This window comes from Sulfurimonas denitrificans DSM 1251 (assembly GCF_000012965.1).
Lineage (GTDB): Bacteria > Campylobacterota > Campylobacteria > Campylobacterales > Sulfurimonadaceae > Sulfurimonas > Sulfurimonas denitrificans.
In genome coordinates this window covers 1210845-1268515 of record NC_007575.1, presented here as the reverse complement: position 1 = coordinate 1268515, position 57671 = coordinate 1210845, and the positions used below count along the sequence as shown (strand labels likewise).

The window sequence follows — 57671 nt, the reverse complement described above, 5'->3', positions numbered from 1 at the left end:
CGTCATGCTATAAAACAGATGATAAAAAACTACGATGAGCTTATGTTATTGGGGCTTGTAATCTACATAAATGGTGAATTAAAAGGCTTTACAGTTGGTGAGCGCATAAGTCATGATACTGCAACAGTTATAATCGAGAAAACGGACTTTGAAATTTTAGGCTGCGCACAATTTATCTTTAGAGAGTTTTCAAAAATGCTAAAAGAGCATTATGAAGTGGCTTATATAAATGTTGGTGATGATATGGGATTTGAAAATCTACGTAAGGTTAAAATGTCTTATCGCCCATTTAAGTTAGTACCAAAATATACAATATATCAAAAATGAAAATTCGCAAAGCAGAGCTTAGTGATTCTTCAGAGCTATTTGCTCTGGAGCAAAAACTCTTCTTAAGCAAAAACTATCCTCTCTCAAGAGGCTCATTTTGCTATCACATTAAAAACAACATGTTATTTGTAGCAGAGATTGATAATATCATAGCAGGCTATATATTAGTTTTGATAAAACGTAAAAATGCCAAACTCTACTCCATAGGAGTTAAAGAGGAGTTTCGCGGTAGAAAAATAGCTCAAAAACTCTTAGAATTTAGCATAAAAAAACTCTCAAGTATTGGCTTTGATTCTTTATTGCTTGAAGTAAGGGTAGATAATGAAGTAGCAATAAATCTATATAAAAAAATTGGTTTTAGTATAAAAAAAAATCTAAATGAATTTTATCTAGATGGTTGCGATGCTTATTTAATGGAGCTTTAGAAGTAAACAAAGTTATATTTACTTACTCAATTTTTAGTTTTTTAACGTTTACGGCTACTCTATTATTGAAATCTCCAAGATATATACTCTGCACACGAAAGCGCAAATAAACTTAAAAGATTATTTTTAACAATACTAAAAGATTATTTTTATGAACAACCTGCTAAAATAGAAGCATATTCGCATATAATTCAATGGAGATTATCATGGCATTAGAAGTAAATAGCAAAAGTATAGAGTACAAAGACAATAAAGTTATTATAAAGAGCATGCCAAAAGATGGCGAGAATCTATCAGTTTTTATAAGACCGGGAGACGAAGTTGTTTTTGATATAGATGGTGTTACTTCTGATGAACTCGATTATGCTCTTGTTGGTGGAGATATCGTTGTTGAGTTTCCAGGACTTGGTGCTTTAACGTTCCCATCTATGGGATTAATGAGCTTTAGCAGTAATCCTCCTCAGTTTAATTTTAGCGGAAAATTATTTTCGGTAGAAAATCTTCTCTCAAAAATTCAAGAGATAAATGAGCTCCCTATTACTTCTGTTGATGCCAGTTTTAAGGTTAGGGTGAGCGATACTGATGAAGATAAAGGATTGATGCACAATAAGCCAGACATGGCATCTCCAGCTCCAATCATCATAGTCCCACAATCTCAAGTTTTACCAGATTCCTACAATAAAAAAGAAGATTTTACTCAAACTCAACAAGAGGTTAGAAAAGATTATAGAAGCGATTCCGAAGCTATAGCAAAAAGCAACACTGTACCAAATTCCTACACAAAACCGTATGCAAGCTACGCAAAACCAAATGATTTTGATGCCTATAAACCTAAAGAGGAGATGATTCCAAAGCCAGATGTGGAGATGATTCCAAAGCCAGATGTGGAGATGATTCCAAAGCCAGATTATGAAACTATGCCAAAAAATGATTTCACTGACTATTTTCCAGAAAATAATTATACTGGTTATGGCGATGGCAACGGAGATGGCGTTGGACCTGGAGAAGGAATCCCAAGTTTTGGGTTTAAAGCAACTGCGCATCAAGTAAGGTTTAGTGAAGTCTTAAATGCAGATAACACACCTGAAATATTAGGTGGTGGCGGAAGCGTGGCTGGATATAAGTTTGACTCTGTTAGTGATCAGTACAAACCAGAGACCATAGACATAAGCAATAGAACTGAAAATATGGTTATAAGAGCTGAAAATAGCGACTACTTTAGTAATGCTCCTTCAGCTAAAACAGGAGTAAATGTTTTAACTTTTAAAGACCTAGCAAATGGAGAATCAGTCACTATAGATGGACTTACTCTAACTGCTAGTGGGGCTATTAGTGCAGCGGCTGTTGCCACAGGATTTGCAAGTTTAGCAGCAAGTTCAGATGGAATTTTAAATACAGTAACTAACGGTGCATGGAGCGGAACATTATCCGCTGGATGGAGTTCTGCTGCTGCAGCTGGAGATAAAGTCACTTTTACAAGTACAGCAGCAAATAATAATATAACTACTTTTGTAACCTCTTCATTAGGCTCAACACCAGTAGATGTCGTTCATTCAGAACCTTCTACAGATGTTTATTTATCAAGAGTTTTACGTTTTGAGCCTAATATGCCTGAGGGTTTTTATGTTGATAGCTTCTCTATCAGTGGTCTTCCTTCTGGGGTTAAGATTTTAGATAAAGATTCCAATGAAATATCTGGTTCTAATATTTCAAAAGAGAATATGATTTTTAAAAATGCACTAGGTGAAGTTATTGCATATGATAGCGTAGATTTTTTGACTAACTTTAAAAGTGCAGAATTTACTATAAAATATCCAAACAATATATCAGCTCCATTTAATGTCTCCATAACTGCTAACTACAAAGTAGATGCAGCTTTTGCTGATAGTGTAACAGAGAGTGAGCAGTCTTTCACGAATGAGTACACTTTTGCACTAAAAGATATAACTTCTGCTGATGATTATACATATAAAAAAGCTGATTTCGCAGGTGGCAAAGATGAGGGATTTATCTTATCAAAAGAACCAAACTACAACATTATAAAAGATGGTAGCGGAGATAACATCATATATGGCGGAATAGTAAAAGATGTTGTTTATGACGCTGCAGGAGATGATACTTACTACCTTAGTGCAGGCGATGATACTCTTTATGGTGGAAGCGGAACAAATCGTATATATGGCGATAATGATAATGGTAGTGCCGAGACTAAAAAATATGATGGTAAAGATACCGTCAGTTATGAAAATGTAAATAGTTTTGGGATTAGTGAAATTGAGCTTCTTAGCAATGAGGGGGCTATCACTGCACAAGAGAGTCAAAAATTAGGTGGCTCGTATGATGAAGACAGTGATCCAAGCACATCCAATCCGCTAAATGTAGATATGTTAGTCTCTTACAAAGGTGTGTATGTTGACTTAGATGGCGTACATGTAGATGGTTTAAATATTGATGTTGATGGTGATGGTGATATAGATGCAGATGATAAAATAAATGCAATTTCAAAATTTGCCAACAGAGATGGGAGATTTACTTATGATGCTGATGGCTATGCAATTGGTACCTCTATAGGTAAAACAATAACTTTTACAAGCATAACGTCAAATGCGCAAGTTGATGATATTACTGTTGTAGCCTCAGGAGTAGAAACAGTTGCAGCACCTACAGCACTTGGTGTAGTATCTATTCAAGGAGTTGATGCAACTACAACAGAGAGTCATGAGATTACATTTCAAGATTTAATCGCTGGACAGTCTGTAACTGTAGATGGACTAAAACTAACTGCTACTGGAGCGATTTCTGCAGCTGATGTTGCTGCTGGTTTTTCCTCTCTTGATAATAGTGCTGCAACAGCTGGTTCTGCTGTAACTAACGGTACATGGAGTGGTGCAAAAACTACAGCATGGACTTCAGGCGGAGCCACTGGTGCTGTTGTGACTTTTACAAGCCAAACTGCGACAACAGCTGTTGATGACATAGTTACCGCATCAGCTGGTGTTAGTGGTATTGACACTCCAGCTATTGATGTTGCTATCACTCAAGGAAGTAGCGATATTGACACAAAACAGAGTGAAAAAGCAACTATTGTTTTTAAAGATTTGATAGCTGGACAATCACTTAGTGTTGGAGGATTAACACTAAGCGCAACGGGAGCCATTAGTGCGGCTAGTGTTGCGGCAGGCTTTGCTTCTTTAAGCGCTGGTGCAACTGCTGGTAACGCTGTGGCAAATGGTACTTGGAGTGGAACCCTTGGCTCTTTTTCATCATCAAAGCAGGAGAGTGGACTAGATAGCATTCAAGCAACTGGATATGATATTTATAAAGATATTGAAAATATTACGGGAAGTAAATACAACGATACTATTTATGGAAATTTAACTAAAGATAATACTCTTAGTGGACTTGGCGGAAGTGATACTATAGATGGCAGAGGTGGAAACAATAAACTCTATGGCGGAGATGGAGGCGATACTCTTATCTCTGGAAGCGGCAAAGATTATATAGATGGAGGAGCTGACACTGACACTGTAAGTTATGTAAATATGATTGAGGGTGTGAGAGTAAGACTTGATAGACCAAATGGTGAAGAGTATGATTATGCGCATCTCAATAGTGACCTTGTTAACGAAAAAGACAGGATTCTTAATGTAGAAAATATTACAGGTTCTTCATATGATGATACTATTTATGGGAATGCAAATACAAACTTTATCAAAGGTGGCGCTGGAGATGACCGCATCTTTGCTGGTGGAGGTTATGACTTCATAGATGGTGGAGCTGGAAGCGACTGGATAACATATAAACCTTCAGATTATGATTTCAATACTACTAAGCCTAGTTTTATGGAGACATTTCAAGGTATTACAGTTGATTTAAATAGTAGTGATTTTGTTATGGTAAAAGAGACAGCTACTGACAACTTGATAGATTTGATAAAAGATATAGAAAAAATTAGTGCAACTGATGGTATAGATAAAATATATGGTTCAAACAGTGCTGATGAAGAGTTTTGGGGATGGGGTGGAAATGATATACTTTATGGAAGAGGCGGAAATGACATACTTCATGGTGGAAGCGGAGATGATTACATCAGACCTGGACGTGGAGTTGATAAGAGTTATGGAGATACTGGAGATAACTATCTAGAGTTATATGATGATGGAGTAAAAGATAAAGCGTTTCAAGCTATTAGGCTTAACTCAGATGGTAAAGTTCAGCATAAACTTGTAGCTGGTGATGGCAGTTGGATTGATGGGTACAATTCTATTGATGGACTCGAAATTGCAGAAGGATTTAGCGGTATCGGTTTGGGCAATGGTACTAATGATGAGATACATGGAAATGAACTTGCTAATATCATTAATGGTTATGGCGGAGATGATGATATTTATGGTTATGGCGGAGATGATACCATTAGAGGTGGTTCTGGTAAAGATAAGATTTACGGTGGAGCTGGTAAAGACATAATATATGGTGATCAAGATGATGACACCATAGACGCAGGGGATGGAGATGACACTGTTTATGGTTATGGCAGATATACCACAGGTCAAACAAATAATGACAAAATAGATGGTGGAGATGGATTTGATACAATCGACTATAGCACAACTTCTGATGCGATAACGCTTAATTTAGGAAATGTTGTAGGTGGTTATGCAACAGTAGAGTTTCTATCAGCCACTGGAACAGCTGGAATATATAATGACTTAATCAAAAATTTTGAGTCAGTTGTCGGCTCAAGAGGAAATGATACTATAACTGCGAACGATAGTGGTATGACGCTAGATGGCTGGAGTGGAGTAGATAAGCTTTATGGTGGAGCTGGAGCTGATACTATCATAGCTAGAAATCAAGCAACTGAAATTTTAGATGGAGGAGGGGGTAGCGATACTCTTAAACTTGCGCAAAATGTTGATTTTAGAAATCAAACTATTAGTAATTTTGAGATATTGGAACTTGGAAGTTATAACTCTTACTTTAATCTATCTCAATGGAGTTTGAATAGCTTTACAAAAGTAGTCGGTGGAGATAATAGTAGAATCTACATGTATTCAACAAATACAGTTACTGATGATAATTTTAATTTTACTAACATTGACTTCAGTGATTTTAGTGGTAGCTTATATGTTTCTGGATACAACGGAAATGATACATATAATTTTACAGGTTCTACACTAAGTGCAAATATGAACTTCTACTTAGATGCTAGTAGTGGAACAGACACCCTGATAATGGGTGTAAATCAAACCATAAATATGCTAGACAACTACTACAACACATTTGAGACGTTTCAAATAGGTACAGATTCAAATTTAAACATTAAGGCTTATAACGATAATGGAAGAACTTTTTATGCTCACAACAAAGATTTTAGTGCTGTAGATGGTGATGTAAACCTTATTGGTGGAAGCGGAAATGATACTTTTTATGCAAATTATGAAGCACTTTTAGCTGGAAAACTAAATATTGATGGGGGAAGCGGCAGTGATATGGTTGATGTTAGAACAACTCAAACCAATGCAGCTTTGACATTTAATGATGCAGATATATTTAATAATATTGAAAGATTAGAACTTGACACAATTTCTAGTACAAATAGTATAAATATAGATGCAAGAGCTATGAAACAATGGATTGGCAGTTCAAGTGAACTCACACTTGATATAGCAAATAATACACAAGGTACTAAAGTCACTATTGACAATACCAAAGGTGATGATATGACAAACTTTACAATAGGACAAAGCTACACTATCACATTGGATGATAATACAAGTTTTGCTATGCATGTAGTTTAACTGAGTTGTGTTAATTAATTTAGCTAACAATAATACACAATCAAGTATAATAACAGCAACAAATGTGTAGCTTGTTAATGTGACAAACTTTGTTCTAAATAATGAATATGCTGTTACGTCAGTGGATGATAATAGTTTTGCGCTACATGTAGTTTAAAAAGATAAAATAGGGAAAAAATGAATAACGATATATTGGCTCAGATAGACTCACTTCCTCCTCTTCCACAAACGGTTATACATATAGAGGAGTTTAAAAACAAAGAGGACAAAAACCCAGCTGATTTGGCAAAAATCCTTGGTAAAGACCCTCTTATTCTCTCAACACTTCTAAAAGTTTCCAACTCTGCCATGTTTGGCTTTAAAAAAAAGATAGAGACACCTCAGATGGCGGTTAGCCTCTTGGGTGTAAACTTTACTATATCATTAGCTCTTGGTAGTGCTATTAAAAATCTTATAGAGACTTCACTAGAGCCTTATGGAGCTGATTCAAATAAGTTTTTGGAAACTGCATCTCAAGCTATTATAATGGCTTCAAAATGGGCTAGTGAGATAGATATTGAGCTAAGAGACAGATTGCTTTTACCTACATTTTTATTAGAGACTGGTAAGTTTATTATCGCTAGAATCATTAAAGAAAAAGGGCTAAGTGATGAGTTTTATGCTGATGTAAAAGATGCTGTAGATATCGCTAGTGTTGAGAAGAGATACATAGGTGCGTCCACATCTATGATTACTGCTGCAATATTTGAGAAATGGGGATTGTCTGAAGCGTTGGTAAATGATATTAGATATGTTGATGAACCATCACATCCTGAAAATAAAAGTCTGCTTGTATCACAAATTGTTCACACAGTAAACAGAGTTTGTAATATCGTCCATCCATTTAAAGAAGAGTCAATCAAGAGTGCAATAGAGTATGCAACATCTCTCTCACTAAAACCAGCTGAGTTAGAGCAAATTATTGCAGATATTAAAGAGAAGCAGTAGTTTTTATCTAAGCTTGTTCCTCTGCATAAATAAAGTGGCATCTTCATAGCCTGATTCTGAGGCTTTTTCCAGCCACTCTTTTGCTTTTATGGAATTTTTATTTACTCCATGTCCATAAAAGTAAAATACCCCAACTTGATAGAGCGCTTTTTGATAATTTTTAAGAGCTGCTCTCATGTACCACTCAAAAGCAATTTCTAAATTTTTTTTTACAATCAACCCCTCTGTATAGAAATCACCCAGCTTTGTCTGTGCATGTTGGCTTCCATTTTTAGCTGATCGCTCAAGCCAAAATAGTGTTTTAGAAGCGTCATAAGGCGTGTGTTCTGCTTTATAGTACATCATGGAGAGATTGTACTGTGCTATTGGGTCATCTTGCCATGCTGCTTCTTGAAACCAGTAAAAAGCTCTCTCCAAGTTGTAACCGATACCATTGCCAAAGTAATATAATTTAGCAAGATTGTTTTGTGCGATACTATTTCCTTGTAGCGCTGCTTTTTCATACCAAGAGGCTGCTTTTTTCATATTTTCACTAGTTGGGTTTTTCTCAAAAAATAGACCTAAATTTAGCTGTGCAGTAGCAAGTCCAGCATTAGCTGCCATCTCATAATATTTTTGTGCCAAAGAGCTGTTTTGAAGAGTTGCATCTCCATTGTCATACATTGTACCAAGGTTGTTTAGTGCCTCTAAATTTCCTTTATCTGAAGCTCTGTTATACCACTCAAAAGCCTTATTATGGTTCTTTTCGACACCAACTCCGTTAAAGTAGCTAAGACCTACATTAAACATGGCAGAAGAGTTTCCATCCTTTGCTTCTCTTAGGTATTTATCAAATGTCTTGGTTGAGTTTATATCTGCAAATAGTTGTGTGAATGCAAAAAAAAAGAGCGTTAAAAAAGGTAGTGCTTTTTTCATCTCTCAAGCTCAAATATCTCTTTATTCACTGAGCATAATGGATGATTTATATAAAATATGCCTCTAGGTGAGTAGATACATTCAATCCAATTATCATCAAAACCAAGTGCATACTCAATTCTGTTCCACATTAGTGTGTGTAAAAAACTATCTGATGATACATAAGAGTTCTCTTCATTAACTGTTGTAAAAATCTCTAAACTCATCTTTTGAGAATCACTATCGCTTAAGTATTTTGTTTTGAGCAAAATATTCTCAATCGATGTAGTGATATCTATAAAGCCAGAGGTAGATCGTTTACTTACATGTAGAGTGCTCCAGTTTGTATCGACTATAGTTTGGCTCTCAGCGGAGACAAAGATTTTTTTTATAGCGTTATATGCCAATTGTTCGTCTATGGAGTTGTACTCTCTTGATGAGATATCTGTCGCCTCTGCTAAACTAAAACATAAAATTAAAAATAGTACTCTCTTCATATCAAACCTCTTAATGACAATTTCCATAGACACCAAGCATCTCAAATGCCAGATAATCCTGCTCACTCTTTAGTGAATCACCTATAACTTTTATATCATGTGTATCTGAGAATAGTAAAATCTGCTTTACTACATGTTGTTTTGTGCTATCTTTTTTAAAGTCTTGGCAGAAGTTTCTATCTAGTTTTAAATATGATGGTTTAAGCTCTATTAGACTCTCTAGGCTTAAATCTGTCGGGTCATATTTTTTTATCATATTCTCAAGGTTGTGCGCCTTAAGTATTGAGTTAAAGTGTTTAAAATCTTCAAAATTACTAGCCACACTATAACAAGCGGAGGTAAATATAATATTTTTAATAAGAGGATTCTCTATAGCCATGGTCTCTAACCAAGATATAAAGAGTTTATTGGCAATTGAAGGAATTGATAAAACAACACAGATTTTATGCTCTAACCCTCCAAACTCTATCTGCTCTAAAACTTTGAGTATTAACGCCTTATCAAAATCAGCAACAACTCCAATCTTCTCTGCCACAGATATAAATTTACCAGTTGGTATATTTTCATATGTAAAACTATCTATAATTAGTGGTGAAACCTCTTGCATAAGGAGTTTAGGATTTTCTCCAAAAGTGAGCGTGTCATGAAGATACTGAAGTACAAAGTCATTTCTTTTAATAATATCTTTGACGCTTCCTTCTAATTTTTTATTAAATTCAGCTTGTTGCATTAAATCTACTATAAAGTATGATTTTGTTTTCTCTTTAAGTGCTACTTCATAAGCTTCCTGAGCACTCTGCATGATAGACTCGATAGTGCCATAATGGTCAAAAGGTGAAGCACCATAGTAGATAGCACGATCAAAGAAGTAGTATTTATCTCTTAGCGTATCTGTTAGCTCAAGAATATCTAGAAGAAACTTTTCAACTTTTTCTATAGAGTTTTCATATAGTATAATTGAGAATTCTCCACCGAAAAATCTATAAATTGCACCATTTCTATTTCGCTCTTTATTTATAAAATTATTTATTAACTGTGCAAAATCCTCAATCAAAGAATCTACAATTTCTGGTCCATGGTTTTTAGTAAATAGTCCAATTTTGTCTATCTTAAGATAGATAATGTAGCCATCTTTATTTGATATAAACATATATTTTAAATCATTCTCGAATGATTTTTTATTTGGAAGCCCAGTTAGCTCATCACTTCTCTCTTTTTGATAGATAATATCTTTGCTAACTGTTAGCTCATTTGAGACATTTATGAATTTTTTGCTTAACTCAATTGTATTTGCATAGAGATTTTTTAGCTCTTTAGAATTTGACTCCAAAGCAGACTCTTTTAACATCTTTCCTTTAATAATATTTTCAACATAATTATTTAAACCTTTTATGGAGTGTGAGAAGTTTTTAATTATAACGAATCTGTAAAAAAGGTAGCCAGAGAGTGCCATCATGCTCATAAATATAGATAAAGCGATTATAAATGTATAGAACTTATCTCTTAGTAACTCTCTATCAACTATAAAGTTATCTTTTATAAAAAGAGAGAAGTCATCTTCTTGTATCTCTTCAAAAGTAGCAGTTGAGTTTGTCTCATTTGTGCTTAAAACTACTCTATTTGTCGCAAAAGGTATAAGAAAATCTTTGATAATAGAATCTTTTATAGCTTGAAATTTTATCTCAACAGCCTCTTGTTTATCTTTAGACAGTTGTAGTGTATATATACCGCTATCATCAACTGAAATCTCTCCATCAGTGTTATCTACAGTAACATCACTTACAAACCATCCCGTACTGTTTAAAAAAACTTTTTTAAGTAGGATATCTTCACTAAAAGAGAGTTTTTTTAGTTGAAGTTTGACTTCACTTAGAGGGTTCGTTTGTTGCAGAGTTTTGATGCTGCTCTCAAATAGAGTAAGGTTAGTTACAGACTCTTTAGCGACTCTTAATACTTGAGCTTTTAGTATCTCTTTATCATGCGCTACTCTCTTTAGAGCTTCATCTTCTATATGATAATAATATAGGGCAGATGCAGAGCTAAAGAGAGTAATTAAAAAAAATATAAGAGAGATATATGTTTTCATTGTTTGTTAAATTTCTCATATAGCTCTTGTTTTAGAGCAATTTTTTCTATAACAGGGTTATATTTAGTCTTTATATCCCCAAGCGCATTTAGTGCCTCTTTAGCCTCATCATAAGTTGCGTAAACTCCCATCATAAGTTTTATCCATCGGCTATCTTTACCAAAGGCAAAAGCAAAACTACGCTGATCTATATTTGCATCTTTTACTACTCGCCCTGCAATTTCCATTGAAGATAGTGTTGTAATATTTATAGTAAAGAACTCTTTTGGAGCAGATAAAAACTCTTTTTTGAAGAGTTCATTTGTTGTAAATGGAATCTCAGCAACTTTAGTCTCTTTTGCTTCTTTTTTTGTTTTTACTTTTATAACTTCATCAGCATTTAAAAATGAGAGTTTAAAATAATCTCTAAAATCATTTTGTACTTTGCCAACACTCTCTATAGTTAAATCTGTAAATTCACTAAGCTCGGAGTTCATTGACTCTTTTGCCTCTTCTATACTATTGAAAATTCCATAAGCTATGTTAGTCTTGACCTTTTTGTTTTGGAAAAACTCATACATAAAAGATTTATCTTCAGCACTCAGTTCGGAGATTACTTTTAACGCATCTACAGGACTCTTTAATTTAGAAATTACTATTGTATAGCTTGATGGATTTTGAAGCAAAAAGCTCTCATTGAAAGATAAAAGAGTCTCGAGAGAGGAGTCTTCTTTAGTTACTCTCTCATCATTAGTTGCTGTTTCTTCTTGAGTCTTCTCCTCTTTAATATCTTTTTTAACTTCCTCTTTAACTATTGCTGACTCTTTTATAACTGCTATTTTAGGCTCTGCTTTTGCATCATCTTTTTTCGTATTACCAATAATGTTATTTTTTGCGCGGTAGTTTGCTTTTGCCATGTCAAGGAAGGCATCATCATTTATATCCATACCAAAGTAGTTTAATAAGTCTCCAAGAAGTCTAAGTATTTCAAAATAGTCTTTCATGCTATCTTGTTGTGTCTGTATAAAATCCAATTCTGCTGTATTTAGTTGTCTTTGAGCTTGAAGAAGGATATATAAATCTTGTTCTCCATGTTTAAAGCTTTCCCAGTAAGACGCAACCATACTTCTTGAAGCATTAACTTCACTCTCGACGTTACTCATATTGTTTTGAAGTGATGTAATAGATGTGTAAAATTTTTCCAAACTCCATTTAACTTTTCTGATTTCCGCCTCTTTATCGTATGATTTTTCTTTTAGCACAGAGTACGCTTTTAGATATTCAGCTTCATCTCTTCCGCCATTAAAGAGATTGTAGCTAAGCACCATTTTTGCATAATAGCTATCTTCAACATTTTCAAAATACTCTTTATCTGCTACTTTATCAATTCCAGCTACAAGATCAACTTTGGGTCTAAATGGAGATTTTAATTTTTTTAAGTTGTGCTTGGAACTCAATATATCATATTCAAATGAGCGTAAAGTATTATTGCATTTAAGTGAACTTTCCAACAAAGCATCAAAATCTCTAAGAGTAACTTGCGTCACTTTTTCATAAGGATACATATCTTTAAACGATTCACCTGCAATAAATTTAAAATACTCTAGAGCATTTGTATATCTTGAGGTTGTTCTTGAGAGTTGAGATTTTGCGTTTGATACACTTGCTTCTATATTGCTTAACTCTCCAATAGAGAGTGCACCAGCATCATATTTTATTTTAACTATCTCTAAAATTGTTTCAAGCTCTTCTATGTTTTTTTTGTTTGCTTCAAGAGCATCTCTTGAAAAAACAACATCTATATAGGAGTTAATCGCTTTTATAGACTCCTCTTCTAGGAGTCTCTCGAAATCTACTTTTGCGACAAGATAATTTGCTCTTAATTGTTCAACACTGTTTTGCGTCTCTCCTCCAGCATAAACATTTTGAGTAACTTTAAGTGAGTAGATTTCATCACCGTAATATTTGACTTTATTTAAAGCTCCATTCTCTTTGTCTCCTGGTCTTCGTTCTGTTTTTCCAAGCGTATAGATAGCGTCAACTGAAGGATAATAATTTGCAAATGCTATGTCTATATTTCGTTTTGCTTGTACCATTTTTTCTCTACTAGACAAAACCTTGTGACTAGCAGATATAGTTTGTAAAACAACATCAATAAGATCAACTTTTTTATCTTGCGGAGCTAAAACTTTAGGTTTTTTTACATCAACATTTATAATATTTTTTATTTCATATAGTTGTGAATTTTCGCTCTCTTTTGGTATATCTATTTTAATAATATTTTGAACGCTATTACTTAAATCTTGCTCACTTTTTACCTCTTTATTGCTCTTTTTTAGGAGGCTCTCATCTATGGTTGAGAGATTTAGCGAAATCTCTTCACTCTTAGGAGTGGTTCTATTATTTGCAAGATTATCCGTGGCTGGTTTATCAGACTCTTTTTTAGTCTCAGTTGAATCTTCAGCAGTTGAGCCTAAAATAATACCATCAGTTTTAAAAGAGAGTTTATCTGTTTTAAAAGCATCGGGATGATTTTTTTTAACATCCGCTAGTGTAGTGTTGTAAGATTCAGGGGTGATATTTACTACATATTGATTGTAATCATTCCCTTTTAGTGTCAATATGTCATATTTATCAGATATAGCTTTCACATTGTCTAACGCATTGTCGAGAGAGTTAAAAGAGCCTATTTTTATTGCAATTAAATCAGTATTTAACTCTGATTTTTTAATCTCTTTTGAATATGAAACAAAGGAAAATATAAAAAATATTAAAACAAAGGCTTTCTTCACTATTTTTTCCTATGAACTGTTATAACAGCATACCCTGAAGCATGATTTGTAACGTTTTTTAGTGGGATTTTATCTCTAAGTTTAATCATAACATCCTCATCTTTATACTCTCTATTTCTAAGTAAATTTCTTATATTTAAAACTCTTGAGAGTGCTATTTGCTTTCCTACTGAGGCACTTATCTGATTTTGCGGCTCTTTTATATATATCCAAATAGAGTGTTGTGGAAATTTTTCTTTAGCATCTAGTAAAAACTTGTCTATATCTTTGATGGATTTAGAGTCTAATATAACTTCACTATCTAAATATTTAACAACCATCCAATCTTCATGAAAAATATTATCCTGTCTAGTAAAGTTATTGCTAGTCCTGCTAAGGTCCACTCCAGCAACAGCTTCTAGCTCTTTTTTTGTATCATCTTTTACTATTTTAATAGTTTTTTCACTTATGATAGACTCTTTTTTCTTCTCTAAAGGTTCTTCTTCTTGTTCTCGTTCTTTAACTTTTTTATCTAAAACAGGTACTGCTTTATCTACTGTTTGCTCAATTGCAATAGTTCCAGTGTAAGATACTTTATACTTAAATTGTGCATAATATGTGATGTTTACGATAAGAATTATCATAAACATAAGTACAACCATAATAACTGAGGCAAATAAATCCACAAAGCTAGGCCAAGGGTTAAATGGTTCTACTCTTTTTCTAGCCATTATACTAAGCCTTAGGCTCTGTATTTAATTTGTTAAGAAGTTCACTCAGCAGTTGATTATTTTTCTCTTGCAACTCAAGCATAGCCTTTATGCTTCTTCCTGAGTTTATAGTAGCTGAAGAGAGGTCTTGAATGGAGTCAACAAGTGATGAAGAACTTTGATACTGGTTTATATTTAAATCTTTAATGCCATTTGAGATATTCTCAAGTGCTGCCATCTCATCTTTTGCCGCTTTTGATTCGCCATCTATGCTTTGAGATAATACTTTTAGGATTGTTTCATTTGATTTATTAGATTTATCCATGCTTTGTGTAAATTCACTAATTTTCTCTGTAAATAGAGCCATGATTTGTGACATAGAACCACCACCACTTGTAACAACTCCATCATCAGAGCTAACAGCTGATTCAATAACCAAAGAGTTTATCCAATCCGAAACATCTTCTGTAAACATGGCTTGGTTTTTTTCTAAAATATACCCTTTAACACTTAAGATAATAGCAGAAGCAACGCCAAAAAGAGATGAACCAAAACCGACAGACATGCCTGAAATTGGTCCATTTAACCTTTTCATTACATCACCAATGTTTACATCACCTTGAAGTGATAAAACTATTCTTGCCATTTCGTTAAGTGCCATCAAAAGCCCTGCAAATGTTCCAAGGAGACCTATCATTAAACATGTACTGATAAAAAAGCTGATATAACTTTTTTGATTTGTAAATTTATCTTCAAGCCAGACAGAGACATCTTTTACTTCAGAGTGCGTAAAATAGACACTCTCATGAGAAGCTCTTTTTGCAAACATTTGTGCAATATTTTCTGGAAATATCTTATCTATTCCTTTTAAATAAAACTCTAAAGATTGACCTTTTTTATAACGCATAACAGCAAAAGTTCCAGTGAGCATAACTAACTCTAAAGAGGCTTTAGCAATTATGACAAATCCAATAGTAAAGGTTGTTAAAACAGCAACATTAAATGTTATTGTTGTAAAAAAGAACTCATATAGAGTTGAAAAATTGGAATATACAATAAAGAAAATAAATAGCCATAAAACGCCATAAATTTTAAGTATTTTTAATCTTCTCATTATCTCTAGCCTCTTTAAAACATAAACAGAAGTAGTGAAACAATTAGCCCAAGAGCAATTGAAACTACCTGATTTGTCATTTTGTTAGCCATTTTGATAAATCCACCATCTTTCTCAACACTCTCTCCAAATACAAGAATACCTATGTCCACACCACTAGTATCCCTAAGAAGTAAGCCATTTATGAAAAACTCTTGACCTATTACATACTCACCATTAGTTATATTTTGTAGAGCGTTTTCATCAAGAGAAGCAATAGAAGAGACAAAATTATTTTCATGTACTTTAGTGTTAACTAGATGGTTTTTCCCTACCTCTTTGTAGATACCATCTTTACTTTGTTGAGAAATCAGAGCTATCATTTTTGTATCTAGTAAAAATGCAAACTGTTTATTTGTTATATCAAAACTCTCTTTTATAGAGTAGATATTCTCTTTAATTTCTAAAACTCCTATAACATTGTTGTTTTTTATAATAGGCTGTAAATATACATAAAAAATCCCATCAAAAAGGACCTCTACCCCAAATATACTATTTTTATTTTGGATGGTAGAAATTATAGAGTTGCGAAGAACTTCACTATTGTTTGCTAGTGAATGAAATTTAAAAATCATTATATTGCTATCTTGTTGAGCTATTTTTGCATTTAATTCATTCTGAAATTGAGAAATTCCAGCTGCATCATTTTTCTCTATTTTATCTATAATAGAGTTGTCATTAATAAGAACAGTAGCGAGCTTTTGAAGTTTTTTCTCTTTAAGCTTCTCTAGGTCTTTATACTTAAGTGCAAACTCTTTTGTTTGACTTATATATACCTCTTGCGAAACGCTATCTGTTGTTATTATTAGAATGGTTATTGAGAGAGTAACGCCTAATGATGCAATAATAAAAAGAGAGGTAAACCACAATCTTTTATTATTTTTTAACTTAGATAAAAAATCTTGAATCATCTTTATAAATCCAAACACTACAACACCTCTTTTACAAAACTAATAGCAACTTTCGAACCCATAAATATCCTTAGATAAAATTTTAAATACAAAAAAAAACAGTTCAAAACATTATAGCAATTAAGACTTAAAATTATTAAATTTTTTTTTAAAATTTAACTTAATGCTCGTTTAATGCCCTTTGTTTGATGTCTTTCATCGGTTTTAACAAATAATGTAAAACAGTTCGCTTTCCAGTTAAGATATTTACATTTGCAGTCATACCGATTAAAATTGGTGAGTTTTCATCAAATTTATAATCATTTGCTCTAACTTTTATCACATAAAAGTTATTTCCTTTCTCATCAGTTGAACTGTCTGGTGAAATACCTATAAGTTTGCCTTTAACTAACCCATATTTGGATGAGTCATAAGCTGTAATTTCAATAGATACATTTTGACCAGGGTGAATATACGCTCTATCAGCGGTGTTAATTTTCGCTTCAATCATCAACTCATCATCAAGTGGAGATATCTCCGCTATCGTCTCGCCTGATTTAACAATCCCTCCAACAGTATTGTAGTTTATTTTATTTACTAGACCTTTTGTTGGGCTTGTAACACCTATCCTTACATCTCTGTCAATATCAGTTTCTATGATTTCTTCTAACTTTTTGATTTCAAGTTGAACCTCATTACTCTCTTGGAGTAGTTTAGATCTAATCTCAAACATCTTGCCCTCAATTTTTTTATTCCACTCTGCTATCTCTTTTTTTATAACAGGAATAGTATATCTTGCCTCTTCCATTTGTGTATAGAGCCTCTGCTTTGATGAGAGATTTTGCAGATACTTCTCTCTTGAGATAGCACTTTTTTTAATGAGCTCATCTTGAATTTTCATATTTTCTAACGACAAATTGTACTCTATAGATAGATTTGCTAACTTCATCTCAAACTCTTTAAGTTGGGCTTTTTTTTGAGATAACTGCTCATCAAGGACTGATATCTCCGAATCATTTTTTTTCTTCTGTCCATAGAAGATTTGTATCTCATTCTCAATAATCTGAGGGATACTTTGTATCATCTCTTTGTTAAAAGATATGCTCTCTTTGTTTTGAAGCAAAGCATTGATTCTCTCTATTTTTGCTCTAAAAGCTGTTAGTTTGATGATATTTTCTTTTTTTGAAGAGATAAAGTACTGATTTTGAATTCGAAAAAGAACTTGTCCCTCAGCAACTGCGTCTCCCTCTGCAACAAGAATATCTGTAATAATCCCACCCTCTAGATGCTGCAGTAGTCTTGTTTGTCCAGATGGTATAACTTTGCCAACTCCTTTTACGCTTTCATCTATCTCTGCAAAAGATGCCCAAATTAAAAAGAGACTCATAAAAGTAATAATAGGAAGAACAAACAGATAATAGTTCCATTTTGGCTCTTCAAGATATCTATAACTCATGCCATCTCTTTTTTTATGGGAGTTTGTAGTGCTTGAAGCACTTTGTTTTTTGGTCCATCTGCTACGATTTTACCATCATTAATCACGATAATGCGATCTACCAAATCCAGTGCAGCTAACCTATGAGTAATGACCAGAAGAGTTTTGTCTGGACTCAAACCGCCTTTGAGCTTATCAATGAGTCTCCTCTCTGACCCCATGTCAAGCCCAGTTGTAGGTTCATCTAAAATAAGCATAGGTGGATTTGGAGCTAAAGCTCTTGCCAAGCCAACTAAATGTCTCTGCCCTACAGAGAGGTTACAACCTCTCTCACCAACTTGAAGAGCGTCACCTTTGCCAGATTTTTTTATAAGATCTCCAAGTCCTATAAATGTAATAATCTCCATCATTCTTGTTTTACTAATAGGACGAAATAGTTCAATATTCTCTTTTATAGTTGCATTAAATAAAAATGGCTCTTGAGGCATAATGCCGATATTTTGTCTAATCTCAACAGGATGAATGGTTGTAATATCATGATTGTCCAGATATATTGAACCACTGGTTGGTTTGTATAGACCCATAAGAAGTTTTAAAAGAGTAGTTTTACCAGCTCCAGTTTGTCCAATGATACCTACTTTTTCACCTGGTTGGATAGTAAACGTGACACTATCAATTGATGGATGTTTGCTGTTATTAAATTTGTAAGTCACATTTTTAAACTCTATTTTTCCTTCTATTTTTCCTATGCCAGCTTCAGTAGTTGAATTATCTTCAGCAGGAAGAGAGATAAACTCATCGACTCTATCTATGGACTCACCCATCTCTTTTAGTCTTATAAGTATGCTAGATAAACTAACTATTGGAACCATGGCTCTGCTTGCAAGCATAGTAACAGCTATTAGTCCACCAACACTTAAGTTTTGATTTGATATCTCAAAGACTCCAACAATAACAACAAGAACAGTAACTAACTGAAGGATAAATTGTGAGATATTAGTTGAGAGTGCATGGAGAGATTGGATTTTTATGCCAACGCCATCAACAAAAGCTACTATGTTTCTCCATAAAAACATTCTAGTTGGTGCAGCATTACTTAGTTTTATGCTTTGTGCGCCTTGAATGGATTCAAATATAAAACTATATTTTGATTGGATGTTTTCAGAATTGTTTTTGCTTAGTTTGGAGATTGGATGTTGCATCAAAAAATTAAAAATCATGATAAGCAAAGCAGCTATAAATGGAATAACAGCAACAGTAGGTGAAATTATATAAATAACAAGTATTGCAATTAGAAAAAATGGAAAATCTATAATCTGTGTTAGAGATCTGTTTGTAAAAAAATCACGAATTTGCTGGATTTCCTTAAATAGATTTGCCTTACTCCCCGAGAGCTGTTTATCAAACTCTACATCAACAAGCATCATCTTATTCATTAGCTCCTCTTCCCAAAAAAGCCCAACTTTTTTTGAAATCCCATCAAGTATATGAGTTCTTGAATATTTTAAAATAACATCAAAAATAAGAACAAGAATAGTTCCGCTGGCTAAAACAAACAGCGTCTCATAAGCTTGATTTGGAACGACTCTGTTATATATATTCATAATGAAAAGAGGAATTGCAAGAGCAAAAACATTTATAAAAAGGGTAATAATGGCTATTTCAATGTAAGCTCTGTAGTGCGATTTCAATGGTTCATAAAACCAAGCTTTGTTCTCTGTTGATTCAAGATATTTTACATGTTGTGTATCTTTAAATATAAGAAATGCTCTCTTGTACGCTTTTAATTTTTTGATATCTATCTGTTTTTCTTTACCATCTTGTGGATCAAAAACAGTAGCTTTATCTTGAGTTTTTCTTAGAAACACTAGTGGGTTTGCTTCAGCATCAAAGATAATACTAGGCAAGAAATGTTTTGGAATTGTGTCAGCAGATATCTTTTTCTCTATAACGCTTAAGTTGAAATTTTTTAAAATCTCTTGAGCTTGCGCTGTATCAAAAGTGTTGCTATGTATAAAAAAAGCACTAAGTGTCTTAAAGCTAACATCGCCAAAGTAGAAATCTAATATATTTTTAACACACTTTAGCAGTGGGTTTTGTTCAAAACTCTCTTCTAGTGGCACCTGTTTTATTAACCTTATATCTCTATTTTATGGCATTGTATCTAAAATAAATTTAAAATTGATTTGAGGCACTTTTTAAATTTTTAAATGATAAAATAGATTTTAACAACTTCTTTAAATTTATATAGATTACAAAATGCAAACTAACTGCCGAGTGTAACTTTTAAGATGGAATAGGGGGTAAAAATGCCGAGTTACTGCCGAGTGCTTTTTTGAAGAGATTTTAAAAGAGGCTGAAAAGTCCGAGTTTATGGGGTTTTTGGTTGCGGAAATAGGATTTGAACCTATGACCTACGGGTTATGAGCCCGTCGAGCTACCGTGCTGCTCTATTCCGCGACATACCTAAAATAGGGGGTTTGTGGATGGGGATATAGGATTCGAACCTATGAATATCGGCACCAAAAGCCGAGGCCTTACCACTTGGCGAATCCCCATCATTTAAAGTAGAAAATTGGTTGCGGAAACAGGATTTGAACCTGTGACCTTCGGGTTATGAGCCCGACGAGCTACCGAACTGCTCTATTCCGCGTCATTACAAACAAATTTAATTCGTTTGTTGGAGTGGAATTATAGGCAAATAAGCTATCTTTGTCAAGTAAACCATTGTTAAATTATAAAAAGTGGTTTGAACTAAATTTAATCAACATTTATATATAATCTGCGCAATTAAAACAAAGAAGTATATATGACACCTACACAAAGAGTATTAGAGGCTATTGAAGAGATAAAACGAGGGCGAATGGTTATCATGATAGATGATGAAGATAGAGAAAATGAGGGCGATTTAGTTTATGCTTCAGCATTTTCTACTCCTGTGCATGTAAACTTTATGGCTACACATGCAAGAGGACTTATTTGTGTTGCGATAAACAGATCTATTGCAACAAGACTTGCATTAAACCCGATGGTAAGCTCAAACACATCTTCTTATGAGACAGCATTTACGGTCTCTGTTGATGCAAAAAATGCGCTCACTGGTATATCTGCTGGAGAGAGAGACGATACTATTAAGATTTTGGCAAATCCTATAAGTCATGCAGATGAGCTTGTAAAACCTGGGCATATATTTCCTCTTATAGCAAAAGACGGTGGAACGCTTGTTAGAACTGGACATACTGAAGGCTCTGTTGATTTGTGTCGTTTAGCTGGGCTTAGTGAGTCAGCTGTTATATGCGAGATAATAAAAGAAGATGGCACTATGGCTCGTCGTGATGATCTTGATATATTTGGAGAGAAACATAACCTTAAAACAGTTTTTATCTCTGATATAGTTGAGTATCGTCTTGCTAATGAGAGGCTTGTAAGTGAAGCTAGTGTTGAGGAGATAGAATTTTTTGATACGAAAGTTAAAAAACACACTTTTTTAGATCACGATAAGATAGAACACACTGCGATTGTTTTTCATAAAATTACATCAGTAGCAAATGTAAGAGTTCATAATGTTATACCAGATATAGAACTTTTACTAAATCAAAAAAAATACCACAACCTTATCTCTTCCATAGAGTATCTAAAACAAAACAGTGGAGTTCTTATCTTTATAAATAAGCCAACACACAACGATAACGCTGCGATGAAAGAGTTTGGAATAGGGGCTCAGATACTTAAGTCTTTTGGTATCTCAAAGATGAATCTTCTCTCATCTTCTAGCCATACTGAATTTGTAGGGCTTAGTGGATTTGCTTTAGAGATAAATGAAATTATAGATATTTAGCACATTTTTTAGACCTTGAAACTTCTTTTTTTACTCTTATCTATGTTTTGGCTCCTAGAAGCCAAAACAACTTCTCGTACACAAGTTATAATGTCCACTTTCATAACAATAAAAACCGATAAAAAAAACGAAAAATACATTGAAGATGGTTTTGAAATTATGAAAAGTGTAGATATGTCTCTCTCTTCATATAACAAAGACGCAAAAGTTTTTCTATTAAATAAAAATCTACATGTATCTTTAGATGCTTATTTATACGAGGCGCTATCTTTATGTAAATATTACTATAAAGTAAGTTATGGCTATTTTGATATAACAGTTGGCTCAATTACAAAAGATTTGTATAGATTTGGCGAGGATGAAAGGGTTGCAAGTGCTTCGGAGTTAAAGAGTGCTAAAATTGATTTTAATGCTCTTAAGTTTAATGAAAAAGAGGCGTTTATAGAAGATGGGATGAAAGTAGATTTGGGTGGTATGGGAAAAGGTTTTGGTGTCCAAAAAGTAGCAGACTATTTAAAGAAAATGCAAGTAGATGATGCGATAATCTCTGCAAGTGGAGATATAAGATGTTTATCTACATGTAAGATAGAGGTTCAAAACCCCTTTGATGAAGAGTCTAGACTACTCTCATTTGAGACACTTAAAAGTGATATGGGTATCTCAACGAGTGGAAACTACAATAGATATATTTTATCAAAAGAGAATAATCATCTAATTGATCCAAAAGCGAAAAAACCACAAATGCTTTTTGCCTCTATAACGCTTATAAGTTCTCTCTCTAGCGCTTCTTTAGATGCTTATGCAACGGCTGCCTCTGTTATGCCAACAAATAAAGCGTATGAGTTTTTAGATACTCTTGATGTCGCTTATATCATTGTGCAGAGTGATAAAGAGATAGTAATAAGTAAAAATATAGCTTCATACGTAAAAAATCTATCTAATTTTTCTAAATAAAAGCCATAAAATAAAGAGTGTTAGAGCTAAAAAAAGGAAAAAAAAGAGTAGTTTTATATATGCAAAAAACCACCATCCGCTAATAATCATAAATGGTGCAAAAATCTCTAAAAAAGCAGTGGCAAAAGTAGCATAAATCAGTATTAAAAAAACTCTTCTGCTCTTTAGGTTTGTAAATACTAAAAAGTGTAAAAGAACCATTGTCAAGAGTCCAAATACAAAGATATGTGGCAAAACAATCTTTAAGATTCCAGCAGCACTCTGAGCTGGAATAAACTTCTCTTCATTTCCGATATAGTACTCCAAAACAGAGTTATAGCTAAATCCGATTTTGTGCTCAAAGAGCATCACAGCACTAAAAATTAGAAGTAAAGAAAATAGTAAATAGTAAAAAATTGAGAGTTTATACGCTTGTTGCATTTAGTTTCCACAGAGCATATAAAATCATATATAAAGCAATAGCGTGCCAGAAAAAATATGTTATGACATATATATTTGTAAAAAAGTTTGATAGATAAAAAGCAAGAGGAAGTGAGATGAGTGAAGCGATAGCACTGAGCATTAGTGCATTTGTTAAAATGGCTCTGCTTCTGTTTGCAACTCTTATAAAAATCGAGCTAAGAGTTAGTAAAATCATCATGATAAAGAAAATTTGAGTGTGCCAAAACTCTAAAAATGAGGCTTCATTTATAGCGTCTATATATAACTCTTCATTCCCAAAGAGTGTTGAGTTTACTCCATCAAAGCTAATCCCAAAACTTGACTTTAAAACAAAAATATCAGAGATAAGATAAATAAGTATAAAAAGAAGGAAGCCTCGTAAAATAAGGCTCATAGGACTATTTTTTTGGATATTTTTTATAACAGTAAATTTCACTATTTGCCTTTAAGCATTTCTTTATAGATAGCGAGAGCTTTTTTGGAACCGTCTATTATGTTTTTTGCACTCATGGTTGCCCCTGTAGTATTTGGCACATCGCCTGTGCTACTAAGCTGTAAAACCCACTTTTTTGATGGTAAATACTCCATAGGCTCATTAAAAGCTACAATCTCAATACTTTTTAAAGTTGATTCGTCGGAAATAACATATAAAACGACAGCATTTTTAGAGCGTACTTTTTCATTTATAAGAATCCCATAGCCTAGAGTAGTACTATTTTTTGTAGCTTTAAATACTTTAACAATGTTGGTAGATAATTTTGTTTTTGATTCTTGTTGTATTTTTTGTGCTTGAGCGTTTGTAAGCAATAAATTTTCTTCACTAATTGTTGCTTCGGGTCCATAATTTTTCTGCATAGCTTCTGCTGGAAGTATAAGTAGTTTGGCACTTAAAGGAAGTGCCAAAAATATGAGAAAAAAAAGTGAAATATGCTTCATGATGATGTCGTCCCTAATTTTCTTTGATTGTATAAAATAATTTTTTTTTTGTCAATGCGCTGTGTCAATAACAGCGCAAAATAAAATATTTTAAAATATAAAGCCCATAGAAAGACTAAAAGTATCTGAATCAACGCTTCCCTGACTCTGCATTGCATAATCAGCTTTTAGAACAACCTGAGAATGAGGAAAATAGTTTATACCAAATGTTGTAGTTTTAATTGCATCTAATGAGCTGCCGTCTGTTAACTCATATGCTGGATTTACGCTCTCGTACTGTATAAAAACTGGAAGTTTATCTTCTGATGATATAAATGAAAACATGTCATAACTTAAATTTAAAAAGCCACCCTTAGCTTTTTTTTGAGAAAGAATACCTGCAAGTTCCAAAGCCTCTGAACGATTTGCTATGGAGTATGTACCATAACTTCTAAACGCCCCAACACTATAATCCGCATGAACATCAAAAATATTAATATCAGAATCTGCATAAGCAGAGGCACCTACCAATAATCCATTTACACCTGTATAGTCAATTCTTGCGACTACTCCTAGTTCAGGATTATTGTTTGTTAGAGAGCCACCTCTTGCATCTCTAAGCCAGTTTTTATCATTGTCTATTGATGAATCAAGTGAAGTTATTCCAGCAATTTTGTATTTAAAATCTTCAGTAATATCTCCATAGAGCATAATGCCGCTCTCATTCCATGTTGATGGAATCAAATATTTTGCAGTTAATGGTCTTTGTACGGTGTTGAAAAGTGTTGGTTCATGTCTTTCATTTATAAGACCCATTGGCATAAGCATATTTCCAACTCGTATATTTGCATTTTTATTTAATAGAAAATCAAGATACATAAATTCAACAATTACTTCTCCTCCCTCCGAAGTACCATTGTTGTTTTCAACACCACCATGCTCAAACTCAAGCTCTGCATTTAAAATAATGTTATCAGAAAACTTGTAACCTATATATGGAACAAATCTGTAAACATCTACCTTTGAAGAATTACCACTATCTGAATTAGTATGGGAATAATACATTTCTCCGTAACCACCAATACTAAGTGGAGATTTTGAATAATAGACTTTTGATGCTGCCGCGCCCAATCCACTATGTGAAGCCTCAGTATCAACCGTTGTGTAGTTAAACCCTGTTTGAAGGTTGCTAGTTTCGTTTGTTAGAATCTTAGTCTGCTCACGAAGATCCGCTATTTCTTGTTTTAACTCCAAAATATCTGAAGCGGTATCTGCAGAAAGTGTAGAGGATAATATCAGGGCTGCTGCCAAACTAAGCTGTGTTTTGTTTGTAAAAAATCTCATGTTAATTCCTTTGATGATTACGATAATTCATATCATAATTAATTTTGAGAATTGTAATAAAAAAATCTTAATCTTACATTAAAACGATAATCATTATCGATAAAATTAATCTTTATTTTTTAATCTTGGCTATAATTAAATAAAAATAAAACCAAAGAGAAATATGAGAGAATTTTTTAATAGAGTTGAAGATGGAATTTTAGTAGCGATAGAAGCTGATGTAGAGATAGAGTCTCAAAAAGAGTTATATCCTTGGCTTTGCAGTATCTTTGTAAAGTTTGGAAATATTAGTGAAAACTTTGATAGTTTTGAAGTTTTTTTTGAGACTAAAGAGTCTCTTATCGTTGCGCTAGAACACGAAAACAGAGCGGTATATGCAGGTTCTAGAGTAAAAGATGATTGGAATGAGTTCTATTTTTATGCAAAAGATGCAAAAAAATTAGAGACAATCATTTCAAAAATGCTCAAAGAGAGCGGGTACAAATATGAAAGCAGTGTTGTAAAAGATGCAAAATGGGATTTTTATCAGCATAATCTTTTCCCAAGTGAATTAGAATTTTGCCATATTGAGAGTGATAAGATAATCTTTTTACTTCAAGAAGAGGGTGATAAACTTGACGTTAAAAGGGATGTAGAGCATTACGCCTCTTTTGATACAGCTACTCAAAAAGAGAGGTTTGTTGCAAATGCTCTTCTTTGCGGATTTGAGTTTAAAGATGATGTTAGCAGTGAAGAGTTTGACCATGGAGTGGCACTTGTAAAAGAGCATACTATACAAAACGATGAAGTAAAAAACGTTGTTGAAGAGCTTTATGAGTTAATCAAAAAAGAGCATGGGTATTATGAGGGCTGGAGTACTACATTAGCTAACCAAGATAGCTAAAGAGTAAAAAAATATGTTTAAAATAGTAGGTATTATAAACTATCTTTTTGTGGTTTTTTTAAATGCTTTTACGGATTTAGGGCATAAAATAATCATCCAAAATACTGTTTTTAAAACTTATGAAGGATCAGAGCAGATAATATTTACCGCAGTTGTAAACGCTCTTATTCTGCTTCCATTTATCCTTGCCTTTTCTCCCTCTGGATTTTTAGCAGATAGATTTGCAAAAAATATCATCATGAAGTACTCAGCGCTTCTAGCTGTATTTATAACACTTTTAATTACATACTCATATTATCAAGGTTGGTTTTTTACAGCTTTTGCTCTGACATTTTTACTTGCACTTCAAAGCGCAATCTATGGACCAGCAAAATATGGCTATATAAAAGAACTAGTTGGCGTTAAATATATAAGTGCTGGAAATGGTGCCATTCAAGCCACAACCACCGCCGCAATTTTGCTTGGAATCATTTTTTATACCGTTTTATTTGAGATGCTCTTAGGGGATAATTTTTCTACCAAAGAAGATATTTTACATGTAATTGCACCGCTTGGATGGCTTTTAGTTCTTGGCTCGGTTGTTGAGTATATTTTGGCTTCAAAACTGCCAAATAAGATGATAGAAGCGACTAAGAGAGAGTTTGTCTTTAAGAGATATATTAGAGGCGAATATCTCAAGAAAAATATGATTATGATAATGAGAAAAAAAGAGATTTTTGATGCAATCATAGCGCTTAGTCTTTTTTGGTCTATTTCTCAAGTTGTTTTAGCAATTTTTGGAGAGTATGCAAAGGGTAAGCTCGGTATTACAAATGCCATAACAGTTCAAGGTGTTATGGCACTGGCTGTTTTGGGTATAGTTTTTGGCTCAGTAATTGCAGCAAATTTATCAAAGTATTATGTAAATATGGGCTTATCGGCTCTTAGCGCTTTTGGTATAGCTGTGGTGCTATTTTTTATTCCACATACTTCATCCATAACTCTTTTATCCTTAGAGTTTATATTTTTTGGACTCTTCAGTGGAGTCTTGATAGTTCCGCTAAACGCAAAAATACAACTCTTATCTCCAAACATACATTTAGGTACAATTTTGGCAGGAAATAATTTTATACAGACTCTTTTTATGTTTGCTTTTTTGATGTTAACAACAATTTTCGCCTATTTTGGAGTAGATGCAACATCTCTTTTTTATCTGATGATGATAACTGGAGTTTATCTAAGTATTAAACTATTTAAAAGATACTTTGTTATGAGTTTTTGGGCATTTTTTGAACTTCTTTTTAGGATTAGATATAAGTTTAACTATGTCGGACTTGAAAATGTTGAGCCTAGTGGAGCTATTATGCTTATAGGCAATCATGTAAGTTGGATTGACTGGTTTATATTACAGCTTCCGCTTGAGAGACGTATTAGCTACATTATAGACAAAGATATCTATAAGCATAAACTTTTAAACTGGGCATTTAAGTTGGCAGAACTTATTCCTGTATCGCAAAGAGCGTCAAAAAATTCGTTTGTTGAAACCTCAATGAAATTAAAAAATGGTAAAATAGTAGCCATATTTCCAGAGGGTGAAATATCTAGAAGTTCTGATGTATCAAAATTTTATAGAGGTTATGAGTTTATCGATAGAAGTGGAAGTGTAATAGTTCCTTTTTATATCGATGGAGTTTTTGGCAGTCTTTTTGCAAGACATAAAGGCGATGCAAGAAGATGTTTTTTGAAAAAAAGAGAGATAACTCTCTATTTTGGAGAGCCAATAACTGGGACGATAACCCCAGAAGAGCTTAGAGAGATGGTAGTAAATTTAAAATGTTAATTAATCTGACGCTTTATGCGTCAAGCTTTAGTGCCATAGCGGCTAGCGTAGTCAATCAAAACTCGTTTTGATTGGCGTGATATTAGTAAAAAAGGATGTAGATTTGAGAACAACATTAATAATAGGCGCAGGCGGAGTAAGTCGCGTTGTTGTATATAAATGTGTACAAAACGCGGATGTTTTTGGAAAAATAGTTTTGGCAAGTAGAACACTTAAAAAGTGTCAAGATATAAAAGATGAACTGCCAAATGCAGATATTGAGGTGGCTTCTGTTAATGCTGACTCCACAGAAGAGGTAATAAAACTTATAAACTCATGTAAGCCGAGCATAGTTATAAATGTTGCTCTTCCATACCAAGATTTAACTATTATGGATGCTTGTATCGCAACAAAAACACCATATCTTGATACTGCAAACTATGAGCATCCAGATGAGGCTAAGTTTGAGTATAAACTTCAATGGGCAAGAGATGAGAAGTTTAAAGAAGCTGGAATTATGGGACTTTTGGGAAGTGGTTTTGACCCAGGGGCTACAAACGTATTTTGTGCTTATGCTCAGAAACACTACTTTGATGAGATTCATACTATAGATATTTTGGATTGTAATGCAGGGGATCACGGTTACGCTTTTGCAACAAATTTCAACCCTGAGATAAATCTTCGTGAAGTTAGTGCAAACGGCAGATATTGGGAAAATGGAAAATGGATAGAGACTGCACCGCTTGAAATTATGCAAGTTTGGGACTATCCTGAAGTCGGCCCAAAAGATAGTTATCTGCTCTACCATGAAGAGATGGAATCACTTGTAAAACACATAAAAGGTCTAAAAAGAATTAGATTTTTTATGACATTTGGACAGAGTTACATAAAACATATGGAAGTTTTACAAAATGTAGGGATGCTTGGAATTGAACCTGTTGAGCATAAGGGTATGATGATAACCCCGATAGAATTTTTAAAAACACTTCTGCCTGACCCTGCGTCACTTGGTCCTCGCACAAAAGGTAAAACAAATATCGGCATTGTTGCAGAGGGCATTAAAGATGGCAAAAAAAGAAAAATCTATATCTATCAAGTAAAAGAGCATGAAGAGTGCTTTGCTGAGACTAACTCTCAAGGAGTTTCATACACAACAGGTGTTCCAGCCATGATAGGTGCAAAACTTATGCTAAAAGGTATCTGGAATGGAGTTGGAGTCTTTAATATGGAACAGATGAATCCAGATCCGTTTATGGAGGAGATGAACACACAAGGTCTTCCTTGGCAGATAAAAGAGTTAGAGGTATAGTAGATGAATACTCAAGAGAGCATTTCTACACCATACTACATGTGTGATGAGTCACTTCTTCGTGCAAATCTTGAGATATTAGATTATGTGCAAAAGCAGAGTGGAGCTAAGATAATTTTAGCTCTAAAAGGTTTTGCCATGTGGAGTACATTTCCGCTTGTAAAGCAGTACTTAAGAGGTTGTACATGTAGTGGACTTCATGAAGCACTTTTGGCTAGAGAAGAGTTTGCAAAAGAGGATAAAAATCTTGAAGTTCATACCTACTCGCCAGCTTTTAAAGATGAAGACATTGATGAGATTGCACGCATATCTAATCACATAGTTTTTAACTCACCAACTCAACTCTTTAAATATTGCGATAGAGTAAAAAAGATAAATCCACATGTTAATCTATCACTTAGAATAAATCCAGAACAGTCATCTTCTCCAAAAGACATTTACAATCCTTGCGGGCTTTACAGCAGGCTTGGAACAACTTTAGCAAATTTTGATGAGAGAGTTTTAGAACATATAGATGGACTGAATTTTCACGCACTTTGTGAGCAAGATGTTGATGCCTTAGAGGATGTTTTAGTAGCTTTTGAAGAGAAATTTTCCAAGTACTTTAAAAATATGAAATATATAAATTTTGGCGGTGGACACCACATAACAAAAAAAGGTTATGATGTTGATAAGCTTATAAAAATAATAAAAGAGTTTATAACAAAATATGACGTTGAAGTCTATTTGGAACCTGGGGAAGCAGTTGGTTGGCAAACAGGTGTACTTGTAAGTAGTGTTTTGGATATTGTTCACAACGGCATAGATATAGCCATTTTAGATACTTCAGCTGAAGCTCATATGCCAGATACTTTAGCAATGCCATATCGAGCTATGGTTAGAAGAAGCGGCGAGGCTGGAGAGAAAAAGCACACATACCGTTTTGGTGGAAATACTTGTTTAGCGGGAGACATCATGGGTGATTACTCTTTTGATAAACCTCTATATGTAGGCGATAAAGTTATATTTGAAGATCAAATTCATTACACTTTTGTAAAAAACACTACATTCAACGGTATAAAGTTACCCTCATTGGTTATACTAAGAGAGGATAAAACTCTTGATGTTATAAAAGAGTTTGGATATCAAGATTATAGAAATAGATTATCTTAAAGGGGATTATATGCAAGAAGATAAGCAAAGATGGAATGAGCGATATTTGGAGAATCCTATGCCGCAGGCTGTTTCTCCACTACTTGAGCGATATATAGAACATGTAAAAATTGGACAAGCTATAGATGTGGCTTGTGGAACAGGTAGAAATACTCACTACTTAGCAGAAAAAGGTTTTATGGTTGATGCTGTTGATATATCTGATTATGCACTAGGGTCTGTAAAAAATAGTTCTATGATTAAAAAAATAGACGCTGATTTGGATAAATACAACCTAACTCCAAACAGATATGATTTGATTGTAAATGTAAACTATCTAAATCGTCGCCTTGTCTCTCAGATGAAAGATGCACTAAAGAGCGGTGGAGTGTTAATATTTGAAACATTTATTGTGGCGCATGGAGACTTCAATATGCCAACAACAAATCTTGACTACCTTCTTAGAAAAAATGAGCTTTTGCACTCGTTTATTGGGCTTGAAGTTATCTATTATGAAGAGAAAATAGATGTTAATTTAAAAGGTGAGAGAATAAAAGTAGCTTCACTTGTAGCTAAAAAGTCTTAGACTTTTTAGCTTTTAAACTCGTTTATTCTTGACTCAAGAGAGTTTGCTACTTCTAGCAGACGCTTAGATTCATCTGTTATACTTGTGACTCTCTGTTTATTTAGGGATGAGTGATTATTTATCTCATTGATTTGGAAAATTATCTCATCTGTATGTTTTACCATCATTTGAGAATCTTCAACAGATCGTCTAGCTACTGCAACTGAATTTTTCATCTCATAAGAGGTGTCGTTAATTTTATCCTCAACATTATGAGATATATTTGTAAGTTTTTCCATACCTTTAGCATTTTCATGCATCTTATCACTTACGTCGTTTATTGACTGTACAATTGTACTTACACTCATCTCGATTTCTACAAGAGACCTCTGGGTTCTCTCTGCTAGTTTACGTACTTCATCAGCAACAACAGCAAAGCCTCTTCCATGTTCACCAGCACGAGCAGCCTCTATCGCAGCATTAAGTGCAAGAAGATTTGTCTGCTCTGCTATATCTTTTATAACAAGTAAAACACTCTTAACTTGATCAGCATCATGTTTTAAGCCAAGGAGTTTTAATGATAAATCATTTTCTATCTCTATAAACGTATCTACTTCATGTACTAACTCACTTAGTGCCTCTTTTGAAGATTCTAGATTTCTATCTGCTTGTAAAACTTTTTCTTGGGTCTCTTTTGCTATTAAGATAGAGTTGTCTAAAATATCTTTTATAGATTTGCTTTTGTGAGTTGTCTCTAAAACTATAGCGCTCTCTTCTTGAATAGTTTGAAATATAGAAGATGAAGATTTTGTAATTTTATCGGCAATAGAGACATTTTCACGACCTAAGCTTTTTACTTCATTTACAGTATCTTGAACAGTTGTTACAAAATCATTTACTGCATAAGCAGAAGCTGCAAACTCATTTTTACGTAAAACTTCAATGCGTCTTGTTAAATCTTTGTCTCCATCAACAAGCGCTCTGATTCTTTTTCTCAACTCATCTATTGGGGCAATTACCTCTTTTTTGAAAAAAGTATTTATAATTAATATAAAGATGATAAATACAGTGCTAAGTGTTATAAGTAAAATATTTTTTGTATCTCTTATTTCTGTATCATTTGCATCAAGTGATACAGTAAGACTCATAACACCAAGAGCATCCCCCTCTTTTGCGTTTGCATGACACGCAATGCAGTTTTGCTCTGCTACCATTGGTTTTAGTAGCTCTATTGTGTGGTGAGAACTCTCTGTTTTTTCAATTATTTTTGCTTTTTTACTCTCAAGCACTTCTCTAATCATTGCATCGTTTGTAAAAGTCTCATTCTCTCTTGCATAAAGCTCAAGGGTCAGTTTTGATTTTGAAACATCAAGCGCTTCAATACCATGAATCTTTTTTGCCTCTTGCACAGTATTTTGAACAACTTTAGGATCACCTGCCAACATACTTTGCGTAACAGTCTGAAAGATTGATTGACTAAGCATATCAAGGGACTTATTTGCAGTTTTGTTTGAAAAATCATTAAAGGTATAAGATATATAAAAATACATCAAACCAACTGCGAGTGTTCCAAAGAGCAATATCGTAATAATTATACGAGATTTAATAGTAGATAACATATAACAACTCCATAAATAAATTATAAAAATAGTCTATCATAACAATGTTTCATATAGCTTTAAAGACCTTCTAAAAGTATATACCAAAGTTTATCAATATCATCATCGTCTAGAAAAAGAGTATAGTGATTTTCAAAAAGCTCAGTAGCTGCACTTTTCTTTATAGAATGAGAATTAGCACAACTTTTATGCGCTGGCAAGTATGCACGAAGCAGAGAAATTTCATCTTCATAAATATGTTCAGAGCATAAAAAACACTCAAACTCTTTATGCAGTCTGCCCTCATGCTCAAGAAGTTTTACATAAGACTCTATTGCAACCCTTTTTGGGTTTTGTCTATTCCAGTTTTTTGAAGCACTCTCAAGAAGATCAAAGTAAAAAGAGTCAAGTTGTTCGGCATCTTTTAGATGCTTATAAAAAAGAGCACAAAACTCTTGCCACAGTTTTAGTAGTTTATAATCATTTATCCACTTATAGCCTATATGAATAACATCTTTTAATCTATGAATAGTTGTTTTAGAAGAGGGCTCTTTTTCATAGTCTATTTTAAAACCTAAATTTATCACGCCATGTCTTGCACCATAAAACCTATAAAGAGTATCTAAGTTTTCTCTCGATAAAATTGTTACAATAAGGTCTTCATCTTTAACTTTATTTAGTGCTAATATAAATCCCTGCATCTTTTTGCTTCTTTTATACACATATTTATTTTTTTATTTAAAAATCATATTGCTATTATATTTTCTTAAACCTTTAAAATATATAATGCACCACTCGCCTCTAAATAGAACAAGTTTCTTTAAAAAGAGGTTAAATTTTTAAATAAAATTATAAAAAAGCAAGATTTAGGAGTTAATATGGTTGAATATAAGGATTTGTTAAGGTCGTTTAAGGATAATTGCGGATTTGGCCTTGTAGCAAATATTAAAAATATAGCATCACATAAAGTTTTAGATGATGCTATAACTGCATTAGAGAGAATGATGCACCGTGGTGCCGTAGCAGCTGATGGAAAAACTGGTGATGGAAGTGGACTACTTCTCTCTTTACCTGAGGAGTTTCTTCGTAATGAAGCCTCTAAGAGTGGTATTGAGCTGCCAACACAGTTTGCGATAGCTTCTATTTTTACAAAAGATATTAAAAATCTCTTGGTTGTAGAAGAGATTTGTGCGAAGAATGACTTAAAAGTTATCTTAAGACGAGATGTTCCAATAAACATTAATGCCTTAGGTGAACAAGCTCTCTCATCACTACCAAATATAGTTCAACTCTATATAATTCCAAACTCAATAATGGCTACAAATAGATTTGAAGCACTGCTGTATCTGTCTCGTAAAGAGAGTGAGCATAAATTAGAGGAGGATAAAAATTTTTATATATCTTCCATGAGTTCAAGGGTTCTCTCGTATAAAGGGCTTGTTATGCCTACGCATATAAAAGAGTTTTATAAAGATTTGCAAGATGAGAGTTTTAAAATCTCTTTTTCACTATTTCATCAAAGATTTTCAACAAATACGCTTCCAGAGTGGAAACTAGCACAACCTTTTCGTGCAGTTGCACACAATGGTGAAATAAATTCGGTTGAGGGAAATCGCTTCAATGTTGAGATAAAATCAGAATCTATAAAGAGTGAAGTTTTTACAGATGAAGAGATACAAAGAATATTGCCAATTTTGCAACCAAAATCATCTGATAGTGCTTCAGCAGACAACTTTTTTGAATTTTTGCTTATAAATGGTATGGATTTTTTCAAAGCTGTTCGTGCAGTTATTCCAGCAGCTTGGCAAAATGCTCCACATATGGATCCTGAGCTTCGTGCATTTTATGAGTATCACTCTACTGTTTTTGAAGCATGGGATGGTCCAGCAGCATTTTCTGTAACGGATGGAAGATATGTAGGATGTGTTTTAGATAGGAACGGTCTTCGTCCAGCAAAGTATATAATTACAAAAGATGACACACTCTTAATTGCAAGCGAGTATGGAGTAGTAGATATTGCGCAAGATAACATCAAAGAGAGAGGTCGTCTGCAATCTGGAGAGATGATAGGACTTGATTTAAAGTTTGGAAAAATATTTAAAAATAGCGAGATTAATGATTATTTAAAGAGTTCAAATCCATATATGAAGTGGCTAAATGAGCATATGATTTATCTTCAAGAGCATGTTGTAGATCAGTACATGTCAGAGCCAGAATATACAAAAGAGGAGCTTGTCGCTAGACAGAGATATTTTAACATCACTCATGAGGTGATAGAGCAAGTTATAGAGCCTATGATGATAGAGGGTAAAGAGGCTGTGGGCTCTATGGGTGATGACACTCCACTTGCTGCATTTTCCAACAAACAAAGAGCTTTTAGTGACTTTTTTAAGCAAAAGTTTGCACAAGTTACAAATCCTCCAATTGATCCAATCAGAGAAAAAGTTGTAATGAGTTTAAATACAGGCTTTGGAGAAGTTCACAATATTCTAGATGAAGCTCCATTTCATGCGCATCGTCTTAAATCTATCTCTCCCATTATTACAAGTGAGAAGTTAGTGATATTGAAATCATTTGGAGATAAAAAATCACCAAGTTATCAAGATTTTTATCGTAATAAAACATTCTCAACAGCTTATGAGTCAGAGCTTAAAAAATCACTTGATGCTCTTGTTGAGAGGGTTGTCTCTTCTGTTAAAAATGAGGGAACAAGAATAATTATACTAGATGATTATGAATTTAGTAAAGAGAAAAAAATTATACCTATGGCTATGGTGATTGGTCGTTTAAATACAGCCTTGTTAAAGTCTAAAGTTCGCCATTTAGCATCAATGGTTGCTGTTACCAGTGAGGTTTATGATTCTCATAGCGCAGCTGTACTTTTAGGATATGGTGCAAATGCCATCCATCCAAAACTCTTAGCTGAGAGTGCAATTGCACATGCTAAAAGCTCTAATGCTATTAAAGTAGATTGTAATACAGCGTTAAAGTCTGTACATGTATCTTTAAATGCGGGTATCTTAAAAATAATGTCAAAAATGGGGATTTCAACTGTCGCTTCATATAGAAATTCAGGTCTTTTTGACATTATGGGATTAAGCCGCGACATAGTAAATGAGTGTTTTGAAACTTCTTCCTCAGCGCTTAATGGATTGTGCTACAAGGAGATAGACGAGAGACTCTCTAAGTATCATAGAGATGCTTTTGAAGATGGCGGGTTTAATAGAATTTTTCCTCTAAATATTGGGGGATATTATAAATTTTATAATGGAGCTGAGCATCATGATTTTGCTCCAGCCGTAATTCATGCTATCCACGCAACAGCTAATAGCGGTTTAAAAAAAGATTACGATAAGTTAAGAGATATTGTAAATAGTAGAGGTTTGAAATTTATCAGAGATTTCTTTGATATAAAATCAGATAGGAGCTCTATTGATATTTCAGAAGTTGAGCCAAAAGAGGAGATATTTAAGAGATTTTCTTCAGCTGCTATGAGTTTGGGATCAATCTCTCCAGAAGCACATGAGACAATTGCTATGGCGATGAATCAAATAGGTGCACAATCAAATTCAGGAGAGGGCGGAGAGGATTCTGAGCGTTTCGGAACCAATAGAAACTCAAAGATTAAGCAAGTTGCAAGTGGACGATTTGGTGTAACTGCTGCATATTTAAGAAGTGCAGAGGAGATTCAGATTAAAGTCGCACAAGGTGCAAAGCCAGGTGAAGGCGGTCAACTCCCAGGTCATAAAGTATCGCCTCTTATTGGAAAACTGCGCCATACAGTTCCTGGGGTTACACTAATCTCTCCACCTCCTCATCATGACATCTACTCTATTGAGGATTTGGCACAACTTATATTTGATGTAAAACAGGTAAATCCAAAGGCTAAAGTAGCTGTAAAATTGGTTTCAGCTATTGGAGTTGGAACAATTGCAGCAGGTGTTGCAAAAGCTTATGCTGATAAGATAATTATCTCTGGAGGCGATGGCGGAACTGGAGCAGCTCCGCTTACTTCTATAAAATTTGCAGGAAATCCGTGGGAGTTGGGACTTAGTGAAGCACACAATGCGCTAAAAGCAAACAATTTAAGAGGTTTAGTAGAACTTCAAGCAGACGGTGGACTAAAAACAGGTCTTGATGTAATAAAAGCCGCACTCTTTGGAGCTGAGAGTTACGCATTTGGTACAGGAGTTTTAACAATTGTTGGCTGTAAAATGCTTAGAATTTGTCATGTAAATAAATGTAGCGTTGGTATTGCGACACAAAATGAGATGCTTCGTCAAGAATTTTTTAAAGGGCATGTTCATCAACTTGTAAACTATTTTACACTTTTAGCTGAAGATATTCGCTCTATCATGGCGCAACTTGGATTTAAAACTATGCAAGAGATGATAGGAAGAAGCGATATTTTAAAAGTTGTAGAAGATGAGTTTGCTAAAAAGTTTGATTTTAGTTCACTTCTTCATCAAGAAGATGGTGTAAATCATTCAACACAAAACTCCAATCCTACATTTGATGATAATAATTTTGAAAAAGATGTTTTAAAAGAGGCTATGAACTCTATCAAACATCCAAAGAACAGGGTTCGAATAACAAGAGAGATTACAAATGTAAACAGAAGTTTTGGAGCACTTCTTAGTGGAGAGATAGCAGAATATTATGGAGACAAAGGCTTAGCAAGTGATACTATTAGAATAAATCTTAGCGGAATATCAGGTCAGGCACTTGGGGCATTTTTAGTCCCAGGAATTTCAATATATTTAAGTGGTATTGCAAATGATTATATAGGGAAAGGCATGCATGGCGGTAAAATTATTATCAAGTCAATTAATGAAGGCGAAGAGTTTGCTGCTGGAGGCAATACCTGTCTTTATGGTGCAACTGGTGGAAAACTTTATATCTCTGGAAGTGTAGGAGAGCGATTCGCTGTTCGTAACTCTGGCGCACTTGCAATTGTTGAGGGAACTGGCGATAACGCATGCGAGTATATGACTGGCGGTGTTGTTGTGATTTTAGGGCGCACTGGAATCAACTTTGGTGCTGGAATGACTGGCGGAATAAGCTTTGTATATGACTTTGAGCACACTTTTATAGAGAGTGTAAATCGTGAGTTAGTTGAGCCAATACGAATAGATACTGATGATGGAGATGAAGCAAGACACTATCTCAAGCAACTGTTAAAAGATTATCTTACAGAGACGCAGAGTAAAAAAGCACAAAAACTACTAGATAATTTTAGAGTTGAAGTGAGAAATTTTTGGCTTGTAAAACCTAAAAACTTAACTAAATTACCAATGAATTTAGAGATAGGAGATTAATCATGAGAGAATATTTAACAATTGATAGAGTTGAAGCTAAAAAAAGGTTGGTTGTTGAGAGAACAAAAGATTTTGGTGAAATTTACGAAGTTTTCGATAAGAGCGAAGCAGCAACTCAAAGTGAGAGATGTATCCAGTGTGGAGACCCATTTTGTTTAAATAAATGCCCTTTGCATAACTATGTCCCACAGTGGCTTAAGGCTGTAAGTGAGAAAGATTTGGAGTTCGCATTTAAACTCTCAAATGAACCTTCTCCTTTTCCTGAAGTAATGGGAAGAGTTTGTCCTCATGATAGGCTTTGCGAAGGAGATTGTACGCTAAATGACGGACATGGAGCCATAACTATTGGCTCCGTTGAGACATTTATCACTGAAGAGGGATTTAGAGCTGGATATAAACCAGATTTTCCTGGAATTACAACCGATAAAAAAGTTGCAATTATAGGAAGCGGTCCAGCAGGGCTTTCATGTGCAACATACCTTCTGCGCTCTGGAGTAGCTGTTACAATGTATGAGAGAAGTGATAGAGCAGGTGGGCTTTTAACATACGGAATTCCAAACTTTAAACTCGACAAAAAGATAGTAGAACGTCGAATAAAATATCTTAAAGAAGCTGGTATGGAGCTTATTTTAGAGTGTGAAGTAGGACGTGATATTACTTTTGAAGAGATAGCAGATAAACATGATGCGATGTTTATAGGAGTGGGTGCCACAAAAGCAAAGAAAGCATCTATTAATGGTGAAAAAGCACCAAATGTTTATAAGGCCATGGATTATCTAACTGCAATTCAGAGAAAAATATTTAAACTCAGTTATGATAAAAAATTTGATTTTAAAGATAAAAATGTAGTTGTAGTTGGTGGCGGAGATACAGCAATGGATTGTTTAAGAACTGCAAAGAGAGAAGGCGCAAAGAGCGTAATATGTCTATACCGTCGTGATGCACACAACATGCCAGGAAGTCAAAAAGAGTATAAAAATGCGATGGAAGAGGGTGTTGATTTTTCATTTTTTACCTCTCCAAAAGAGATTATATTAAACGATAAAGGCAATGCAATAGCCATAGAGATGATAAAAACAACTTTAGGAGTAAAAGATGAAAACGGACGTCAAAAAATAGAAGAGATAAGAGGAAGTGAGTTTAGAGTAAATGCTGATGTTTTCATTATGTCTCTAGGTTTTGATCCAGAAGTTCCATCATTTTTAGCAGAAAACGGAATAGAGACAAACAAATGGGGCGGAATAATTATTAATGAAGAGACTCATGAGACAAGCACAGCTGGAATATATGCAGGTGGCGACTGTTATAGGGGTGCTGATTTGGTTGTAAGTGCAGCATATGATGGTCGTGAAGCCGCAAGAAGTATGCTAAAAGTGATTCTTAAATAGTGTTACTTTTCTACATCTAATATTAGTAGATGTAGAAAAAATTGCTCATATTTGTAACAAATAGAAGCATTCCATTTTTTAAATTTTATGGAAAACAAGTATTATTTTGATATAATTTCCGCCATTATATATTGAAGGATTTTTTTTGAATTTACTTAGCTTTTTTTCTAGAAACACAGATAAAAACCAACCTGTTAAAAGTGAGGCGCCAGCGCATTGGGTAAAGTGTAAATCATGTCAATCTCTTATGTACTACAAAGAGGTAGAGAATCAAAAGCATGTATGTCCAAAATGTGGTTATCACATCAGAATAGGTGTAAAAGAGAGAATAGAGCTCTTAGCAGATGAGGGTACTTTTGTAGAGTATGATGATAACTTAAAGCCTATTGATCCACTCAATTTTACAGATAAAATATCATATAAAAAAAGACTTGAAGAGGCTTATTCAAAAACTGGCAAAAATTCATCTGTGGTAAGCGGTGAGTGTAAAATGAATGGTGTAAGTGCTCAAATGGTTATATTTGACTTCGCATTTATGGGTGGCTCGCTTGGCTCTGTTGAGGGAGAGAAAATAGTTCGTGCGGTTAACCGCGCTATTGAGAAGAGACAAGGGTTGATTATACTTAGCGCAAGTGGTGGAGCTAGAATGCAAGAGAGCACTTTCTCACTGCTTCAGATGAGTAAAACTTCAGCAGCTTTAGCAAAATTGGCACAACACAAACTTCTTTATATCTCAGTATTAACAGATCCTACAATGGGAGGTGTTAGTGCCTCTTTTGCCACATTGGGGGATATTATCATAGCAGAGCCAGGTGCATTAGTTGGTTTCGCTGGACAAAGAGTTATAGAACAGACAATTGGTTCGGCTCTTCCAGATGGTTTTCAACGTGCAGAATTTCTGCTTGAAAAAGGTTCTATTGATATGATTGTAAATAGAAATGACCTTAAAAAAACACTCTCAGACATGTTAACACTCTTTAAAGTTGCGTAATGCGACTTTATGCTCTTTGCGATCAAGACCTTTTAGATAAAAAAGGTCTCTCTCTTGAAGATTTTATCTCTACTGCAAAAGAGAAAAATGCAGAAATTATCCAATATCGAAATAAAAATGCAGACATTGCATTTATAAAACAGCAACTTATTAAAATCAGAAAAATGTATGATGGCTTTTTAATCGTCAATGATGCTTATGAACTTATAGAGTTTTGTGATGGAGTTCATGTTGGGCAAGAGGATTTAATGGCAATAGATAAAGATATCTTTGCTGCAGTAAAAATTATCAGAGAAGTTATTAAAAAAGATAAGATTTTAGGCATTTCAACTCATAATGAAAAAGAGATTTTAGAAGCTAATCAGATGGATTTAAACTACATTGGTTTGGGTGCATATAGAAATACAGATACAAAAAATAATGTAACAACAGTTCTTGGTGAAAAACTAGACTCTCTTGCATCACTCTCAAAACATTATGTAGCCGCAATTGGCGGTGTAAAAGAGAGTGATAAATTCTCACATGTAACGTATCATGTAGTTGGGAGTGGATTGCTTTAGTGAATATAGAAATTCTATCAATTGCAAAAAAAGAGAGATCTATCTACGATCCTCTTTGTAAAGAGCTATCAAAGATGATTTCTCGCTTTGCAAAAATAGAAGATATAGAATTATTTAATAAAGATGTAACAAAAGCACACACCATCTCCCCAGAAGCCTCAAGAGAGGCTTATTCAAAACTTTTTGCGCCACATGTAGTTAAGAGTTTTAACGTAATATTACACCCTGATGGAAAATTAATTGATAGTTATGAATTTAGTAAGCTATTAGATGGTAAAATTGCGGTTAAATTTTTCATAGGCGGTGCTTATGGCTTTGAAGATGAGTTCTTGAAGAAGGGTGATTCTATTATAAGTTTAGGGAATATTACTATGAGTCATAAAATTGCAAAAGTTGTTTTACTAGAGCAGATTTATAGAGGATTTTCAATTTTAAGTAACCATCCATATCATAAATAACTAACAAGGAAGAGATGTGCAAGAGAGCGAGTTAAAATATTTTAAAGAGATTCTTGAGAGCAGAAAAGAACAGATAATAAAAAATATTAGAGGCGTTAATGAAGAGCTAAGCCAATTAAGCTCTCTAGAGTTAAAAGATGAGGGCGACCATGCATCTGTGGACAATAGCTCAATGATTGAGAGCGCAATAGTTCATCAACAAGAACAAGAATTAAGAGAGATAAACGTTACGCTTGGAAAAATTGCAACAGGTGATTATGGAATCTGCGAGATGTGTGAAGACCCTATTGGTTTTCAAAGACTTAAAGTTAAGCCTCATGCGATATACTGCATTGATTGTAGAGAAATAGTAGAAAAATCTAGATAGGGAGTGGTTATGCATCTTAAAAAATATTCGATAGCAGCATTTATATTAATAGTAGTAGTTGGGTGGTATGTTTACGCATTTGTAACACAAGATAGTATGAGTATTGAACTTTTTTCAATAGTGTTACCGCCTTTGTCTATTGCATTATTGGTAGTTTTACCAATGATTCTTTTATATATTGCAAGTATGCTTCATATGCTTTTTTACTCATTTATGGGAATGCTAAAGCTTCGCAAATATGAAAAAGATTATGAAAAAATGGTTGATTCTATTGTTGATGCATATTTAGCAAAAGAGAATCGTTCACACCTATTTAAAACAAAAAAGTATAAGCTATTGGGCTCTTTGGTTGATAATGCAACAATTTTTCCAATCGCAGGATTTACTGCTGATGTTGAAAATAAAAAGATAAATGATGTTCTTGCAATAATTAATGGAATTAGAAATGGTGAAGTTGTTGATTTGAGAAAGTATTCACTTTCATCTTCAAATGCACTTGTTATTCAAAATGATAGAAATAGATATAAAAAAGGTGCCTTAAGTGCAGAAGATATATTAAATTCACCAAACAAATACGATATCTCTTTACAAAAAGAAGTTTATATTGATTTTGTAAAAAAAGCACCATTTAATGCTATTGAAAAGTATAAACAAGCACTTACAAAAGAGGCCCTTTTTGAAATTCTATCAAGAATTAATGCTGATTCAAACACTTTGGTTGCGTCTAATGAATCTCTAATAACTCTTTTTAAAGAGTTGAAATTTTCATCAAAAGAGTACATAGAGGCATCTAAGAAATTATCAAAATCTATGTTGCCTGAGCAGAGAATGAAACTATTTGAAACCCTAAGCAATGATAGTGAACCAACAATGGAAGCATATCTATTTACTCTTTTTGATTTGGAGATGTTAACTCTTGCAAAAGAGGTGCTAGATGCTTCTCAAGCTGATGATTATAGACAATTTAAAGCATATAGCTCACTAAGAGAGTGTGGTAAGCACTTTGATATTAATCTTTTTATTTAACATTAAATGACTTTAAAAAAACTCACTTTTGATAAACCAGTCTATGTTTTAGCGCCGCTTGCTGGTTATACAGATTTACCTTTTAGAAGTGTAGTTAAAAAGTTTGGAGCAGATCTCACAGTTAGTGAGATGCTTAGCTCCAATGCTCTTGTTCACGGCTCTTCAAAAACCTTAGGCATGATAGAAAAAAGCCCTAATGAAGACCCTTACTCTGTTCAAATTGCTGGAGCAGAGGTTAATGTTATTAGAAGAGCTGTTGAGATACTAAATGAGCAAGATGGAATAGATATTATCGATTTAAACTGTGGATGCCCTGTTCCTAAAATTGTAGGACATGGAAGCGGAAGCTCTCTGCTTTTAAACCTACCTCTTATGGGCGAGATTATAAGAACAATTAAAAATACTTCAAATAAAAACCTCACAAGCGTTAAAATAAGACTTGGATTTGAGAAAAAGAATCATGTCGATATAGCAAAAATGGTTGAAGATAGTGGTGCTGATTTTATAGCTGTTCATGGAAGAACGCGCGCTGGAAAATTTAAAGCGCCAGTTGATTATGATGCAATAAGAGAGATAAAAGAGGCAATTAATATTCCAGTAATTGCTAATGGAGATATAGACTCTTATGAGAAAGCAGAGTGGGTTTTAGAGCACACAGGCGCTGATGGTGTAATGATAGGCAGGGGTGCAGTTGGTGCTCCGTGGATTTTTCATCAGTTGAAATATGGCACTAAAGATATTGATGAGAATATCAAACATGCCATAATATTAGAACATTATGATAAGATGATTGAATTTCATGGTGCTCATGGTGTTATTATGTTTAGAAAGCATATGCACACTTACTCAAAGGGTTATCGTGGTGCTTCAGCTCTTCGAGATGGGATTAACCATATTTCTGACCCTGATAAGTGTAGAGAGTTGATAGAAAATTTTTTGAAAAATAGTGAGACAGTTTGTTAAAAATCAGCAAATCAATTAAAACATTAGATGAGAGTGATATAGGAGATAATCTACTTCACTATGACTATAATGTAAAGTATTTGCTCTCTTTAATAAGACGCGGAATAGCTCAAGATGATCAACATTATCTAAGCTCATATCGCTCTTTTGAGGGTGAAGTTTTTGAGAATTTTATTTATGAAAAGCTTCTTATGTATGCTGCACAAAATGATGAGATAGAAAAATTTATCTTAAAAGGTTTTCATCAAGATAAAATAAAATCTCATGCAAATACCCTCTCAATAAGTGAGAAACAGCAGATTGTTTATAGAACAAAAAGCAGAGAAATTAGCGAATTTGATGCTATGTTTATAACAAAAAACAGAGAATTATACTTTGTAGAGATGACACTTGTAAAATCAGTCTTAAAACTTAGAAAAAGACTTAGAAAGAAAAAAGCACTCTTAGAGACTATATTTCCAGACTATGAGATTAAATCACTAATTATTTTAAATGATGGTGCCTCGGGAGTTAGACAGTTGCCATCGTACTGTAATGTTTGGCTAACAAATGAGTTCTCTGCCAAGAGTGTGCTTGACTATATTGTAGATACTGATAGCAAAAGACTCCAACCAAAAAAGAGAATTAAATCACCAAAGATGGTTGAGGCTCACTCGTTAAAACTATTTCCATTTAGATATTACAATACAATCTCATGGATTACAAAGACGATTAGAAGTCATAAGAAATATATTATTGATATGAATTTTTTAATGAGTCCAAAAGTACAGAGATATCATGACTTATATAATAAATTTTATATAGGCTACATTGAAGCTGCACTCCTTAGAGATGAGTTGGGGCTTGATAAGAGTTTTAAAGATAACCAAAGCGTTGTTGTTGCAATCGAGAAAAAACACTCTGATGAGATTACACTAACGTACTACATACAGCAGACTCGCAAAGTTTTATATCTCTACTCTTATGATGAGTGTTCTAAAGTAATTAGAGAGAAAAAAGATCCATACGGTATAACTATAACAGAGGTTTATCATGTAAGCAAGATGATGGATGAGAAATATAAACTGAGTGTTGAAAATCTATCTACAATTAAAAATCTTCTAAATACTAAGGTGCAGCTAGAAGATTAAACCTCATATGAGATTGAAGCTGCTTTCTCTTTGTATATTCTCAACGACTCTTTATAGTCGTCATCACTGTTTAAAAAATTATCAAGCTCTTTATGTCTGTTTTGTAGAATATGTTCAAACTCACTCTGTGAAGATGGTTTATTTTCTGTAAATTTATCTAAAAGTATATTGCTCTTTCCCATCAATACAAGATAGCTCTGATCTGCAAAATCAAGCATTATTACACTGTTACTGCTATTTAATGCTTTTTGAAACCTAATGGAAACATTAGCTGAGTCTGCTGGTACTGTTACCTCTTTTTTATCCTCTTCAGTACTGTTTTGCTGAAAAAGCCAAGGTGATTGCTTCTGTTTTGTTTGTGGAAGAGAGACTCTTTTTTTAATATAAAATAAAACAGCTATACCAACAACAAGAATTATAAAAACTATATAATAGCTTTGTGATAAGTCATCACCTTTTTTTGTTGGAAGAGACGCAAACTCATCTTTTGAAATCTCTTTTTGTTCAGCACCGTTTTGTGTTAAAGCTTCAGGTGCTGTAAAACGAAGTCTAAGTCCATAAGAATCAGATGTTTTTGACGCTTGGAGCGTTACTGATGGAGGAACTTCTGCAACTATCTGAGTGTACTCATTCATTGGTGTTATAGAGATGGAGCGTATATATTTTGAGGAGAGTTGTTTAATTTTAGATGATTCTATTGAAGAACCTTCAAGTTTTATAGTGATTATAGAGTTGCTGTTGTTCTGTTTTATGACACCACTGTAAGGAGTATCAAAAGTAATCATAACATCTACTCTGTCTGTTCTGTCATAAATGTTATAGCTCAATATTTTTGAAGCACTAAGTAAAAAAGGGAGTGATAGAAGAAGTAAAAATTTAATCATTATTTCTCTTTTGAGAGGTGGTATAAAACAGCACTTGAGTCTAAGACTTCATTGATACGGATTGCAAGGTTTTTTTCATATACCATAACTTCTCCTCTACCTAAAATACGTCCATTTACGTATGTTTCAACGCTCTCTCCAGCTGGTTTTTTAAGGTCAATTATAGAACCTTTTTTGAGTTGCAATATTTCACCTACGCTTAATTCAGTTTCACCTAAATCAGATATGAATTCAACTTCCATATCTAAAAGACCAGAGTAATCCATCCATGAAAGTTCACTTTCTGAATCAAAAATCTCCTCTTTTGCTCCATAGGTATGTCTTCTTTTTTTCAATTAAATTTCCTTGATGGCAATAATCATCTCATCATTTCCTACTTTTATAGTTTTTGCTTCATTGTGCTTTATGTCAAAAGTATCAATTTTTTCAAAACAAGGAGTCGCCATTGTATAGGAGCACTCAGGCATATTTTGCGCAATAACTTTAGCGCTACCAACGATTAGATTTGTCAGTTCTAGCACCATATCAATCAAAGTCTCTTCATCACTATCGTCCTCTTCTAGAAGAGTAGTTGTGACTCTTTGAGCAAAATCTAGTGTTGCGCCAACATAAACTCTATGCTTTTTCCCGCTAATCATAGTTATATCGACATAAGCAATAACTGTTCTCATTTTATTTGTATAGTCAAGCACAACATGTGGTTCTCTAATTTGATGGATACAAAAATTTTGGGAAGCTTCTAGAATTATATTTAACATTTTATACCCCTTAAGAGGGATGATTATACTTGATTGAATCTCAAAGTAAAATTAAACTGCCTTATGTTGAGCGTGTTGAGATAACTTTGATTTTGGATAAGATGATATAATTTCCAAAAAAAGTTTTAAGAAATGGTTGAATTACTCTTGTTGGGTGTTGGTGTTGGTACTTTATCTGGTTTTTTTGGAATTGGAGGTGGAACAATTCTTGTTCCTCTGCTTCTTTTTTTAGGTTATCAGATAAAAGATGCTATTGGAATTTCAGTTGTGCAGATGGTTTTTAGTTCAATTTATGGAAGTTATTTAAATAATAAAAATAAAAATCTTGATGTTGCCATGGTTGTTACCATCGGAATTGGTGGATTTTGTGGTGCATTTTTAAGTGGTTTTATAGTCTCAAGTATCAATGATAAATTTTTAGAGATTATCTTCTTGGCATTTGCTTCTTTTGCGCTATACAGACTCTTTGCAAAAACAGTCATAAATCAGACCCCAAGAAGTGTAAATAGAGTGCTTCTGCTTGTTATAGGAGTCATTTTAGGTACATTTAGTATGTTAATTGGCGTTGGCGGGAGCATACTTTTAGTTCCCATATTGGTAGGTTTCTTACATGTTGACCTTAAGCGTGCCATATCGGCTGGACTTTTTTTTGTAGTTTTCTCTTCTGTTGCTGGTTTGATATCTCACTCTCTAAGCAGAGAGATAGATTTTTTTAGTGGAATTATAATAGGATTGGCTTCATTGATTGGTGTTTATATTGGAGTCTATCTTAAGGACAGAGTTGACGTTTGGGTACAAAAAAAACTATTAGTGCTCTTTTACCTTTTAGTAGTACTATATCTGGCTCAGAGAATATTTTTTAGAGGGAATTAATAATATATGAAAAATAGAGATGTTATAAAAATAGTTGGTGCAAGAGAGAATAATTTAAAAAATATATCCTTAGAGATTCCAAAAAATCAGCTTGTTGTCTTTACAGGTCTTAGTGGAAGCGGAAAATCGACTTTAGCGTTTGATACACTGTATGCAGAGGGACAAAGACGTTACATGGAGTCTTTATCATCTTATGCAAGACAGTTTTTAGACAGAGTTGGAAAACCTGATGTTGACAAGATAGAAGGGCTTACTCCAGCTATTGCAATAGATCAGAAAACTACAAGTAAAAATCCACGCTCAACAGTTGGAACAATCACAGAGATATATGATTACTTAAGGCTTCTTTACGCCCGTGTAGGTATTCAACACTGCCATAATTGTGGCAAAGAGATTTCTCAAATGAGTGCTTCAGATATCATAGGTGAAGTTGCAAAACTCCCACAAGGTGCAAAGCTTGTTCTCTTGGCTCCAATTGTAAATGAGAAAAAGGGTACATACGCTGATGTTTTAGAATCTCTTGTACATAAAGGTTATGTTCGTGCTATGATAGATGGTGTGATGGTAAGGCTTGATGAAGAGATAGAGTTAAGCAAAACAAAAAAACATACTATAAAAGTTGTAATAGATAGAGTTGTAGTAAATGAGCAAAATAAAGAACGAATAGCGGCAGATGTTGAAAAAGCTCTAAAGGAGAGCTATGGCGAGCTTGAAATAGAGATACTAAATCATGAAGAGCTTGGACTTGGACGCTCACATATGCACTATAGCGAACACAATGCATGTTTTGATTGTAAGGTTAGCTTTGAGCCCTTAGAGCCGCTGTCTTTCTCTTTTAACTCTCCAAAGGGTGCGTGTAAGGAGTGTGATGGTTTAGGGCTTCGTTATGCACTTGATCAAGATAAAATTATAGATATTGATCTTTCAGTTGAAAAAGGTGCCATTAAGATAATTTATGGCTTTAACAAAGGCTACTATTTTACTTTCTTAAAAGGTTTTTGTGCTCAAAACAAGATAGATACAACCATACCATATTCAGAGCTAGAGGAGTATCAGAAGAAAGCTATTTTACATGGTGGAATAGATGAAGCGAGTTTTCTTTGGAAAGGACATGAAGTAAAGCGAGTTTGGCCTGGAATCATAAAAATAGCATACGACATGTTTAAAGATGAAAAAGAGTTGGCAGACTATATGAGCGAGAAGAAGTGTAGTGTCTGCTCATCGCATAGACTAAAAAGAGAATCCCTCTCTGTTAGAGTTGCTGGTAAGGGAATTGCAGATATTTTAGATATGCCAATCTCTAAAAGCTATGAGTGGTTTAAAGAGAAGAGTAATTTTAACTATTTTACAGATCAAAGTGCACAAGTTTCTGCCCCTATTTTAAATGAGATAAGAGAGAGATTGTACTTTTTGTTTGATGTTGGGCTTGGTTATATAACTCTAGGGCGTGATGCTAGAACTATAAGTGGCGGAGAAGCTCAAAGAATCCGTATAGCTTCACAAATAGGAAGCGGTTTAACTGGTGTTTTATATGTCCTTGATGAGCCAAGTATTGGGCTTCATGAGAGAGATACTCTTAAGCTCATACGCACCCTTAGAAGTCTTCAAGAGAAGGGAAACAGCGTAATTGTTGTTGAACATGATAAAGAGACTATTGAAAATGCTGATTTTATAGTAGATATTGGTTCAGGTGCAGGAAAATTTGGTGGAGAGGTTGTTTTTGCAGGGACACTAGATAAGCTCAAAAAGGCTAAAACACTAACGGCTGATTATCTTTATGGCAGAAAAAAGATAGAGTATTTTTATAGAAGAGCGCAAGATAAGTTTATAGAGATAAAAAATGTTACATTAAATAATATCAATAATTTAAATGTAAAAATACCTCTAAATAATTTCGTCTGCATAACAGGAGTAAGTGGGAGCGGAAAGAGTTCTCTTATGCTTCAAACACTCCTTCCAACTGCAAGAGAGCTCTTAAATCATGCAAGAAAAGTAAATAAAGTAGCTGGTGTAGAGATAAATGGGCTTGAACATGTTGATAAAGTAATATATCTTGATCAAAGCCCAATAGGACGAACTCCACGCTCAAATCCAGCAACTTATACTGGTTTAATGGATGAGATACGAAATCTTTTTGAGCAGACAAAAGAGGCACAAATCAGAGGATATACAAGCTCAAGATTTAGTTTTAATGTTCGAGGCGGACGATGTGAGAAGTGTCAAGGAGAGGGCGAAAATAAGATAGAGATGCACTTCTTGCCAGATATTATGGTTAAGTGCGATACATGTAATGGCACAAGATACAATCAGCAGACGCTAGAGGTTTACTACAAAGGTAAAAATATCTCAGATGTCTTAAATATGAGTGTTGAAGAGGCTTATGAGTTTTTTAAAGCGATACCAAAACTAAATCAAATCCTCTCAACTTTAGTTGATGTAGGTCTTGGTTATATTACTTTAGGACAAAATGCAGTAACACTCTCAGGCGGTGAAGCACAAAGAATCAAGCTAAGTAAAGAGTTAAGCCGTAAAGATACAGGCAAAACGCTATATATCCTTGATGAGCCAACAACTGGGCTTCATTTCGCAGATGTTGATAGGCTTACAGGAGTTTTACACAAGTTTGTAGAGCTAGGAAACAGTGTTTTAATAATAGAGCATAACTTAGATATGATAAAAAATGCTGATTACATCATAGATATGGGTCCAGAAGGCGGAAGCGGCGGCGGCTTGATTATAGCGGAGGGTAACCCTGAAGAGGTTGCTAAAAACCATAAAAAATCAGGAAGTTATACTGGCGAGTACTTAGCTAAAGAGCTTCTGCTTCATAAATAAAACAACAAAATAAAAGGAAGATAGTGGAAGAGATAAAACTTACAGAGTATAGTCACGGGGCAGGGTGTGGATGTAAAATATCTCCAATGCTGCTTGATGAGATACTAAAAACAGATATTTCAAGCACTCTCTATCCCCAGCTTCTTGTTGGAAATGAGCATAAAGATGATGCGGCGGCTTATGATTTGGGTAATGGGACATCAGTTCTCTCTACAACGGATTTTTTTATGCCAATTGTGGATGATGCTTTTACTTTTGGGCGGATTGCTGCTACAAATGCGCTTAGTGATATCTACGCTATGGGCGGGAAGCCTCTCATGGCAATATCTATCTTTGGATGGCCGATAGAGAAGCTATCATCAGAGGTGGCACGTCAGGTGATTGATGGTGGTCGTGCTGCTTGTGAAGATGCTGGTATTCCTCTTGCTGGAGGACACTCCATAGACTCTCCAGAGCCAATTTTTGGGCTTGCAGTAACTGGAATAGTTGATAATAAAAACCTTATGAAAAACAGCTCTGCAACAGATGATTGCTATATATTTATCACAAAATCAATCGGAATTGGCATACTTACAACAGCGCAAAAACAAAAAAAGATAGAAGATGGCGATATTGATGTAGCCATTGAAGCGATGGCTACATTAAACAGAGCAGGAGCTATTTTTGCCACACTAGATAGTGTTTTAACTATGACAGATGTTACAGGGTTTGGTCTTTTGGGGCATTTGAGTGAGGTTTGTGAAGCTAGTGGCATAAGTGCAAATATCTGGTTTGAAAAAGTTCCACTTCTTCAAAATGTTGAAAAATATAGAGCTCAAGGTTGTATTCCTGGTGGCTCTCGTAAAAACTTTATGAGTTATGGTCATAAAATCTCTCAAATAAGCGATAGACAAAGAGAGATACTTTGTGACGCACAAACATCAGGTGGGCTTTTAGTTTTTGTCAAAAAAAGCGGCTTAGATGAGTTTTATAAGAGTGCCAAAGAGTTTGGATTAAATCTTGAGCCAATAGGTGAGACAACTCCACGAAGAAAACATGTGATAGAGGTTTTATAGTGACTCTTTTGTTTGATGATTTTAAATCAATTGTCTTAAACAAAACCCCACTTCTTGATGTTCGTGCTCCCGTAGAGTTTAAAAAAGGTGCATTTTTAAATGCTGTAAATTTGCCTATAATGAATGATGAAGAGCGTCATAAAATAGGAATATGCTATAAAAATGAAGGCAATGCAAAAGCCGTAGAACTAGGGCATAGCATGGTTAGTGGAGATATAAAAGAGGAGCGCATAAAGGCTTGGATAGCGTTTATGGATGCAAATCCGAATGCTCTGCTTTACTGCTTTAGAGGTGGACAGCGCTCTAAAATTTCTCAAGAGTGGTTACATGTAAGAGGAAAAGAGATACTGCGACTAAAGGGCGGATATAAAGCATTTAGAACTTATCTCATAAATAAGTTAAGTGAATCGACCCAGCACTTTAAACCCATAATACTAGGTGGAAGAACAGGTTCAGGCAAGACAATAGTACTTGAGAAGATGAAAAATTCAATCGATCTTGAAGGTTTAGCAAACCACAGAGGCTCATCTTTTGGCAGCAAATTAAACGCTCAACCAATGCAAATAGATTTTGAAAATAATTTGGCTTATGAGTTGATTCAAAAAATAGAGGATGGGTTTAAAACTCTTGTTTTTGAGGATGAGGGAAAACATATAGGCAATGCTTTTATGCCAGAGAATCTTATCTCTACAGCTATTAATGCGCCTCTTATCATTCTTGAGACTCAAATAGATAAGAGAGTTGAGATAACACTTAATGAGTATGTAGTTCAAGCACAAGAGGCTTATTTAGAGGCTGGTTTTGATTTTGTACTTGAAGAGTGGAGTCAGAGCATACAAAACGCAATGAAGAGAATAGTAAGACGCTTGGGAAATGAAAAATACACAAAAGTAACCGCTATATTTGAGAGCGCACTAGATGAGCAAAAAAAAAGCGGTTCGTATGATGGATACAAAGAGTGGGCTAAGTTCCTCTTGGAGGAGTATTATGACCCTATGTATGATTATCAGATACAAAAACGCTCACATATGGTGGCTTTTCGTGGAGATGCACAAGAAGTTCAAAATTATATAGAGAGACTCTCTGATATTTAAGAAGTTTTTTGACAACACTTTTTGTACTTTTTACCACTTTGGCAAGGACAGAGGATGTTTCGCTCTATTTTGGAGTTAAATAGTTTGCCGTCTTTATATAGCCATGTATCATCTTCAAAGATAAAGTTACTTCTTTCATGTTGTACATGTACTCCATTGTTATCTTCATAGTAAGCTTTAAATTCAACTATATCTTTTTGAGCTTTTACTATCTCAAGTCCTAACCATTTTACACTTCTAGCATACTCTTCAATTAGAGCTATATCGTCTTCATAACGAGCCTCTTTTGCTGCACTATTTACTATGTAATGTCCATCGCCTAAAACATAAGCGCTATATCTGCTTCTCATGAGCTCAAGGGGAGATGAAACTTTTTTCTCTCCAATTAGATATGGTTCACAGCACTCACTAAACTCTTTTTTGCTTTTACAATAACAGAGCATATAGTTTCTCCTAAATAATTATATTATAAACAATCCATGTGCTCACAAAAGAGATAAGAATCCCATATCCTACAATTGCAGAGCTAAGACGCGGGGCAAGTCCAGCCATGGAAGCGATGGCGGCCGCTGTTATCATAGGTGCCATGGATGACTCCATGATTGAGACTTTTGCTGCCATAGAATCCCAGCCAAAGATAGCACAAATCAAGATTGCAACAAGTGGAGCAAAGAGTAGTTTTACACCAAGTGCCACACCAAAGGGTTTTAGCTCATGTGATGGGAGTTTAAACTTTAGTTGAAGCCCAACTGCTACAAGTGCCAGAGGAACTATTGTACTCGCCAAAGATGAGAGAACACTCGAGATAACTGGATGAAAAGAGATTCCCATTAACAAAAAAGCAAGTAGCAGAGCTATAAAAGGAGGAAAAGAGAGCATTTTTATAAAAAGTGCTCCCTTATCAACCTTGCTCGTACTTGAGTAATAAACAGAGATAAAAGTTCCATAAGTAGAGAGGGCTATAAATGTACCTAGCTGATCATACATCAAGACATATCCAAGTGCATCAGTGCCAAAATAGGCTTCTATGATAGGAATTCCAAGATATGTTGTGTTTCCAAGAACTCCCACAAGCATTAAAGAGCCAGTTACCTCTTTTGAAAATTTAAATAGTTTTGATAGATAAAAAATAGCAATAGCACTTGTAATTAATACAACCCATGCGATAAAAACTGGGATAAGAACCTCAAGTGAGAGAGTGAGTTGTGGAACTTTAAGCAAAACGAGTGCAGGAGCCGAGATATAGAGGATAAACTGGTTTAAGATAAGTGGTGTGTTTGCTGCAAATATCTCTTTTTTGCCAATTATATAGCCTATAAAGATAGCGCTAAATATAAGTGCAAAATTATCCATACATAGCTCCATTAGTTGGTTTATTAGGTTTGGAAGTATATAATCTTATAAAATAAAGAGAGGTAAAAGATGAACAATATATTTATGGATGCGATGGATTTTAGGCATGCATGTAAGCTTTTTGATGAAGACAAAAAGATAAGTGATGTGGATATTAGAGAGATTTTAGAAGCTGGTAGAAAGTCGCCATCATCTTTTGGTATGGAGCCGTGGAAGTTTTTAGTTATAACAAATGAGGAGCTAAAGGCAAGGATTAGACCATATTGTTGGGATCAGCCTCAGATAACTTCATGCTCTCATTTAGTCATAATCCTAAGTGCAATTGAGAGCCTGAGAGTAGAATCAGGTGTAGTACAAAAAAGATTTAAAAGAAGAGAGATGCTTCAAGAAAAATTTGACTTTTACGTAAATCTTTATGCAAAACATTTGGAAAATACTTTATCTTGTGATGATAATATCTATTTTTGGAGTGCAAGACAAGCATATATAGCTGCTGCAAATATGATGACATGTGCTGCAACGCTAAAAATAGATAGTTGCCCTATAGAAGGGTTTGAGCGAGAAAATCTTCAAAATCTATTAAATCTTGATATTAGTAAGTATCAAATAGCCTTAGTTCTTCCATTTGGTTACAGAGTAAATCCTCAATCAACTCAGCAAAGGTTATTATTTGATGAAGTTGTAGAGTTTATAGATTAGAGTTTAAACTTTGCAATAATTGGGTTGTGATCTGAAATTTTTTTGCTATCCACTACGATTGAGCTTACAAGCTCAACACCTCTGTAAAAGATATAATCAAGTGTGTTTGAAAAAACTCTCTTTATATCTTTTTCATTTTTAAAATCAACCTGTTTTAGCTCTAGCGAGCTACTAAATTCCCTTAAATATGAGACTCTTTTTGCACTCCATGTATTAAAGTCACCTGCAACTATCATAGCTCCTTGATGGTTTTTTATGCCTACATGTAGCTCATCTAGTTCATGTTTAAAGTCGCTGCTTTTTACAAAATTTATAGCATGTAGATTTGCAATAAGAAGAGTCTGCTCGTTTGAGATTTTGTGATAAGTTATAAGAGAAGTTTTATGGGTTGCATAGCGCAGTTCCTGTTTTTTGCTAAGAAGAGAGCGCTCGCTGTGACATGAGGTTTTAAAAGCGCTAAGAACTCCAAATATATGCTTCTTTGTCTCTATATTTGGCGAGAGTACATAAGAGTAGTCTTGAAGTTCAATCTCATGTGAGAGATGTTTTTTAACCTCTTGAAGCAGTAAAATATCTAACTTATGCTCATGTATAAGTGAATCTACAAACTCTTTGTATGAACTCTTTAGTGTGAGTTTTGCAACATTCCAACAAAGCAGATTAAACTCTTGACTCAAATCCAACTCTTGATGTTTAAGCGATTTTATAATACTTTTTGGTTTAAACATCTCTTTTTTCCTCTAAAGCTGTGGAGCAAAAATTCGCATAAAATTTTCAAATATTCTTCTTAGGGTTGATACATCACTAGCCCCAATAGTGGACTCTTTCATAAGTTTTTTACTCCAACTATGTATCTCTTTTATGGCTTTATCGTTATAGACAAAAGTAGCCACTTCATAGTTTAAGAAAAGACTTCTATTGTCAAAATTTGCACTTCCCAAAACAACACACTTATTATCAAAAATAATTGCTTTTGCATGAAGCATCGCTCCTACATGTAGATATATTTTGATTCCATTTTCTTCAAGCTCTCTTATATATGAGCCTCTAGCTAGATTTATGATAGTGTGGTTTGCCTCTTTTGGCGTTATTAGAGCTATATCTACACCTTTATGTTTAGCGATAATTAGTGCTTCCATAAGAGAGCTATTTGGTATGAAGTAGGGAGTAATTATGGAGATGCTTTTTTTTGCCTCGTAGATATTGGAGAGAAGCATCTCATAAAAAACATCTCTTTGCGTATCTGGACCAGATGGGACTACATGTAGCAAAAAATCGCCACTCTCATGTTGCTCTTTTGCGGGTTGTAACTTTTCTCTCGAAGCATAAAACCAATCAGAAGCAAAAAGTTCAAAATACTCTTTTACGGACTCTCCCTCAACCAAAAACAGAAGGTCTCTCCATCTCTCTTTAGAATACTCTGCGCCGAGATAATTATCTGAGAGATTTCCTCCGCTATTTAGAGCTATTTTGCTATCAAAGAGATATATTTTTCTATGGTTTCTAAGATTTATATAATTTCGTAGAGGCATTTTAAATATAGGCATAAAAAATTCAAATCTCACTCCAGCATCTCTTAGCTCTTTGAGCCTATACTGCGTAATATATAGGAAAATAGAGCCGAGAGAATCTGCAAGAACTTTTATCTCTACACCATCTTTAGCACGAGATATAAGAGCTTTCATAATCTCTTTTGTAGTCGCATCGTATTCAAATATATAGGTGCTGATATATATTGAACTCTTTGCCTCTTTTATGCACTCTAAGAGCACTCTATATGCCTCAGTTGATTCTGTATAGAGTTTAAAATTTTTATTTGCCAAAGGAGAGCTGAAATCTTGATTTTCTAGTAAAATAGGGCTTTTTTTATATCTGTTCTCTCTTTTTCTAAGCCCTATTATAAAATATAGCGGCATAGCGATATAAGGTATAACGATTATAGAGAGAATCCAAGCGATAATTGCGCTGGGGTTGCGTCTGCGGTACAACATGTGAAGAAGCACTATAAATATAAGTAAAGAGCCAAGAACTACAAAGCTATGGTATAAAATAATTTCTTGTTTCATAAAGAGATTATAGCACTCATAGATACAATATCTTTACATGTAGTTATTTTAAATTAAAATTATTTTAATAAGTAAGTTAAATAATAGAAATTAAAATCTAAAAAAATATTAGTATAATTGCATAAAAAATTAAAGGTTATTAATTATGTCAACATATATTTTTGGTCATACAAACCCAGACTCTGACTCAATTGTTGGAGCAATCTCTTTAGCGTATTTGAAAAACAAGCTTGGTGAAGATTGTATAGCAACAAGACAAGGTAAAATCTCTCCAGAGAGTGAGTTTATACTTAAGAAATTTGGAATAAAAGCACCTGAACTTAAAACTTCTTATGCTGGTGAGAGCGTTTATTTAGTTGATTTCTCAGATCTCGCTCAAGCTCCTCACGATATAAAAGAGGCGACTATTTTGGGAATAGTAGATCATCATAAGCTAGGTGACATTACAACCGATACACCTCTAGAGTGCTGGATTCGTCCAATAGGATGCTCAAACACTATAGTAAAAGAGATGTATGATTATCATAAAGTTGAAATCCCAAAAGAGATAGCAGGGATGATGATGTGCGCAATTTTAAGTGATACAGTTATTTTCAAATCTCCTACATGTACAAAAGCAGATACAAAAGCTGTAAAAGAGTTATCTGCTATTTGCGGGATTGATGATTATAAAGCTTTGGCTATGGAGATGTTTATAGCAAAATCTGCAGTTGATGGCGCTAGTGCTAGAAATTTAAACACAAGAGACTATAAAGCTTTTGATATGAACGGAACTAGAGTTGGAGTTGGGCAACTTGAGATGGTTGATATTTCAGTTTTAGAGAGTAGAGTTGGCGAGCTTTTTGCTGATATGAAACTTATGAAAGAAGAGGATGGACTTCATACGATACTTATTCTCTTAACAGACATCATGAAAGAGGGCTCACAGCTTTTAGCACTTAGTGATGATATAAGTAAAGTAGAAGCTGCATTTAAGATTAAGCTTCAAGATAATCAAGCATGGCTAGATGGAGTTCTTAGTCGTAAGAAACAAGTTATTCCATTTCTTCAACCGCAATTTTAATAATAGAGACGCATCTTCTAAGGTGTGCCTCTATTTTATAACTCTTCTGCCTTGCAAGG

Annotated in this window: 49 protein-coding genes and 3 tRNA genes (2 of these 52 cut by a window edge); 26 read left to right on the top strand and 26 right to left on the bottom strand. The window is 34.2% G+C overall.

Translation table 11 applies throughout. The features are described 5' to 3' along the window. The 4 genes from SUDEN_RS06300 to SUDEN_RS06285 all read left to right on the top strand — a co-directional run. Window positions 1-327, top strand: partial view of a DUF2156 domain-containing protein gene (locus SUDEN_RS06300; protein WP_011372832.1) — the final stretch only. It extends 654 nt beyond the left edge of the window; 327 of the gene's 981 nt are visible here — the last part of the coding sequence; the start codon falls outside the window, past its left edge; the stop codon is at window positions 325-327. Next, complete coding sequence (gene rimI, locus SUDEN_RS06295) at window positions 324-752, top strand: ribosomal protein S18-alanine N-acetyltransferase (RefSeq protein WP_011372831.1); 429 nt, start codon at window positions 324-326, stop codon at window positions 750-752. The genes SUDEN_RS06300 and rimI overlap by 4 nt, the downstream gene beginning before the upstream one ends. A gap of 206 nt (window positions 753-958) precedes the next feature. Next, a complete protein-coding gene (locus SUDEN_RS06290; RefSeq protein WP_011372830.1) occupies window positions 959-6553 on the top strand; it encodes a hemolysin-type calcium-binding region in 5595 nt (1864 codons plus the stop codon). Between the two features lie 177 nt (window positions 6554-6730). After that, entirely contained in the window at window positions 6731-7540 is an 810-nt protein-coding gene (locus SUDEN_RS06285; RefSeq protein WP_011372829.1) for an HDOD domain-containing protein, read from the top strand. Window positions 7541-7543: 3 nt separating this feature from the next. On the opposite strand, the gene SUDEN_RS06280 is transcribed toward SUDEN_RS06285, so the two are convergent. From SUDEN_RS06280 to SUDEN_RS06225, 12 genes are all read right to left on the bottom strand, one after another. Next, a complete protein-coding gene (locus tag SUDEN_RS06280) occupies window positions 7544-8455 on the bottom strand; it encodes a tetratricopeptide repeat protein (protein ID WP_011372828.1) in 912 nt (303 codons plus the stop codon). After that, on the bottom strand, window positions 8452-8931 hold the full coding sequence (locus SUDEN_RS06275) for a hypothetical protein (RefSeq protein ID WP_011372827.1): 480 nt from the start codon (window positions 8929-8931) through the stop codon (window positions 8452-8454). The genes SUDEN_RS06280 and SUDEN_RS06275 overlap by 4 nt, the downstream gene beginning before the upstream one ends. A 10-nt stretch (window positions 8932-8941) precedes the next feature. Then, window positions 8942-11017 (bottom strand): EAL domain-containing protein, encoded by a 2076-nt coding sequence (locus tag SUDEN_RS06270; RefSeq protein ID WP_011372826.1) that lies wholly within the window; start codon window positions 11015-11017, stop codon window positions 8942-8944. Further along, on the bottom strand, window positions 11014-13788 hold the full coding sequence (locus tag SUDEN_RS06265; RefSeq protein WP_011372825.1) for a TolC family protein: 2775 nt from the start codon (window positions 13786-13788) through the stop codon (window positions 11014-11016). Before SUDEN_RS06265 ends, SUDEN_RS06270 begins: the two co-directional genes overlap by 4 nt. Further along, window positions 13788-14498, bottom strand: coding sequence for a hypothetical protein (locus SUDEN_RS06260; protein ID WP_011372824.1), 711 nt, complete (start codon window positions 14496-14498; stop codon window positions 13788-13790). Before SUDEN_RS06260 ends, SUDEN_RS06265 begins: the two co-directional genes overlap by 1 nt. A gap of 4 nt (window positions 14499-14502) precedes the next feature. After that, window positions 14503-15591 (bottom strand): MotA/TolQ/ExbB proton channel, encoded by a 1089-nt coding sequence (locus tag SUDEN_RS06255; RefSeq protein ID WP_011372823.1) that lies wholly within the window; start codon window positions 15589-15591, stop codon window positions 14503-14505. A gap of 14 nt (window positions 15592-15605) precedes the next feature. After that, window positions 15606-16559, bottom strand: coding sequence for a hypothetical protein (locus tag SUDEN_RS06250; RefSeq protein WP_011372822.1), 954 nt, complete (start codon window positions 16557-16559; stop codon window positions 15606-15608). Between the two features lie 142 nt (window positions 16560-16701). Further along, the gene (locus SUDEN_RS06245) at window positions 16702-17976 is read right to left on the bottom strand and encodes an HlyD family type I secretion periplasmic adaptor subunit (protein ID WP_011372821.1); all 1275 of its coding nucleotides are present in this window, start codon (window positions 17974-17976) and stop codon (window positions 16702-16704) included. Further along, window positions 17973-20078, bottom strand: a complete 2106-nt coding sequence (locus SUDEN_RS06240) for a type I secretion system permease/ATPase (RefSeq protein ID WP_011372820.1) — start codon at window positions 20076-20078, stop codon at window positions 17973-17975. Before SUDEN_RS06240 ends, SUDEN_RS06245 begins: the two co-directional genes overlap by 4 nt. A gap of 260 nt (window positions 20079-20338) precedes the next feature. After that, window positions 20339-20415 (bottom strand) — tRNA-Met (locus tag SUDEN_RS06235). A 23-nt stretch (window positions 20416-20438) separates the two neighbouring features. Further along, a tRNA-Gln gene (locus SUDEN_RS06230) sits at window positions 20439-20513 on the bottom strand. A gap of 18 nt (window positions 20514-20531) precedes the next feature. After that, window positions 20532-20608: transfer RNA gene (locus tag SUDEN_RS06225), tRNA-Met, on the bottom strand. Window positions 20609-20764: 156 nt separating this feature from the next. Between SUDEN_RS06225 and SUDEN_RS06220 the strand changes: the two genes are divergently transcribed. Both SUDEN_RS06220 and SUDEN_RS06215 read left to right on the top strand, forming a co-directional pair. Then, window positions 20765-21793, top strand: coding sequence for a bifunctional 3,4-dihydroxy-2-butanone 4-phosphate synthase/GTP cyclohydrolase II (locus tag SUDEN_RS06220; RefSeq protein WP_011372819.1), 1029 nt, complete (start codon window positions 20765-20767; stop codon window positions 21791-21793). A 42-nt stretch (window positions 21794-21835) separates the two neighbouring features. Beyond that, window positions 21836-22747, top strand: a complete 912-nt coding sequence (locus SUDEN_RS06215; protein WP_011372818.1) for an FAD:protein FMN transferase — start codon at window positions 21836-21838, stop codon at window positions 22745-22747. Here SUDEN_RS06215 and SUDEN_RS06210 read toward each other — a convergent pair. The 4 genes from SUDEN_RS06210 to SUDEN_RS06195 form a co-directional block, all read right to left on the bottom strand. Further along, a complete protein-coding gene (locus SUDEN_RS06210) occupies window positions 22727-23167 on the bottom strand; it encodes a hypothetical protein (RefSeq protein ID WP_011372817.1) in 441 nt (146 codons plus the stop codon). The genes SUDEN_RS06215 and SUDEN_RS06210 overlap by 21 nt on opposite strands. Continuing rightward, window positions 23151-23624 (bottom strand): hypothetical protein, encoded by a 474-nt coding sequence (locus SUDEN_RS06205; protein WP_041672261.1) that lies wholly within the window; start codon window positions 23622-23624, stop codon window positions 23151-23153. Before SUDEN_RS06205 ends, SUDEN_RS06210 begins: the two co-directional genes overlap by 17 nt. Next, complete coding sequence (locus SUDEN_RS06200) at window positions 23624-24124, bottom strand: FMN-binding protein (RefSeq protein WP_011372815.1); 501 nt, start codon at window positions 24122-24124, stop codon at window positions 23624-23626. The genes SUDEN_RS06205 and SUDEN_RS06200 overlap by 1 nt, the downstream gene beginning before the upstream one ends. Window positions 24125-24214: 90 nt before the next feature. Next, window positions 24215-25447 carry a hypothetical protein gene (locus tag SUDEN_RS06195; RefSeq protein ID WP_011372814.1) on the bottom strand — a complete coding sequence of 411 codons (1233 nt, stop codon included), beginning with the start codon at window positions 25445-25447 and terminating at the stop codon, window positions 24215-24217. Between the two features lie 163 nt (window positions 25448-25610). Here SUDEN_RS06195 and SUDEN_RS06190 point away from each other — a divergent pair, with 163 nt between their 5' ends. The 5 genes from SUDEN_RS06190 to SUDEN_RS06170 all read left to right on the top strand — a co-directional run bounded on the left by SUDEN_RS06190 (window position 25611) and on the right by SUDEN_RS06170 (window position 31154). Continuing rightward, a complete protein-coding gene (locus tag SUDEN_RS06190) occupies window positions 25611-26330 on the top strand; it encodes a DUF695 domain-containing protein (protein WP_011372813.1) in 720 nt (239 codons plus the stop codon). A gap of 13 nt (window positions 26331-26343) precedes the next feature. Next, complete coding sequence (locus SUDEN_RS06185) at window positions 26344-28149, top strand: MFS transporter (protein ID WP_011372812.1); 1806 nt, start codon at window positions 26344-26346, stop codon at window positions 28147-28149. Window positions 28150-28252: 103 nt separating this feature from the next. Continuing rightward, entirely contained in the window at window positions 28253-29437 is a 1185-nt protein-coding gene (locus tag SUDEN_RS06180; protein ID WP_011372811.1) for a saccharopine dehydrogenase family protein, read from the top strand. 3 nt (window positions 29438-29440) lie between these two features. After that, window positions 29441-30589, top strand: coding sequence for a carboxynorspermidine decarboxylase (gene nspC, locus SUDEN_RS06175; RefSeq protein ID WP_011372810.1), 1149 nt, complete (start codon window positions 29441-29443; stop codon window positions 30587-30589). Window positions 30590-30599: 10 nt separating this feature from the next. Next, window positions 30600-31154: a class I SAM-dependent methyltransferase gene (locus SUDEN_RS06170; protein ID WP_011372809.1), complete on the top strand. Its 555-nt coding sequence runs from the start codon at window positions 30600-30602 to the stop codon at window positions 31152-31154. 5 nt (window positions 31155-31159) lie between these two features. Here the strand turns inward: SUDEN_RS06170 and SUDEN_RS11575 are convergent, their stop codons facing one another. Both SUDEN_RS11575 and recO read right to left on the bottom strand, forming a co-directional pair. Next, window positions 31160-32752: a methyl-accepting chemotaxis protein gene (locus tag SUDEN_RS11575; RefSeq protein WP_011372808.1), complete on the bottom strand. Its 1593-nt coding sequence runs from the start codon at window positions 32750-32752 to the stop codon at window positions 31160-31162. A gap of 59 nt (window positions 32753-32811) precedes the next feature. Next, window positions 32812-33432: a recombination protein RecO gene (gene recO / locus SUDEN_RS06160; protein ID WP_011372807.1), complete on the bottom strand. Its 621-nt coding sequence runs from the start codon at window positions 33430-33432 to the stop codon at window positions 32812-32814. Between the two features lie 177 nt (window positions 33433-33609). Here recO and gltB point away from each other — a divergent pair, with 177 nt between their 5' ends. The 9 genes from gltB (at window position 33610) to SUDEN_RS06115 (ending at window position 44932) form a co-directional block, all read left to right on the top strand. Further along, window positions 33610-38049 (top strand): glutamate synthase large subunit, encoded by a 4440-nt coding sequence (gene gltB, locus SUDEN_RS06155; protein WP_011372806.1) that lies wholly within the window; start codon window positions 33610-33612, stop codon window positions 38047-38049. Window positions 38050-38051: 2 nt separating this feature from the next. Further along, window positions 38052-39437, top strand: coding sequence for a glutamate synthase subunit beta (locus tag SUDEN_RS06150; protein WP_011372805.1), 1386 nt, complete (start codon window positions 38052-38054; stop codon window positions 39435-39437). Between the two features lie 145 nt (window positions 39438-39582). Continuing rightward, window positions 39583-40428: an acetyl-CoA carboxylase, carboxyltransferase subunit beta gene (gene accD, locus SUDEN_RS06145; protein WP_011372804.1), complete on the top strand. Its 846-nt coding sequence runs from the start codon at window positions 39583-39585 to the stop codon at window positions 40426-40428. Next, on the top strand, window positions 40428-40988 hold the full coding sequence (locus SUDEN_RS06140) for a thiamine phosphate synthase (protein WP_011372803.1): 561 nt from the start codon (window positions 40428-40430) through the stop codon (window positions 40986-40988). Before accD ends, SUDEN_RS06140 begins: the two co-directional genes overlap by 1 nt. Then, on the top strand, window positions 40988-41446 hold the full coding sequence (locus SUDEN_RS06135) for a 23S rRNA (pseudouridine(1915)-N(3))-methyltransferase RlmH (RefSeq protein WP_011372802.1): 459 nt from the start codon (window positions 40988-40990) through the stop codon (window positions 41444-41446). Before SUDEN_RS06140 ends, SUDEN_RS06135 begins: the two co-directional genes overlap by 1 nt. A 16-nt stretch (window positions 41447-41462) precedes the next feature. Further along, the gene (gene dksA, locus SUDEN_RS06130; protein ID WP_011372801.1) at window positions 41463-41813 is read left to right on the top strand and encodes an RNA polymerase-binding protein DksA; all 351 of its coding nucleotides are present in this window, start codon (window positions 41463-41465) and stop codon (window positions 41811-41813) included. A 9-nt stretch (window positions 41814-41822) separates the two neighbouring features. Further along, window positions 41823-42839, top strand: a complete 1017-nt coding sequence (locus tag SUDEN_RS06125) for a hypothetical protein (protein ID WP_011372800.1) — start codon at window positions 41823-41825, stop codon at window positions 42837-42839. Window positions 42840-42845: 6 nt separating this feature from the next. Further along, on the top strand, window positions 42846-43802 hold the full coding sequence (gene dusB, locus SUDEN_RS06120; RefSeq protein ID WP_011372799.1) for a tRNA dihydrouridine synthase DusB: 957 nt from the start codon (window positions 42846-42848) through the stop codon (window positions 43800-43802). Then, on the top strand, window positions 43796-44932 hold the full coding sequence (locus SUDEN_RS06115) for a hypothetical protein (protein WP_011372798.1): 1137 nt from the start codon (window positions 43796-43798) through the stop codon (window positions 44930-44932). Before dusB ends, SUDEN_RS06115 begins: the two co-directional genes overlap by 7 nt. Here SUDEN_RS06115 and SUDEN_RS06110 read toward each other — a convergent pair. From SUDEN_RS06110 to SUDEN_RS06100, 3 genes are read right to left on the bottom strand one after another with little or no spacing between them, the layout of a single operon-like run. Beyond that, window positions 44929-45816, bottom strand: a complete 888-nt coding sequence (locus tag SUDEN_RS06110) for a hypothetical protein (protein WP_011372797.1) — start codon at window positions 45814-45816, stop codon at window positions 44929-44931. The two genes, SUDEN_RS06115 and SUDEN_RS06110, sit on opposite strands and share 4 nt — an antisense overlap. Further along, the gene (gene fliN / locus SUDEN_RS06105) at window positions 45816-46151 is read right to left on the bottom strand and encodes a flagellar motor switch protein FliN (RefSeq protein ID WP_011372796.1); all 336 of its coding nucleotides are present in this window, start codon (window positions 46149-46151) and stop codon (window positions 45816-45818) included. Before fliN ends, SUDEN_RS06110 begins: the two co-directional genes overlap by 1 nt. After that, window positions 46152-46574, bottom strand: coding sequence for a chemotaxis protein CheX (locus tag SUDEN_RS06100; protein ID WP_011372795.1), 423 nt, complete (start codon window positions 46572-46574; stop codon window positions 46152-46154). A gap of 132 nt (window positions 46575-46706) precedes the next feature. Between SUDEN_RS06100 and SUDEN_RS06095 the strand changes: the two genes are divergently transcribed. Genes SUDEN_RS06095 through mnmH form a run of 4 tightly spaced genes read left to right on the top strand, consistent with a single transcriptional unit; the run spans window position 46707 to window position 52431 of the window. Further along, window positions 46707-47447: a sulfite exporter TauE/SafE family protein gene (locus SUDEN_RS06095; protein ID WP_011372794.1), complete on the top strand. Its 741-nt coding sequence runs from the start codon at window positions 46707-46709 to the stop codon at window positions 47445-47447. Between the two features lie 6 nt (window positions 47448-47453). Beyond that, the gene (uvrA, locus tag SUDEN_RS06090; protein WP_011372793.1) at window positions 47454-50282 is read left to right on the top strand and encodes an excinuclease ABC subunit UvrA; all 2829 of its coding nucleotides are present in this window, start codon (window positions 47454-47456) and stop codon (window positions 50280-50282) included. A gap of 20 nt (window positions 50283-50302) precedes the next feature. Continuing rightward, entirely contained in the window at window positions 50303-51337 is a 1035-nt protein-coding gene (gene selD / locus SUDEN_RS06085; RefSeq protein WP_041672260.1) for a selenide, water dikinase SelD, read from the top strand. Continuing rightward, window positions 51337-52431, top strand: a complete 1095-nt coding sequence (gene mnmH / locus SUDEN_RS06080) for a tRNA 2-selenouridine(34) synthase MnmH (RefSeq protein ID WP_011372791.1) — start codon at window positions 51337-51339, stop codon at window positions 52429-52431. The genes selD and mnmH overlap by 1 nt, the downstream gene beginning before the upstream one ends. Here the strand turns inward: mnmH and SUDEN_RS06075 are convergent. Both SUDEN_RS06075 and SUDEN_RS06070 read right to left on the bottom strand, forming a co-directional pair. Beyond that, the gene (locus SUDEN_RS06075) at window positions 52428-52874 is read right to left on the bottom strand and encodes a YchJ family protein (protein WP_011372790.1); all 447 of its coding nucleotides are present in this window, start codon (window positions 52872-52874) and stop codon (window positions 52428-52430) included. The two genes, mnmH and SUDEN_RS06075, sit on opposite strands and share 4 nt — an antisense overlap. Window positions 52875-52884: 10 nt before the next feature. Further along, entirely contained in the window at window positions 52885-53784 is a 900-nt protein-coding gene (locus SUDEN_RS06070) for an AEC family transporter (RefSeq protein WP_011372789.1), read from the bottom strand. 69 nt (window positions 53785-53853) lie between these two features. Here SUDEN_RS06070 and SUDEN_RS06065 point away from each other — a divergent pair, with 69 nt between their 5' ends. Then, window positions 53854-54483, top strand: coding sequence for an NAD(P)H-dependent oxidoreductase (locus SUDEN_RS06065; RefSeq protein WP_011372788.1), 630 nt, complete (start codon window positions 53854-53856; stop codon window positions 54481-54483). On the opposite strand, the gene SUDEN_RS06060 is transcribed toward SUDEN_RS06065, so the two are convergent. Both SUDEN_RS06060 and SUDEN_RS06055 read right to left on the bottom strand, forming a co-directional pair. Continuing rightward, complete coding sequence (locus tag SUDEN_RS06060; protein WP_011372787.1) at window positions 54480-55211, bottom strand: endonuclease/exonuclease/phosphatase family protein; 732 nt, start codon at window positions 55209-55211, stop codon at window positions 54480-54482. The genes SUDEN_RS06065 and SUDEN_RS06060 overlap by 4 nt on opposite strands. A 12-nt stretch (window positions 55212-55223) precedes the next feature. Continuing rightward, complete coding sequence (locus SUDEN_RS06055; protein WP_011372786.1) at window positions 55224-56549, bottom strand: phospholipase D-like domain-containing protein; 1326 nt, start codon at window positions 56547-56549, stop codon at window positions 55224-55226. 145 nt (window positions 56550-56694) lie between these two features. Between SUDEN_RS06055 and SUDEN_RS06050 the strand changes: the two genes are divergently transcribed. After that, entirely contained in the window at window positions 56695-57612 is a 918-nt protein-coding gene (locus tag SUDEN_RS06050; RefSeq protein ID WP_011372785.1) for a manganese-dependent inorganic pyrophosphatase, read from the top strand. A gap of 35 nt (window positions 57613-57647) precedes the next feature. Here SUDEN_RS06050 and SUDEN_RS11085 read toward each other — a convergent pair whose 3' ends face one another. Beyond that, a protein-coding gene (locus SUDEN_RS11085; RefSeq protein WP_011372784.1) for an EAL domain-containing protein crosses the window boundary here: on the bottom strand, window positions 57648-57671 show its final stretch. The gene runs 2547 nt beyond the window's last position; only the last 24 of its 2571 coding nucleotides appear in the window; the start codon falls outside the window, past its right edge; the stop codon is at window positions 57648-57650.

What these genes read in the sequence shown, in the direction of transcription:
- rimI (WP_011372831.1), top strand. Translation starts at nt 324, where the DNA reads ATGAAAATTCGCAAAGCAGAGCTTAGTGATTCTTCAGAGCTATTTGCT.
- SUDEN_RS06290 (WP_011372830.1), top strand. Translation starts at nt 959, where the DNA reads ATGGCATTAGAAGTAAATAGCAAAAGTATAGAGTACAAAGACAATAAA.
- SUDEN_RS06285 (WP_011372829.1), top strand. Translation starts at nt 6,731, where the DNA reads ATGAATAACGATATATTGGCTCAGATAGACTCACTTCCTCCTCTTCCA.
- SUDEN_RS06280 (WP_011372828.1), bottom strand. Translation starts at nt 8,455, where the DNA reads ATGAAAAAAGCACTACCTTTTTTAACGCTCTTTTTTTTTGCATTCACA.
- SUDEN_RS06275 (WP_011372827.1), bottom strand. Translation starts at nt 8,931, where the DNA reads ATGAAGAGAGTACTATTTTTAATTTTATGTTTTAGTTTAGCAGAGGCG.
- SUDEN_RS06270 (WP_011372826.1), bottom strand. Translation starts at nt 11,017, where the DNA reads ATGAAAACATATATCTCTCTTATATTTTTTTTAATTACTCTCTTTAGC.
- SUDEN_RS06260 (WP_011372824.1), bottom strand. Translation starts at nt 14,498, where the DNA reads ATGGCTAGAAAAAGAGTAGAACCATTTAACCCTTGGCCTAGCTTTGTG.
- SUDEN_RS06255 (WP_011372823.1), bottom strand. Translation starts at nt 15,591, where the DNA reads ATGAGAAGATTAAAAATACTTAAAATTTATGGCGTTTTATGGCTATTT.
- SUDEN_RS06245 (WP_011372821.1), bottom strand. Translation starts at nt 17,976, where the DNA reads ATGAGTTATAGATATCTTGAAGAGCCAAAATGGAACTATTATCTGTTT.
- SUDEN_RS06220 (WP_011372819.1), top strand. Translation starts at nt 20,765, where the DNA reads ATGACACCTACACAAAGAGTATTAGAGGCTATTGAAGAGATAAAACGA.
- SUDEN_RS06215 (WP_011372818.1), top strand. Translation starts at nt 21,836, where the DNA reads ATGTTTTGGCTCCTAGAAGCCAAAACAACTTCTCGTACACAAGTTATA.
- SUDEN_RS06210 (WP_011372817.1), bottom strand. Translation starts at nt 23,167, where the DNA reads ATGCAACAAGCGTATAAACTCTCAATTTTTTACTATTTACTATTTTCT.
- SUDEN_RS06200 (WP_011372815.1), bottom strand. Translation starts at nt 24,124, where the DNA reads ATGAAGCATATTTCACTTTTTTTTCTCATATTTTTGGCACTTCCTTTA.
- SUDEN_RS06195 (WP_011372814.1), bottom strand. Translation starts at nt 25,447, where the DNA reads ATGAGATTTTTTACAAACAAAACACAGCTTAGTTTGGCAGCAGCCCTG.
- SUDEN_RS06190 (WP_011372813.1), top strand. Translation starts at nt 25,611, where the DNA reads ATGAGAGAATTTTTTAATAGAGTTGAAGATGGAATTTTAGTAGCGATA.
- SUDEN_RS06185 (WP_011372812.1), top strand. Translation starts at nt 26,344, where the DNA reads ATGTTTAAAATAGTAGGTATTATAAACTATCTTTTTGTGGTTTTTTTA.
- nspC (WP_011372810.1), top strand. Translation starts at nt 29,441, where the DNA reads ATGAATACTCAAGAGAGCATTTCTACACCATACTACATGTGTGATGAG.
- SUDEN_RS06170 (WP_011372809.1), top strand. Translation starts at nt 30,600, where the DNA reads ATGCAAGAAGATAAGCAAAGATGGAATGAGCGATATTTGGAGAATCCT.
- SUDEN_RS11575 (WP_011372808.1), bottom strand. Translation starts at nt 32,752, where the DNA reads ATGTTATCTACTATTAAATCTCGTATAATTATTACGATATTGCTCTTT.
- recO (WP_011372807.1), bottom strand. Translation starts at nt 33,432, where the DNA reads ATGCAGGGATTTATATTAGCACTAAATAAAGTTAAAGATGAAGACCTT.
- gltB (WP_011372806.1), top strand. Translation starts at nt 33,610, where the DNA reads ATGGTTGAATATAAGGATTTGTTAAGGTCGTTTAAGGATAATTGCGGA.
- SUDEN_RS06150 (WP_011372805.1), top strand. Translation starts at nt 38,052, where the DNA reads ATGAGAGAATATTTAACAATTGATAGAGTTGAAGCTAAAAAAAGGTTG.
- SUDEN_RS06140 (WP_011372803.1), top strand. Translation starts at nt 40,428, where the DNA reads ATGCGACTTTATGCTCTTTGCGATCAAGACCTTTTAGATAAAAAAGGT.
- SUDEN_RS06125 (WP_011372800.1), top strand. Translation starts at nt 41,823, where the DNA reads ATGCATCTTAAAAAATATTCGATAGCAGCATTTATATTAATAGTAGTA.
- dusB (WP_011372799.1), top strand. Translation starts at nt 42,846, where the DNA reads ATGACTTTAAAAAAACTCACTTTTGATAAACCAGTCTATGTTTTAGCG.
- SUDEN_RS06110 (WP_011372797.1), bottom strand. Translation starts at nt 45,816, where the DNA reads ATGATTAAATTTTTACTTCTTCTATCACTCCCTTTTTTACTTAGTGCT.
- SUDEN_RS06100 (WP_011372795.1), bottom strand. Translation starts at nt 46,574, where the DNA reads ATGTTAAATATAATTCTAGAAGCTTCCCAAAATTTTTGTATCCATCAA.
- SUDEN_RS06095 (WP_011372794.1), top strand. Translation starts at nt 46,707, where the DNA reads ATGGTTGAATTACTCTTGTTGGGTGTTGGTGTTGGTACTTTATCTGGT.
- uvrA (WP_011372793.1), top strand. Translation starts at nt 47,454, where the DNA reads ATGAAAAATAGAGATGTTATAAAAATAGTTGGTGCAAGAGAGAATAAT.
- SUDEN_RS06075 (WP_011372790.1), bottom strand. Translation starts at nt 52,874, where the DNA reads ATGCTCTGTTATTGTAAAAGCAAAAAAGAGTTTAGTGAGTGCTGTGAA.
- SUDEN_RS06070 (WP_011372789.1), bottom strand. Translation starts at nt 53,784, where the DNA reads ATGGATAATTTTGCACTTATATTTAGCGCTATCTTTATAGGCTATATA.
- SUDEN_RS06065 (WP_011372788.1), top strand. Translation starts at nt 53,854, where the DNA reads ATGAACAATATATTTATGGATGCGATGGATTTTAGGCATGCATGTAAG.
- SUDEN_RS06060 (WP_011372787.1), bottom strand. Translation starts at nt 55,211, where the DNA reads ATGTTTAAACCAAAAAGTATTATAAAATCGCTTAAACATCAAGAGTTG.
- SUDEN_RS06055 (WP_011372786.1), bottom strand. Translation starts at nt 56,549, where the DNA reads ATGAAACAAGAAATTATTTTATACCATAGCTTTGTAGTTCTTGGCTCT.
- SUDEN_RS06050 (WP_011372785.1), top strand. Translation starts at nt 56,695, where the DNA reads ATGTCAACATATATTTTTGGTCATACAAACCCAGACTCTGACTCAATT.